Source organism: Streptomyces sp. NPDC002896 (assembly GCF_040295225.1).
GTDB lineage: Bacteria > Actinomycetota > Actinomycetes > Streptomycetales > Streptomycetaceae > Streptomyces.
Genome location: NZ_JBEOVA010000013.1, coordinates 1 through 57,671, shown reverse-complemented (window position 1 = coordinate 57,671; position 57,671 = coordinate 1). Strand labels below are relative to the sequence as shown.

Here is a 57,671-nt window from a genome sequence, read left to right as displayed (position 1 = left end):
GCAAGGGCCGGACGGGCTGGGACCGCAAACCCTCGAAACCCCATGTCGTGGCTGAGCCCTAGACCTGTCGGCCCTGTTTCGGTGCGCCGTGGCGCAACCCAGGGTTCCGTAAACTGCATCCAGCATCGTATGTGGATGTCGCCACCCCCCTCTGCGTCACCGAAAGGGCGAACGTTGCCGACCGAAAAGACGACACAGCCCCGGCCCAGGTCGAAGGCGGTAGAGAGAGTGATCGTCGAACTAAGGCGAATGATCTCGTCCGGCGAACTCCTTCCGGGACAGCAGATCCGCCAGGAATTCATGGCCGAGCAACTGGGTGTCAGTCGCCTACCGGTTCGCGAGGGTCTGCGCCAACTGGCCGCCGATGGCCTGGTGAGCCACGTCCACAACGTCGGATATACGGTTACCAGGCTGAGCCAGAGCGAGTTCGACCAGATCTATCTGATGCGCAGGCTCCTGGAAACCGAGATCATCGGCAGTCTTCCCATTCCGCCGACCGCGGAGCGACTCCAGCAAGTGATCGACCTGAACGACAGAATTGTCGCTGCGGCCGAACGGCTCGACCTGGTCGAGATGCGCTTGTTGAACCATGAGTTCCACTTCGCGATTTTCCGGCTGAGTGGCCTGAAAATGGTCATCGACGAGATCGAACGGCTGTGGAACTGGGCCGCCCCCTACCACTCGGTCTATCTGGTCTCCCCCGACAGTCGCCGGGCAGTTCTAGAGGAACACGCAGCCATGATCGACGCGCTGAGCGACGGCGACAACGGCCGTCTCGCGGAACTCATGGACCAGCATCGCCATGGCTCCGAAACACAACTCGCTCTCATGCTCGGCGGTGGAGCGATAGCCAGACCCGTGCCGTCCTGATCCTGCCCGGCTTCCTCGCCATCGCCGCCCCCGTCACCCTTTTCGTGGCCCTGCGAACCGGGGCTCCCTGACTTCTGGCGCGGCCTGGCTGATGCCCCCTGTCGAAAGCATGACCCTGGGGCTGGTCCGACGTTGTTGATGGGTCGGATGGGCTGTCGTATGGTCCCGAGGATCCAGTGGCCTCGGGTATGGCTTGGGGATGGTTGCCTTCGATGGTTCCTGTGACTCCTGGCCGCCCGGGATCGCACGACGACTCGACCACTGATGAGGAGCTGCGAGCCCGCGGTATCGCTGAGTAGGACCATTCTGGCGAGGTCGTCCGGATGCACGGTGTACATCGAACGACCGGAGGAACACGTGGCCTGGAACTGGGCGGGAACCGACATCGGCAAAGCTCACCACCACACCGTTGTCCTGGACGGGGAGGGCGAGATGCTGCGCGAACCTGCCGGAGCCAGCCGTCGCGGACCACGTCGATGCCGTCTCGGGCTCCTGTAGGGAGGCCAGGTACCGGGCGATCGGGACGCCCGCCGGACCCGCCTGTTCGTGCAGCTTGATCGTGCGGCGGTCGCCGAGGCACTGGGCTCCCCCGGGCAGCTGCGCGCCATGGTCAACGCGGCTGGCATCTACCCTCCTCGCCGACTACAACGAGGCGACGTACCGGCGCGTCTTCGACGTGAACGTCCTCGGGACCCTCAACGTCACTGCCGAGGCCGTCCCCGCACTGCGCAGCGCCGGTGGCGGCACGGTCGTCAACTTCGCGTCCATCGACGCCTTCGCCGTCTCCCCGGGCCAGCTGCCCAGCAGCAAGATCGGGCGTGAGCGGTCCGCCCTGCCGGCACAGTGGAGGTCAGTGACAGCGTGACGCATCTCAGCTAGGACCGACGAGATTCCGCTGAGGGAGGGCGAACTGCGCTCGCGCTTCAACTACTGCGAGAGTCTGGCTGGATTGTGAGGAGCGTCCGAGCCGAATTGTCGTTCACCACAGTCCTGCATGCGCCTCCGGCGGCGTTGTAACCCCCGGCCCTCGTCACTGGCCCACCCTTCCGTCGATGCACTCGCGCAACAGGTCGGCGTGTCCGCAGTGACGGGCATACTCCTCGATCCTGTGCACCATCAGCTCCCGAACTGCGATCCCGTCCTTCCCCAGACGCTCGCTCAGATCCGGGTGCTCGGCCAGCGCGGCGTCGGTCGCGGCCTGTTCGCGCTCCAGATCGGAGTACGCAGCGTCGACCTCGGCCTGCTCGGCGACAGCTCCGTCGAAGTCCGCGTCACCCTCGCCGTACAGCTTCGGCAGCGGATCACCGTCGCTGATCCAGTTGCGCCAGTCCCGTTCCACCTCGACGAGGTGCCGAAGCAGGCCGAGCAGCGACATCGTCGACGGCGGAACCGACCGACGGGCCAGTTGCTTCGCATCCAGGCCCTCGCACTTCATCCGCAGGGTCATGCGGTAGTTCGTCAGGAAGTCCTGCAGCGTCGCAAGTTCGCCGTCCGGACTGACACCTTCGCTGTTGCGGGGGTCGTCGTCCGGGTCAGCCCACATGTCGGGGTAGATGGTTGCCCGGCTCCATCGTGCGGGTTGATCACTCATGCCTTCCATGCTCGTCCGTGAGAGCCCAAACTCGCTAGTCCCCGCCTTCGACGTGCGTGTCACGGTCGGCACTCTCGAGGATCTGGCCGGCAGTCTTGGTACAGACGAACGGGTCAGTCCCATGCGTTGGTGCCGGGGATTGCCATGCAGCCGCCCGGGCCGGCCGCCGTCGAGCGCGCCAAGGCGAGTGGTCGCTTGCATGCCGCGAACGACGGGGCGAAGACCGCGTGGGTGCCGGACGATCTGGTCGAAACCCGAGCGGCGAACCGGGCCGCAGCGGGATCTTCGCGACTCTGGGGACGCGGCGGCCGACGTGTTCGATGAAGGCGCAGACGTACACGATCGCCCCGTTCAACGTGGCGCGGCGGCAGGCCTGCGCCCACCCCATGAGTACTGCTATCTACACGGCTTGAGCGGAACGACGGCTCTCCGAACCGCCAGGCGAGCTGTGGCCCGGGGTCCTGGCACCCCCGCCGATGCCCCGGCCCCGTGCTCGTGCACTGGGCCAGGATGCAGTCGGGCGCTCATCCGGTGGCGTTCAGGCGCGCGACCGTGCGCAGGGCGGCTGGTGAGATGCGGCCGATGAGGCGTGCGGCCTTGGCCTCGAAGGTGACGGGCACGACCGGACGGCGGCGGAGTACGGCGCGGACGATCTGCTCGGCGACCTTTTCGGGCGGGTAGTTGCGCTTGGCGTACAAGCCGGAGAACTCGGCTTGTTTGGCGGCCTGTTGTTCGGGGGTCAGTCCGGAGAAGGTGGTGGTCCGGGTGATGTTGGTGTTGACGATGCCGGGGCAGATGGTGCTCACGCCGATGCCGGCGTCCACGAGCTCGGCGCGCAGGCAGTCCGACAGCATGGACACCGCCGCCTTGCTGGTGGCGTAGGCAGCCAGCACTTTGGAGGGCAGGTACGCGGCGGCGGAGGCGAGGTTGACGATGTGGCCGCCCTCGCCCCGCTCGGCCATGCGGGTACCGAAGGCGCGGCAGCCGTGGATGACGCCCCAGAGGTTGACGTCGAGGACTCGCTGCCATTCCTTCTCGGTGGTCTCCAGGAAGGTTCCGGAGTGGCCGATCCCGGCGTTGTTCACAAGGATGTCGGGGACTCCGTGCTCGGCGGCGACCTCGGCGGCGAAGGCTTCCACGGCCGGCCCGTCGGAGACGTCGAGCGGGTAGGCGTGGGCAGCGGGGCCCAGCAGGCGGGCGAGTTCGGCGGTGCGCTCGGCCGCATCCAGGTCGATGTCGCACACGACGACGTCCGCGCCGCGCTCGGCGAAGGCGAGCGCGGTGGCTCGTCCGATGCCGCTGCCTGCTCCGGTCACGACTGCCAGCCGCCCGGAGAAGGGCCTGCCGCCCGTCGCGCCCCCGCGACGCCCCGTCGACCGGATGCGGTGGGACCGGTCGAGGCCGGGAGGCGCGGCGGCACCCTCTGTGTGGGCGGCGAATTCACGGACCATGCGTGCCACGGTCGTTCCTTTCTCCAGCAGTGCCGACCAGTGGGTGGCGGGCAACGTACGCCGCCACAGGTTCGGGGCCCACTGTTCCAGGCCCTCGGCCAGTGCGGGGCTGACGTAGTGGTCCTTGGTCAGGGTGACGAGCTGCACCGGAACCTCGGTGGGGCGCTGCCGCGGGCGCAGCACTCTGGGCAGCATGTTGGCGCGGTACAGGCCGATGCCGCGCACCGCGTCGTCGCGGAGGGTCGGCTGCGGGTGCCCGGGCCGGGGCGTGACGCCCTCGAGGCGGTGGAGCACCTGGTCCCAGCGGCGGGCGAGGCCGTGGCACCAGACGGCGGGTGCGAGGAGTGGCAGGTGGAAGGCGGCGATGTACCAGGAGTGCGCGCCCTGGGCGAGGAGTTGGCCGAGGTGCCTGGGGGTCGGGCGGGTGAGCCGGCGCCTGATCCAGTGCCCGACGTGGTCCAGGCAGGGGCCCGACATGGTGGTGTACGAGGCGATGCGGTCGGCCGCCCGGGGGTCAGTGACCGCTTCCCAGGACTGGATGGAGCCCCAGTCGTGGGCGACGAGGTGAACGGGCCGATCGGGGCTGACCGCGTCGGCCACGGCCAACAGGTCGTCGGCGAGCTGCGGCAGTCGGTAGCCGGCGTGCCGCGCGGGGGCTTCGGAGCGGCCGGCGCCGCGCACGTCGTAGCGGACGACGTGGTGGTGTTCCGCGAGTACGGCACTGACGTCGTCCCACACGCGGTGGGTGTCGGGATAACCGTGCACCAGCAGCACGGTGGGCTTCTCGGGGTCGCCCTGCTCGTAGACGGCCAGGGCGACGTCACCGGAGATCACGGTGCGCTGGCGGGGCTCGGTTTCGGCAGGCGCCCCGGGCGTGGGGTTGTCGGCGGGTTCGGGAGCGGTGGTCATCGGGCCTGTTCCTTCGTCCAGCGGTGTACGTGGGGCAGATCGTCGTCGAGCCAGTAGGCGTCGTCCTCGGTGACCACGAGGAGTTCCTCGAACTTCAGCCCCACGTCGTGGAATCCGACGTGTGGTTCGACGGCCCACAGTCCGGGGGTGGGGGCGTGCCGGGAGGAGCGGCCGTCGGCCCACAGCGGGGAGCGGCCGTGGAGGCGTTCGCTGATCAGCTCGCGGCCGAGGGTCTGCAGGGTGCGTACGCCGAAGCCGAAGACGGTGGCCCCGGCCGGGCCCCGGGCCTTCATCCGGGTGACCTGGTGTCCGATGACCCTCCCCGGGTACACCTTGTGCCGGTTGTCGTAGCCGTGGTGGGCGATCAGGGCGTCGACGGCCTGGTAGATCTCGTTGAGCGGCTTGCGCGCCCGGACCTCTCGCAGGATCAGCTCGCGGTATTCGCGCAGGTCGAGGGCGATGCGGTCCCACACTGGGTTCTCTCCGACCTTGCCCGCGTAGCCGATGTCGGCGGTGTATCCGTCGACCACCGGGGCGCAGTCGAGGATGAAGGGCATGCCCTCCTCCAGGCGCCGGCGGCCGGCGAAGAACTGGATCGGGGTCTTGAAGTGCCGGAACGCGGTACGGTCGCCGAACCAGGCGAACGGGACGTGGAAGAAGTCCTCCACGCCTTCCCGCGTCAGCTCCCGGCGCAGTCGGGCGGCGGCCTGTCGTTCGGTCACGCCCGGCTCCAGCCAGTCGGCGACCCGTCCGGCGCACCGGTATGCCAGTTGCTGGAGCGCGCGGAAGCGGTCGAGGTCGGCGTCGTCGAACGGGAAGGCCGGGGCGGCTCGGCGCCTCCCGCTCGAGGGCTGGATCGGTGTGGTGGTCATCGGGGGCTCACTTCCAGGTCGTGGTGCGGCCGTGAAATCGTCGAAGTTCCGTGGCAGGCTGGATTTCCGTAGTGGGCCGGGCATCGTGGCGGGGCGATTGCGTGGCAGGCGGGAATCTCACAGGTCGAGGAGGAGGCGCTCGCCCTCGGGTGCGCGGGAGACGCAGACAAGCATCTCGCCGTCGGCCCGCTCCTCATCGGTGAGCCTGCGATCGCGGTGCTCGACGCTGCCGCTGACCACATGCTGGCGGCACACACCGCAGAAGCCCTGCCGGCACGAGTACGGCACCGCCGGGAGGTTCTCGCGCAGCACGTCGAGCGCCGAGCGGTCGGCTGGTACGGGCAGCACCCGCTGACTGTATTTCAGCTCGACATCGAACGGCCTGCCGTCGGTGATCGGCGGCGGCGCGAACCGCTCGAAGTGCAGGGCGGAGAGCCTGCCGGGGCCTAGCCGGTCGAACGCCGCGCGGATGCCATCAAGCATCGGGGCCGGGCCGCAGCAGTACACGGCGGCGCCGGCCGGCGCCCGGCGCAGCAGCTCGCCGCAGTCCGGCACGCCGTGCTCGTCGTCAGTGACGATCTCCACCCGGGACGAGTCGAGGCGTGCCAGCTCCGTGGCGAGCGGCAGGGACGCCCTGGTGCGGCCGGTGTGGATCAGCCGCCAGTCCAGGCCTCGTTGGGCGGCCTCGCGGGCCATGGGCAGGATCGGGGTGATGCCGATGCCGCCCGCGATGAGCAGAACGGCCGGGTCGGCGGCGAAGGGGAAGGCGTTGCGCGGTCCGGTGACGGTGACGCTGCTGCCCGGGGTGAGGGAGTCGTGGACCTCGACGGACCCGCCGCCACCGCCGTCGAGGCGGCGTACGGCGATGCTGTAGCCGTACCGGTCGGCGGGGTCCCCGCACAGCGAGTACTGCCGTCTGCGGCCCGCCGGCAGGTGGAGGTCGATATGGCTGCCCGCCTGCCACCGTGGCAGCCGTCCTCCGTCCCCGGCCGTGAGCCTCAGTGAGACGACGTCGCCGCAGTCCGTCCTCCGTTCGGCCACGACGAGGCGGAGGGAACTGTCCGCCGGGCCGGTGGGACGGCGATAGCGGGAACGTCGCTCGGCCGTCCTCGTGACGAGGGGTATGTAGGTGTCGGTGAAGGCGGTGAGGGCCCGCATCAGGCGGTCGCCGCGGTCGCGGCCGTATAGGTCCGGCGGTGGTGCGGGGTACGTGGTGATCGGGTGCATGGGTGGTCGGGTCCTTCGCGGCTCGGTTCGCTGTCGTGCGCGGATCAGTGGGCGGCGCGGGCGGCCGGAGAGGAGCCGAGGTAGGCGATCGCCTGCCGGGTCGAGCCCTCCTGGCTGGGGTGGTAACCGCGGCGCAGGTAGCGCACCGCCGAGCGGGCCGTCTTCCCCAGCTCCGGCAGCAGCCCGTGGCGCGATGCCGCCAGGTACTCGCGCCAGCTGGCCTTGACCGCACCGCCCAGCTCGGGGTCGGCGGCCATCAGGAAACGGGTACCGCGGATCCACAGCCAGTACAGCACCGGCCCGGCGACGGCCATGGCCCGGATCCGCCGTGCGTAGCCGGGGTCGAGGTGGGTGAGCAGGTCGTAGGCGACACTGCGGTGTTCGACCTCCTCCGCGCCGTGCCAGCGCAGTAGGTCGAGCATCACGGGGTCGACGCCCGCCCGGTCCAGGCCGTCGGCGTTGAGCACCCAGTCCCCGAGGAACGCGGTGAAGTGCTCGATCGCCGCGATCAGCGCGACCCTCTCGACGAGGTGTTCGCGCTGCTGAGACGGCGTCAGGCCCTCGCGGTCACCCAACACCCGGTGGAAGAGCCACTCCATGTGCCGGATGTACGGGGCGGGGTCGAGCCCCTTGGACAGGAAGTGGTCCAGCACGCCCTGGTGCGCTTCGGCGTGGACGGCCTCCTGTCCGACGAAGCCGAGCACATCCTCCCGCAGCCGCTCGTCGGTGATCACCGGCAGGGCCTGCTTGAACGTGCGCACGAACCACCGCTCACCCTCGGGCAGCAGCATGTGCAGCACATTGATCACATGGCTGGCCAGCGGCTCGCCCGGAATCCAGTGCAGAGGGAGCCGCGCCCAGTCGAACTGCACGTCCCGCGGTTGCAGGACCAGATGGTCATGCTCGTCGGCACGCGGAGTCGGAGGAGTGGGGATTCTCGCTGACTTCTTGAGCATGGCAGGCCTCTCGGTCGCACATGGGGGCGGTGGCGGGCAGCGCTTTTGCAGCCTGGCCCGCGGTCCGGAAGTCGCGGACACCTAGGACGCCTGCCGCAACCCCGGACCGCGGGCCCGGTTATTGAGTGTTACTCAACAGTAGGGATTGTTGACTTGAAGTCAATAGGATGTGCACATGGCACGCTCCGACTCGTCCGCGCGACGGCTTCCTCCCGATGACCGCCGGCAGCAGATCCTCGCCACCGCACGGCGTCTGCTGGACATCCGGTCCATCGATGACATCTCCGTCGAAGCCGTGGCCGAAGAGGCGGGGGTCTCCCCCGGGCTGCTCTTCCACTACTTCGGCTCGCAGCGCAAGTTCCGCCATGCGATCGTCCAGATGGCGGCGGAGGAGCTGCTCGGCCAGCTCGCACCGGACCCCGCGCTCAGCCCCGCCGAACAACTGCGCTCCGGCATCGAGATGTTCATCGCCTACGTCGCCCGCCACCCGGCCATATACCTCGCCGTGGTCCGCTTCTCCAAGAGCGGCAACGGCCTGGGCACCCTGCACCGCACTGTGCGCGCCACCCTCGCGGAATGGATCCTCACCGGGCTCGCAGGGGCAGGGATGCCCACGACACCGGCCGTGACCCTTTCCATCAGCGGCTGGCTGGCCTTCATGGAAGAGGCCGTACTCAGCTGGCTCGACCAGCCCCGAATGACCCGTACGGAACTGGTCGGCCTGTGCGAACGCGCCGTCTACCAGCTCCTGGCCGGAGCCCTGGACGACCCACAGCACTGGGACGAGATCAGGACCGCCATAGAGCAGCGTCAATGACCAGTCACCTTTTGGGCATGAACGGCCGAGCTCCGGGCTGTTGCGGAGTTGGGTGTGGTCGTCTGGCCATGTGCTGGAGACTTGCTCCCGCGTTGCGTGTTTTGGATGGCCCTTGGAAGAGAACAGAGGTGCTTGGGTCGAACGGGTGACCTTTGCGGTTGGTGGTCGTTGAGTGTCGTGACGGGATCTTCGAGCCGTGGGGGTGAAGGGGTGGGCGGAGTCCGGGCACTGGCGGCGCCCTTCGTGGTGCCGGGGCCTGCGGGGGTGGCTGTCCGAGACCGGCTGCGCGTCCGACACGGACGCCTTCGTGCTGCGTGAGGACGGCTTTTCCCTCAGCTCGCTGGCCGCCAGTGACCTTGCCGACCACTGTCGGCAGGGCTTGGAGCAGGATGCCGCAGCCTGGGCGGTGCGCAAGAGGGAGTTGACTGGTCGGTCGTCATCGCGCTGGGCGGGCAGCATCACCAAGGCCACCCTCACCGTCTCCACCCCGGTGCCCTGCAACCTCGCGAGCCTTGCTGAAGGCGGGAAGGATGGACGTAACCATTGACCCCAGACGCCCAGCACGCTCAGCAAGCGGCCGGGCCGGAAGGACCGGCATGAGACAGCGCAGACTGGTCACCTTGAGCGCGGCGCTGTGCACAGCCGTAACGCTGGGCGTGGCTGTGCCACAGGTCGCCGCAGCCATCCCCAGGGAGTGTTCCTACGTCTCATCGACGTATCGGCCGACGCTTACGTACGGTCACACCAGCACGGCGGTCAAGCAGGCACAATGCCTGAGCAACGTGTGGGGAGGCCAGCCGCCCAAGCTCACCCTCGACGGGGTCTTCGACACTGTGATGCTGAAGAAGGTCAAGTGGATCCAGGGCTGCCACGGCCTGCCCGAGAGCGGCGTCATCGATCCGAACACCTGGCGGGTGCTCTATCACCCGGCCCTGGACTGCTACATTCCCTACCCGCCCTGAGCAGCCGGTCCGTTCCGCACAAGCAGGAACATCGCGGATCAGGTGGACGCACTGCGGCGGCAGACCAAGCACAGACAGACTGATGTCGACCTTTGCCACGGCTCCCCGTTCGTGGACTTTAGCCCGGTTGGCCGCTGGCTAACTGCACGGCGCCACCTGCCACGCATCCAGGGCCGACAGGGCCTCCCACCGGCCGAACCCATTGGCGGTCGAGAAGCCGACTGAGAACGTAGGGAACTTTGAGTGACGGTGCCACGCACCCACAAGGGGCGGCGACTGCGGTCGGCGCCAAGCAGGTGACACGGCCGCTGCACTTCCCGGCTCGGCAGAGTTTTCTCTGGTGAGATACCGACAGATCTCCGAATAACTCACCGAAAAGAGTCGACTCGTGGCTAAGCACATCCTTGAGCCGGAGGCGCAGGAGTTCGCGGACGCGACTGCCAGCCCGCCCTTCCTGTACGAACTCGGTCCGGAGGGCGCCCGCAAGGTACTCGACGACGTTCAGGCCGCGCCGGTCGCCAAGGTCGAGGTCGGCGAAGACAAGTGGTTCACGGTGCCGGCCGAGGTGGGCGACGTCCGAGTCCGCCTCATCAAGCCGCTGGGAGCCGCAGGCCCCCTGCCCGTCATCCTGTACATCCACGGAGGCGGGTGGGTCCTCGGCAACTCGGGCACCCACGACCGGCTCATCCGCGAACTGTGCGACGGCGCCAAGGCCGCGATCGCCTTCGTCGAGTACGACCGCTCGCCCGAGGCCCACTACCCCGTGGCGATCGAGCAGGCGTACGCGACCGCGCAGTGGATCACCAAGAACGGGGCGAGCGAAGGCCTCGACGCCAGCCGCATGTCGGTGGCCGGCGACTCGGTCGGAGGGAACATGACGGCCGCCGTGGCGATCATGGCCAAGCAGCGGGGTGACGTGAGCTTCGTGCACCAGTCGATGTACTACCCAGTCACGGACGCCGCCCAGGACACCGCAAGCTATCAGGAGTTCGCCGACGGCCCGTTCCTCACAGCCAGGGGCATGGCGTGGTTCTGGGACTCCTACATCCCCGACCACGAGCAGCGCAACGAGATCACGGCCTCGCCGCTGCGCGGCACGCTGGACGACCTTCGCGACCTGCCCCCGGCCCTCGTGATCGTCGACGAAAACGACGTCCTCCGCGACGAGGGCGAGGCCTACGCTGCCAAGCTCACCCAGGCCGGCGTCCCGACCACGAGTGTTCGCTACAACGGCATCATCCACGACTTCATGATGCTCAACCCGGTCCGCTCCACCAAGGCCACAACGGCAGCCATCGAACAAGCCATCCATGTCCTGCGAAAAGCACTCGGCACCCTCTAACCCATACCCTCGGCCAAGCGCTACCGAGAGAGCCGACACCTTCTCAGTAGGTGCACCAAGCCTCCAAAGCCCCGGCGGGGGACCACGCTCAGCACGCCCCGTTCGTACAGCGATCTGACGCTAGGAGCGTGGGTCAGTAACTGTGACTGAGCACGTTGGTTAGCCACTGAGCGCCGTAGTTGGCCATTCCGGCGCCCAGTGGCAAAGAGCACCTGTTCAGTCGAGGACCGCGGTGGCTTCGATCTCGACCAGATGGTCGGGGACGTCCAGTGCCGCAACGCCTATCAGCGTGGTCGGCGGGGCCGGGGTGACCCCCAGCTTCGCGGCTGCCCGGGAGATCCCTTCCAGGAGCGGGGGCATCTTGTCGGGGGTCCAGTCGACGACGTAGAAGGTCAGCTTCGCCACGTCGTCGAAGGAGCCACCGACCTCGGCCAGGGCGGTGCCGACGTTGAGATAGCTCTGCTCGACCTGGGCGGCGAGGTCGCCTTCGCCGATCGTGACTCCCTGGGCGTCCCAGGCGACCTGCCCGGCGATAAAGACCAGCCTCGACCCGGATGCGATCGACACCTGCCGGTAGACGTCGATCTTGGGCAATCCGCTGGGGTTCACAAAGGTGATGGCCATGCTGCCTGTCTCCTCGTCCTGAGCGCCTGTGGGCTCGCGTCCGCGCCGACCAAGACGCTCACTCTCTTGTGGTTACTCAGGAACTGTAAGAGAGTGTACGCTGACGTGGAAGAACGCACTTTTCAGTGACTGGAGAACCTTATGGTGACCAAGCAGTTCACAGGCTCGCCCGAGGATGCAGACCTGGCGCGTGCGGGCTCCTTGGCGCGGGAGATCTTCTCCGACGTCGCCAACAAGTGGGCGTTCCTCATCGTCGAGGGTCTCGGTGATCGCACCCTGCGCTTCAGCGAGCTGCGGAACGAGATCGAGGGCATCAGCCACAAGATGCTCACTCAGAACCTGCGCATGCTGGAGCGCAACGGCCTGGTCGAGCGCACCGTGCACCCCACCGTCCCACCGCGGGTCGAATACACCCTCACCGAGCCGGGTCAAGCCCTGCGCGCAACGGTCGACGGAATGTGCGGCTGGACCCACCAGTACTTCGGTCACATCGAGGCCGCCCGCCGCCGCTTCGACGCCTGACGGCTGGCGCACGCGCCGCCGTGGGCCGACCAGCTGCAATGCTCAGAGTGGCCAACCAGCGTGCTCAGTCACAGTAACCGGCAACCCGCGTGTGTCTGGGGATCACTTGTGCGGGATGATCCCGGTATGCGTGATCAGGAGGGGCTGTTCGAGGTCGAGCCGGCCGAGGGCAAGCAGCCGCCACGTCGTGCGGCGGTGGTAGATAAGACGTTCCGGGCGTTCGACCCGCACCAGGTCCTGCTGCTGCCGCCGTCGCTGGATGCCTGGCTGCCCGAGGATCATCTGGCCCGGTTCGTCGCCGACCTGGTCGACGAGGTGCTCGACCTCTCACCGATCCTCGCGCAGTACACCGAAAAGCGCGGCTTCCCGCCCTACGACCCGCGGCTGATGCTGCGGCTGCTGATCTACGGCTACACCACCGGGGTCCGCTCCTCCCGGGCGATCGAGCGTCGTTGCGTGGACGATGTCGCGTTCCGCTTCCTGGCCGCCGACCAGGCTCCGGACTTCCGGTCGATCGCCCGATTCCGCCGCCGCCACCTGGACACCCTCGGCAGCCTGTTCCTCCAGTCGCTGCACCTCGCGCAGAAGCTCGGCATGGTCAAGATGGGCCGCGTCGCCCTGGACGGCACGAAACTGGAGGCCAACGCCTCCAAACACAAGGCGATGAGCTACGGCCGCCTGGTCGACAAGGAGGAGCGGATCGAGGCCGAGATTGCCGAACTGGAGGCCAAGGCCGCCGCTCTGCTGGCCGACGCTGAGGCCACCGACGCCGCCGAGGACCAGTCCTTCGGCGTCGGCGGCAAGGAGCCAGGCTGCAGGCCGCCCGTGCGCAGATCGAGGCCGAGGCCGCTGCGAAGGCACGCCACGCGCAGGAGAAGGAACGCCGCCGCCAGGACCGCACCGGCACCAGCGACGATCAGGCTGTCACCGACGCGGGCGACAAGGCTGCCGCCAAGGCCCGGCCCAAGCCCAAGGCCCAGGCCAACTTCACCGACCCAGGCTCGCGGATCATGAAGAACAGCGACGGCGCCTACATCCAGGCCTACAACGCCCAGGCCGTCGTCGACGAGGCCCACCAGGTCATCACCGCCGCCGACGTGACGACCAACGCCTCCGACGCGCTGAACTACACCAGCATGCTCGACCAGTCCGCCGTCAACACCGGCGCCCACCCCAAGCAGGCCCTGGTCGACGCCGGCTACTGCTCCGAGACGAACCTCGAAGCCGCGAAGGAACGCCAACTGGCCTGCGGAACCGACACGTTCATGGCCACCGGCCGCCTCGGCCACGACGAACAGGTCCCGCCCGCACCCCGCGGACGCATCCCCAAAGACGCAACCTTGAAGGAGCGCATGGCCCGCAAGCTGCGGACCAAGCCCGGCCGGGCCGCTGAGCTGGACTGGCGACCTACCACGCGGCCCGGCCCAACGGCCGGGCCGTTCCCATTCCCAGGAAAGACACCCCATGCGACCTGCCCCGCCGGCCCAGACCGGCGAACAGCCTGGCCAGCGCCAAGTAATTCTCGCTCAAGTTGCCCTATTCCCCATATGGGCTAATTCTGAAAGTGATGCGTGCAGCACGCTCTCCGTCTCACGCCTGGGCAGAACGCTGCGACGCAGTAACCACTCACTGCACCAGTGCGGCGGCCGGAACTCTTGCCACCGCCAGCGATATCGTTATTTCCACTAGCCGGAAGCCTCGCACTCGTGCCCTGAGTCGGAGATTCTTCGACAGTAGGTGGTGACCTGGCCGGTGTAGGCCAAAAGCCCAAGGTTAATCTCACTCCGGGGGACACTCTTATGCGCATCAGGCATCTCGCGCCGTCGGCTCACCCAGCAGCGCCTCTTGGACCCCATCAACACGCACGACTACTACGTAGACATTACCTGGGGAACTGACACCGACCGCTACGGGCAAAGCGACAGTTTGCATGGAGGCATCGTCGAACCGCTAGCCACGGTAACCAACCAGCAATATGACAGCGACCCCTCCGCGTCGGTTCGACAGTGTTCCGGACGGACCCGTAGAGTGCTCGATCGATTCCATAGTGGACGAAAACAACGCAGCCGTACAGCGCGGCTGAGTTGCGCCGCAATACCTCGAGCGAATAAGGCACTTCCGCCCCACACCTATACCAGGTTGGGCGTCTGAGGTGCCGCCCCAGCCACGCCCGAGACTTCGGGCGAGGTCCGGGCCGAAAAGGGCTACGACTACGCGAGCATCGGGTACTCGACTCGCCGGGTCGGGATTGCTGGACTGTCTTCAAATTTAGAGGGGATCGTTCCTATGTGGGGAAGCTCCTGGCGACGTACCTCTATTGCTTTCGGCACAGCCTGCATCCTTGCAGCAGGATCGACCCTGGCAACGGGTTCGGCTAGTGCTCAGGCAGCATCTCAAGCCCAGCAGGGCAGCGACTTCCTAGGGTCGAAGGCACACAAGCCGTCGGCGCCTAAAGTGGCTGACTGGGAGAATCGCAATTATAGCCTCACTTGCGACAACATCGCCGACAAGCCGGTCAAGGTGGCCGTGCGCAATGGCAAAGGGGTTGCGAAAGGCGGCGGCATCGGCGGGTATGACCACTGGGAGGTGGAGGTCCAGCGGATCGCCCAAGGCAGCCTGCCACGCCTCGGCAACGTGACTGCTGTGCTGTTTTACTGCTCTCCGCAACCGAGCAACTTCTTCCTGCAGGAACTGCGCGTCTACCGCACGGATGGCGGCAGCGAGATAGGCCGCACGCCCACTTTCGATGTCCCTGAGCTGTCGCCGAAATATCAGCCGAAATCCCTGATGATCAAAGACGGTCAGCTTGCCGCTGACGTCAAGTTTTACGGGCCTGAAGACAGCCACGCGGAGGGACCCTCAATACTCCGCCATGTCACCTGGACATGGGAGGACGGCCGTTTTGTCACGTACGGGGCGGACGCGGAGTCGGAGGATCGTGGCCGTTAAGGTCGGTGTGGGTAAGCCAGCCGCAGTCGAACCCGTCGAAGACCTCGACCTGCCGGACACCGGCCTCGGCACCACAGTTGCATCTCTCCATGCCCCGAGATCGGTGCGCCGACGGAGAAAGGACCTTTAGAGTCGCGGCCGTGCGGAGTCCATCGTGGTATCAGCGGCCGTCTGGTGAAGAACAGGGGCTGCGTCTGTGGCCCGTCGGCAAGGCCATGAACGTTGGCGCTCGTCGGCGCGATCGTTATCGCGGGCAGCGAGTTCTCGCCACTCGTGGAAGTGCTGGATGTGCATCAACTCAAGACCGCGACACGCCTGACATCCAAGACCTTGTTCGACATGGTGAAGCTGTCCTTCGGAGTCGTCGCCGGGGCTGGTACGCTCGGCGCCCTGGGGTCGTGGCTTATCGCAAGCAGCGTGTCGATGAGGACGGCCCCCGGCACCTCGCACCTACGTCCCGCCGGCCAGCCCATCGCCACCGCGAATGCGGCCGCGGGGGCTGCCGCTGCTCTCACCTGACGCCCGGTCGGCCTGGGCCGCCTTCACGGTCCCGTTGTTCGGCGACGGTGGGGTGGGCGCGCAGGGAACCAGCGTGGGCCTTGGCCGACGGATCGCGTCGGGTCTTGATCAGACTCGCGATGGTCACGACCAACAGCACCACGGCGATCACCAGGAGGCTGACCGGTGTGGGAATCTCCGGGACGCGCTCGTCGATGTCCACGTGGGCCCAGTGCAGGATCAGCTTGACACCGATGAACGCCAGAATGATCGACAGACCGGTCGAGAGGTACACCAGCCGGTCCAGGAGCCCCTTGACCAGGAAGTACAGCGCACGCAGGCCGAGCAGCGCGAACGCGTTGGCCACGAAGACGATGTAGGCCTCCCTGGTGACGCCGAAGACCGCGGGGATGGAGTCGAGCGCGAACAGCAGGTCGATGCTGCCGATCGCGAGCAGGACGAGGAACAGCGGCGTGACCATCCGGCGGCCGTCGATCCGAGTGAGGAGCCTTCCGCCCACGTAGTTGTCGGTGATCGGCAGCATGCGACGCGCCGTCCTGACCACGGCGTTGTCCTCGACGTCGGGGTCCTCGTCGCGGTGCCGGAACAGCTGGACGGCGGTGTAGATCAGCAACAGCCCGAACAGCAGGAACACGAAGGAGAACAGCGACAGCAGCGCGGCGCCGAGTGCGATGAAGATCGTGCGCATGACGAGCGCGAGCATGATGCCGAAGGTCAGCACCTTGTGCTGGTGCTCCTCCGGCACCGCGAAGGTCGTCATGATGATCACGAAGACGAACAGGTTGTCGACCGAGAGGCTCTTCTCGATGATGTAGCCAGCGAAGTACTCGGTGCCGAACTCGCCCCCGTACCGGAGCGTGAACCACACGCCGAAGGCGATCGCGACGAGGACGTAGAACACCGACCAGATGATGGCCTCGCGGAACTGGACCCGGTGCGGACGCACGGCCGCCAGAACCAGGTCCAGTGCGAGCAGCGCGACGACCAGGCCGATCGTGACGCCCCACGTCAGTCCGCTGAGTTCCAGCATCGCCACATCCGACTCCGTTCGGCGCTGCCACGCCGGCGGTCGCAATTCGTCCCGGTGATCACCTCGCACCGTACTTCATCCGTCTGACGTGCGCCGGATCGCCGGACCGGTTCGTGCCGGGTGTGAAACCTGCGGTGATCGCCGGAGGCTCCCCCGCACGGCCACACCCCTACTGCCCCTCCCAGGCACCGCCGCTGGCCACACCCGACCTGCACCCGGCCCTACGCCGCGTGCGGGTTGCGTCCTGAGACGTGGTGTACGGGTTCGACCTGATCCGGGGTTTGCTCCCGGCTTCTGGCTGATGCCGCACAGACGAACGACCACCGGCTGATCTTCGAAATGCCGAGTCACGAAGGAGATCAGCACGATGACCGCACCCCGCTTGGGAACTCCACGGCGGCACAAGACAAACCGAACAATCCGCGGCGATCACAACCAAGGCCCTCGATCACCAACCAAGGAAGATCACGGGCATGCGCGTGACAAAAACTGCGTGCGCGAAGCGGGAGGGCACAGGCGGCTGCCTACCGATCGCGCGCAGTTCCTCGCGCCTCTGCTGTGGTTACTCGACTGCCTGACCTACTGATGACCGGATCGGTCCGCTGCCGGACCCGATGCGGCCTGTCGCCGCTCCGCCCGCGCGGCTCAGGCTTGGGGACATGACCCGAGCACTGATCGTCATCGATGTCCAGGAGTCCTTCCGTGCCCGTCCGCTATGGGCAACCACCTCCGACCTGAAGATCGCCGACCAGGTGAACCGCCTTGTCCGGCTCTCCCATCACGCCGGGGACCTGGTGGTGTGGGTACTGCACTCCGAGCCCGGCACCGGCGATGTCTTCGACCCGGCCCTCGGCCATGTTCGGCTGATGGAGGAGCTGGTGCGAGCGGATGGGGAGCCGCTGATCCACAAGACCTCGCACAACGCCTTCACCACCACCAACCTGCAGCAGCTCCTCACCGAGCGCGGTATCCGCGAGCTCACCGTCTGCGGCATCCGCACCGAGCAGTGCGTGGAGACCACAACTCGCGTCGCCAGCGACCTCGGCTACCAGGTCACCTTTGTCATCGACGCGACCGCGACCAATCCCATCCCGCACCGCGACGCTCCCGCCGACCAGAGCGTCGCCGAGCTGCTGGCCGACCCCCGCACGCTGTCTGCCGAAGAAGTCATCAGGCGCACCGAGTACGCCCTCGCCGGACGCTTCGCCACCATCGCGACGGTCGACCAGCTGGAGGCCGCAGCAGGACTTCAGGCATGATGACCGAATCGTGAGCCACGTCGTCTTCTTCCTGGTGCCCGGAGTCCACTTGCTGGACCTGGCCGGCCCCGCGCAGGTCTTCTCCACAGCCGCCGACTTCGGGCACCCCTACACACTCGCCTACGTCGCCGAGCAGCCACAGGTCTCCACGGCCCAGGGGCTGCCGCTGGTGGCCGGGCTCGACTGGCCCGAGCTCGGGCCCGAGGATTTGATCGTGGTGCCCGGCTGGCGGACAGTCACCCTGGCCGACGCCCCCGCCATCGGCGCCGCCTCCCTGCAGGTCCTCCGGGACCACCACGCCACGGGCGGGACGGTGGCCAGCGTCTGCGCCGGAGCCGAGGCGCTCGGCCAGGCCGGCCTACTCGACGGCCGCCACTGCACCACCCACCACGACGTGCAGGGCGAGCTGGCCCTGCGCCACCCCAGGGCGGTGGTCGTCCGCGACGTCCTGTTCACCGCCGACGACCGGGTGATCACCTCGGCCGGCATCGCCAGCGGCATCGATCTGGCCCTGCACCTGGTCGCGACCCGGCACGGCCCTGCCGTCGCCGCCCAGGTGGCCCGGGACATGGTCGTCTACGCTCGCCGCAACGGCCATGAGCCGCAGTCCAGCGCCATGCTCCGGCATCGGTCCCACCTCGACGACACCGTGCACCGCGCTCAGGACCTCATCGACGCCCGCTTCGACCAACCGCTCCCGCTGCCCACCCTGGCCTCGGCGGTCGGCGTGAGCGAACGCACCCTCACCCGCCTCTTCAGCCGCGCCACCGGACTCACCCCACTGCGCTACCAGCAGACCCTCCGCCTCGAACGCGCCCAACACCTCATCAGCCACGGCGCGACGATCGACGCCGCCGCCCGCTCAGTCGGTTTCGAGGACCCACGCATGCTGCGCCGCCTCCGCGCCCGCACGACCTGACTGCGTCAGGTAACCGAACGCCCCTGGGTAGGGCAAGTTCGGACCCGCCCGGTGCCGGCAGGTGTGGGCTATCGCAGCGCCGCCGCAACCAGCCCGCGGATCTCCTGGTCGGACACGGTTCCGCCCCCCACCAGGCGGTAGAAAACCAATCCGTCCACACAGGTCAGGAGGGTGACGGTGCGGTCCTCGGCGTCTGCGACGCCTTGCGCAGCCAGGAAGTCGCGTACGACTTGTCGTCCTGCGTTCTGGCGCGGCACGAGGATCTCCCGCAGCTCGGGGTGGTGCACACTCTCGATGGCGCACGCGTAGCGCGCGAGGGAGCGTCGCCGTCCGTCCCCCGTGAGCCGTTGCTCGACGAAGGCGGCGATCCCGGCCACCAGTTCCTCGGCATTCCGCGGCACCGGCGTCCGTTCCCCGATCGCCTGGAGTTCTGCCTGGTCGAGTGCGACCAGGCGCCGGACCAGTGCGGTGAGCAGTGCCTGGCGGGTGCGGTAGTAGGCGGACGTGGTGCCGGGTGGCAGATGTGCTGCCCGGTCCACCGCGCGATGGGTCAGTCCTCGGATTCCGGCCTCGGCGAGCACGCCGATGGCCGCATCGGCGAGGACGGTACGTCGGTCTGTGGGCATCCCCCTTTTCTACACCTGTAGAGGAGCGGGGTACTCTTCTTCTACACCTGTAGAAGGATCACGGCGGGGCAGACGAGGGAGGGCCGGTATGGGTGGCAGCGCGGTGGTGGTGGGCGGAGGCATCGGCGGGCTGGCCGCCGCGATCGGTCTGCGCCTGATCGGCTGGGAGGTGACGGTTGTCGAACGCGCCCCCGTCCTGACCGATGTGGGTGCGGGTATCTCCCTGCACGCCAACGGCATCCGTGCCCTGGACGTCCTCGGTGTCGGCGAGGCTGTGCGCGCGGCTGCGCGGCCCCAGTACACCGGGGGCACCCGTGTCCCTGGTGGCGGCTGGCTGGCCCGGATGGACGGGACCGCTCTCGAGCGCGAGCTGGGTACGCCGATCGTCGGTATCCCCCGGGCCGTGCTGCACCACCTGCTGCGCGCGGCGCTGCCATCCGAGTGCCTGGTGGTCGGCGCCGAGGCGACGTCCGTCGACCGCTCCGACCCCGGCCGGGTGCGGATACCGCTCGGGGACGCCGTCCTGGAGGCGGATCTGGTCGTGGCCGCCGACGGAGTGGGCAGCCGGCTGCGCGCCCAGCTGTTCCCTCAGCACTCCGGCCCGGCCTACAGCGGGTCGACCGTATTGCGCGCCATCACCGAGCACCCGGTCGAGTTGGACACCGACTTCGAACTGACCTGGGGAAAGGGCACCGAGTTCGGCCACATCGCGTTCGCCGACGGCCGGGCCGAATGGCACGCGGTGCTCAACTCGCCGCCCGGGATGCGGCATGCGGACGCCCTCGCCGCGATGCGCCGCCGCTTCGGCACCTGGCACGATCCGATCCCCGCACTGCTGGACGCGACCCAGCCCGACGCCGTCCTGCACCACGACATCCACGAGTTGGCGACTCCCTTGCCCGCCTTCACCGCAGGCCGGATCGCCCTGCTCGGTGACGCGGCCCACGCCATGACCCCGAACCTCGGCCAGGGCGCCTGCCAGGCACTGGAGGACGCGGCCGTGCTGGCCGCCGCGCTCGCCACCGAGCCCACCGTCGAATCAGCGCTGACCCGTTACGACACCGAGCGCCGCCCGCGCAGCCAGTCCGTCGCACGCGCCGCCCGCCAGGCCGGCCGGATGGGCCAACAACTGACGCACCCCCTGGCCATCGCCCTGCGGAACACGGCCCTCCGGCTGGCCCCCTCCCGTGCGACCGCCCGCACCATCCTGCGTCATGCCGACTGGACACCGCCGGGCCTCGGCTGACGGCACCCGCCCCGCTCCACGGCCGGCCAAGGGCGCTCTTCGAGCGTCGCTTCGCAATGGCCTGCGGCCACCCCTGACAGTCCGCCACGCTCCCAAATCTGGCTGACTATCAGGCGGAGAAGGACGCCGACGACGAAGAGGGAAAGAACGACGGGCGGTCCGGGGCGTGAGAGCCTGTGGACAAACCTCCGCCGCAAGGCATCCGCTGCAGGCCACTCGGAGACCGTTGCCGATCCGGAACGTGTCAGGCCTGGTCACGCCCGGGCGCCCGGCCCGAGACTCGGGCTGTGTCCCGTCGCCGTATCGCCACCGCCGCCGTCGCCGTCGTCGTCCTCGCGCTGAGTCTCGCGAGCGTGGTGATGCACGTACACCTCTCCGGTTCCTCCAGCGGCCACCGCAACCCGGGCATACCGCAGCGCACGCCGCCGGTCGAGTCGGACGGCAAGGCGCCGACCGTCGCCCCGGCCGTGTGCGCCGCACCGCCTGCCGCCCCGGCGCGCACCGCCCGGGTAGCCCCGCAACAGACGGTCAACCGCACGGATTTCAACGGCGACGGCTTCCCCGACATCCACCTCGACGCCTGGTACCGCCCGAAGGAGGGCGGCGGCTGGCTGCACCACCGCGCCCTCGTCCCCGGCTCGGCACGAGGCATCGCCCCGGCGGCCGGCGTCTCGCTGAGCCTTCCCGGACTCGACCCGGCCACCAGTACCCGCCCGCTGGTCGCGAACAGCGCCGCCCACCTCACCGGGGACCTGGACGGCGACGGCCTGGCGGACCTCGTGGTCCAGAACCTGTTCCACGACCGCGAGCGCTCCTGGACCGGACAGAGCATCGTCTGGGGCAGCCGGAAGGGCACGCCACGCACGGTGCGACTCCCCGCCGAGTACCCGCTGTTCCCGGCGACCGGCGACTTCGACGGAGACGGGGCGCTGGACCTGATCGGGCTGCGGGACGGCCGCGAGGTGCGGCCTACGGGCTTCCACGAGCCGCGCCCCTCGGCCTGCCTCACCATCCTCTACGGGCCGTTCACCCGCACCGGCGCACCCCGCAGGACCGTCGCCGTCGAGGCGACCCAGGGTGGATACGTGGGTGTGTCCACCCTCGTCACCGGCGACTTCGACGGAGACGGCCGCGATGACGTGGTCACCCGCGGTGGGCTGCCGATGCCGCCGGAGGATCAGGACGTGTCCGACTGGTACGACGAGGACCGCCTGCCCCGCGGCCTCGTGGACACCCGCTACTACCGCGGTACGCCCGCAGGGCCGGCCGCGGCCGCCCTGCCCACCGGCGCGGGCAGGGCTCTGCCACTGCCGGGCCGCGACCGGACCACACCGCTGCTCACCGCCGGGAAACTCGACGGCGACCGGTTCACGGACATCGTCCAGACCGACGGCACGATCCTGCACGGCGGCCCGCACGGCCCCGGCGCCCGCACCAGCCGACTCCCCGCCCCCTACGACACCGGAGGCGAGGACCCACCCGGAACGTTGCAGACCATCGGCTACACCGGAGGCCCCGTCCTCGCCGACCTGAACGGCGACGGCCAGGACGACCTGGTGAACCGGGACTCCCGCAGCAAACCGGCGGGCACCGTGACCGTTCTGCTCTCGCAGCCGGACGGCGGCTACGCGCCCCCACTCACCATCGATCGCTACCGGCTCCACCTGCCCAGCCGTCCCACCCACAGTGCGGACGCCGACAGCTTCGGCTGGGACGTCGCCGCTGCCGACCTCGACCGCGACGGCCGCGCCGAACTCCTCGTCGGCTACCGGGGCTTCTTCAAGCCCCGCGAGGAACACGGCTATTGGGTCTTCCCCGGAACAGCCGACGGCCCGGGCATCAAGACGGCGCGGTTCGTCCCCGTACGGGAACTGGGCACAAGGTGACTGCTCCCGCTCTCACTCCCCCCGCCGAAGGGAACCCCCTGTCCACACAGTGTCGGCCCGCCACGGCAACGTCCGCCCCAGGCCGGGCCAACGGGGTTCGTTCACAGGTTCTCACCGGGGCTCGGTCGTACGGCGGGGCGCGTGACGATCGGAAGGAACGGCGGCCGCGCCCGGCGCCGACCGGGAGGCCGTCCACGGCCGAACTGGCGGCGACGGTGAACGCGCGGCCGCCACAGACGGAGAGCCGGGGACGCCGGGCGCGACCGCGCCCGTCCGCTTCGCCCCTCCCCCTGGGTCGCCATCCACTTGAACATCCTGCTGACCCTGCCGCCGGACGACCCCGCTGTGGCCGCCGAACTCACCGACGAGGACTGGGCCCGCCTGAACCGGCTCCCTGAGTCGGAGCCCGAGATGTCGGAGTACGTCAAGATCCAGGGGACGCGCCCTCAGTGCAGCCGCGAAGCCCTGGCCGCTACCTTGCGGCTGGTGTCTGAGCTAGGAGTCCGGGGCCGTCACCGTCGGTAACGGCACCAGCTTCCCCACCGCCGCCCACCTCGCCTCCTACGCCGGACTCGCACCAGCAACCAGATTGTCGGGGACCTCGATCCACGGCGAACACTCGCCCAGAGGCGGCAACAGACAGCTGCAGCAGGCCATTGTCCTCTCGGCCTTCGCCGCCCTGCACGATCCCGCCTCTCGCACCAACTACGACAGATGCCGCTCCCGCGGAAAGACCCACACCCAAGCCCTCCTCCGCCTCGCCCGCCACCGCATCAGCGCCCTGTTCGCGATGCTCCGCGACGGCACCTTCTACGAACCCAGAACTCCACGCCTCGCTTGACGAAAGACATAGAGGCACCCCCCAGCAGAGCCGCACCCTTCCTCGGCAGGTCAGCGGGGCTCGCATAGCGTCGGGCCGCTCGTGCTCTGCAGTCAATTCGCCGAACTCGAGCGAGTCAGGCCCGCGTAGCGGTGTGCGACTCCGCCGGGAAGCAGGTATTCGGCCAGCAGGTTGCCGGCGCGGCGGGATGGCAACCCCATGTCGTGCAGGAGTTCGTCCGCGCAGTGGATGTCGTAGGGGCCGAAGTCGTAGCCGCCGGAGCCTGGCAGCACCTGCTCCTGCCAGGCCAGGCGAGCGTCGATGGCCTCCCGCATCTCCTGCTCGCCCGGGGTGGTGCGCAGCGTCTCCCGGAAATAACAGGTCAGCCAGTGCGCGGTGAGTTCCACGCCCATGATGTTGTTGAAGACCTGCCGGAAACCGACGAACCCCAGCCGGTCGGCGCTGGGTGGCACGATGCCTCGGTAGAGCCGCAGCCGCCCGGCGGAGTCGTGCACTGGCACGCTCGAATCCAGGAACGGGAAGACTTTGTGGTGCCCCGTGGCGAACACGATGACATCCGCCGCTACTTCCTCGCCGGTCGCCAGTCGCAGCCCGTTGTCGGTATACGCCTCGACAGCACTGACCTTGGGGGCGATCAGGCCGCGGCGGATGGCCCGCGCGTAGCCACGTGGCATCACTCCCGCGTGGGCCAGGTGAAACGGGAGCGCGTGGGCGGGCCGCAGTTGCCTCGGCAGCCGGTACAGCCCGGTGGAAAACAGCATGTCGCGGGTGATGAGCCACCACAAAGCTCGCTTGACCCGCTCGTCGATGCGGTCGATCGGACGGATGCAGGCCGGATCATGGTAGCGGGGCAGGAGCGCCTCACCGAGCCGGGTGAACAGGAGCCACTTGTAGCCGACCAGACCGAGCAGGAACCGCTCGGGGACCATCCAGTTCACCTTGCGCTGCACGATCGTGGCCGAGGTCGCCTCGCGTGCGGCGCGGGTGATCAGGTCTAATGCGGACTTGCCGCCGCCCACGACGACCACGCGCCGGCCGGTGAATGTGCCGGCCCGCACCTCGTTGGAGTGCAGCACGGTCCCGCGGAACAGCTCACGCCCGGGCAGCTCGGGCAGCTGGGCATGATGATGAGCCCCACTGGCGACAACGACGTAGTCGAATGTTTCGCGATGCACATCCGCCGCCTTGTCCCCAGCGGGCCGAGAGTCGACCAACCAGCCGGAGGCGCCCACCCGCCCAGGCCCATCCACCGGCCGGATGGAGATCACCTCGGTGCCGGGTCGGACGCGGTCCAGCACACCGAAGGTCTCGGCGTAGTTCTCCAGGTAGCGTTGCGTGTCCACCGCGCTGGCGAAGTGCAAGCGGTTGGGCAGGTCCGCGAACTCGAAGATGCGGAGCGCGGACTGGTTGGCCAGCCCGTCGTAGCAGCCCTCTGATGACCAGATCCCGCCGACCTGCTGGTACTTGTCGAAGACCGTGACGTCGAAGCCGTTCTCCAACAGCACCTTGGCGGTGACGATTCCCCCGGGGCCAGCCCCGACAACACACGCTCTCATCAACTGCCACTCTCCCTGAGGGATCGGCGCATCCAGCTCGCTCATCATCCCAGTCGCGGACCCCCATGCCCAGCGCATGGCCATAGTGCCTGAGGCATCAGCTCGGTCGGTGACCGCTCGTCACGTCACGGTGACGCGCACAGGAGAGCCGGGCAATGGCACACGCCGGGCGTCTGGCCTCGCCTGCCCTCGCCTGCACTCGCCTGCACTCGCCTGGATCCCTGTTGCGATCAGGTCGAGAGTGACATCAAAACTCATGACATTGATCTTGCCGATCACTGCCGAGTGACTCCCCAAGTCGCGTCAAAACGACTCCCTCAAGAAGGCTCTGGTCCACTTCGTGTGGTCGCGTACACAGGGTGACTGTTGATCTTCGCCTAATGGTGGTTTTAGTGGTCGTAGGCGGTCAGTGCGCGCATGACCGGCTGGCCGCGCATGAAGCTGGCTCCCCTCATCAGGCCCGTTGGAATCGATCTTCTAGGCTGGCGCGGTGACTGATGAGCAGGAGTGGGTGCAGCCGTCGGGAGTGTGGGCCACGGCGGTGGGGGTGGCCAGGGTGCGGGCGCTGGAGACCGAGCGGGAGAACGCGCTGTTCCGCGACCCACTGGCACAGGCCTTCGCCACCGCCGGCGGCCTGTGGCCCTCGTCGCCGCCGCTGCCCGATGACGCGGCCGCACGACGCCGCCGGCTGGCCGTGTCGTTCTCCATCGTCATCAGGACGAAGTTCCTCGACGACCTGTTGCAGCAGGCCTCCGCGTCCGGGATCCGGCAGGTCGTGCTGCTCGGCGCCGGCATGGACAGCCGGGCCTTCCGGATGGACTGGCCCGAGGGCACCCGGCTGTTCGAGGTCGACACCGCCGCGCCACTGGACTTCAAGGCTTCGGTGCTGCGCCAGGAACGGGCCGTCGCACGCTGCGAGCGGATCACCGTCGCGGTGGATCTGCGTGAGGACTGGCCAGGCGCGCTGGCCGCCGCAGGGCACGACCCGGCCGCGCCGACCGCGTGGATCGCCGAAGGACTACTGATCTATCTGCCCGAGGATGCGGTGGAGCTACTGCTGGCCCGGATCAGCACGCAGTCGGCGGCAGGCAGTCGGATGGGGCTGACATTGGGCTCGCGCGGCGTGATCGAGCGCTTCGGCGCGGACGCCGCGCCGGGATCGGCGGCGTCCATGTGGGTCTCGGAGATGCCCGACGACCCGGTGGGCTGGCTGGCCGGGCACGGCTGGGAGGCCGACAGCCACACCCTGCGCGAGCGCGCTGCCGCCTACGGCCGCCCGATCAGCACCCCGCCGCAGCGCGAGGAGCGGCCCGGCGGACTGATCTCGGCAGTCCGCCGGTAGAGCGCCTCCCGGTTCCCTAGATGATCGATTCCAAGGGGACCTGATGAGTGGAGCCAGGTTCATTCGCGGCCAGCCAGTCATGCGCGCACTGACCGCCTACGACCACTAAAGTCCGCCCGAAAATCGCCTGGCTGGACAGTGGTGTGGTCGACAGTCCTTCGCCGTGAACGAAGTGCTGCCGCAGTTGAACGAGCTGCTGTTTTCCTCGGTCGAGGGCGTGGTGGTGGAATCGGTCGAGGTGATCGACACGGTCGTCCGGGCCGAGATCGCTGCCGCAGCCGCCGACTTGCCCGGCGACACCGCGCTCGATGGGGAGCTGGTCGTGTGGGAGAACCACCAGCTCGCCTTCGAACGGCTTCAGTAGCGCCAGCACCGCAGGTCAGGAGCCGCCGCCCAGGCGGCCGCCTAGCGGCCGGCCCACTTCGTCGCCTTCGACCTGCTCCGCCTGGGCACCGACCGGACGGGGCAGGCCTACCAGGAGCGCCGGAAGGTGCCGGAAGGGCCCTTCACCGACCACCAGCTCAGGCGGGCGAGTACAAGATTGGCCGCGGCCAGCGTCAGCGCTCCCGCGGCAAGGGGGGCTGCGGTGGACCACGTACCGGTCCCACCGGCTCAGTGCACCCTCGCAAGGTCGCCGGCGATCGCGGCGAGCAGGGTTTCGCCGCAGGCGGCGGAGCCGTCCGCAGCCCAGCAGACGTAGCCGTCGGGACGGATGAGCAGGGCAGCAGCGCCCAAATCGTCGGTGCATGTGGCACGGACGAGGTCGACTCGTGGCGGGAGCCGGAGGTCGGCCGGGAGGGTTCCGGCCAGATCGAGCAGGACGGCGTGCCCCGAGCCGAACAGCGTCGACAGCCGGGTGGGGCCGGCTTCGGTGACCAGGTCGGCGTCCGGCATGCGTTGCCCGGTGAGCGGATGCTCCCCGGACAGCTCGTAGCGCAGCGAGAGGCCGGACATCAGTCCCGCGATGTGGCGGTTGGTGTCGGGCAGCCGCAGCAGGTCGATGAAGATGTCACGCAGGGCGGCCACGTCCTCGCTCGGGTTCGGCTCTGCCAGGACCCGCTGCGCCGACGTGTGATGCAGGACCTGAGCTCCGACCGGATGCCGTTCGGCCTGGTAGCTGTCCAGCAAGCCGCTCGGCGCCCGGTCCTGGACGACCGCGGCCAGTTTCCAACCGAGGTTGAACGCGTCCTGTATGCCGAGGTTGAGTCCCTGGCCGCCCAGCGGCGGGTGGATGTGTGCGGCGTCGCCCGCGAACAGGACGCGGCCCGCGCGGTAGTGCTCCAGTTGTCGAGTGGCGTCGGAGAACCGCGAAGCGTTGTCCACGGCGCCGAGGGTGGTCTCATGGCCGTACACGGCCTGTAGCGCGGCAGTGATCTCCTCGTGGGTGATGGGGGTGTCGCGGTCGATGTCTGCCTGGTCCGTGCGCCCGAAGGTGAACCGGTACCGGTCGCCGCCGAGAGGGGCCAGCATGGCCCAGTAGCCGCCCGCTTGACGGGTCAGGGTGCTCATATGCCCCATCTGCTGCGGCACCAGCGACGAGACGGTGGACAGGCGGATGTCGGCCAACACCGCCTGTTGGGTCCCGGGCCTACCGGGAAACGGCAGCCCGAGCAGTTTCCGCACCGTGCTGTGGCCGCCGTCGCACGCCGCCAGGTAGCGAGCCCGCACCTGCAGACCGCCCGCCGTCACGACTACACCGTCGTCGTCCGACTCGACCCCTGAGACGGCAGTGCCGCGCAGAACCCGCGCGCCGGCGGCGATCGCCCGCTCTTCGAGCACTGCCTCGATCTCCCACTGAGGGATCGCGATCGGGAAAGGGTGCCTTGTTTGCCAGGGTGCGCAGTCCAACGGCACGGGTAGGGCCGCGAAGTGCCCGTCGACCGGATCACGCGGCGTGGTCCGCTGCAGCAACGGTTCCAGCAGGCCGCGCGACTCCAGCAGCTCAGCGGTACGGGGCTGAATCCCGCCGCCCTTCACTTGCTCGATGCGCTGGTGCAGCTTCTCCAGCACCAGGGTCTCGACCCCGGCCAGAGCCAGTTCGTACGCCAGCATCAGTCCGGTCGGGCCGGCGCCCGCGACGACGACCTCAGTCTCGATCTCGGCCAACACCTTCACTCCATCTCATCTCTCGCCTCGGAGTAAATCTATACCAGATGCAGAAATCCCCTCGGGGCAGCTCTCTGCTACGGTGGACGCCGTGGACGGCAAGCCAGGGCTACGGGAACGAAAGAAGCAGCGGACCCACGCGGCGATCTCCGATGCGGCGATCACGCTGTTCCTCGAACACGGCTTCAACCAGGTCTCGGTGGCTCAGGTAGCCGAGGCGGCCGAGGTGTCCAAACGCACGCTCTTCGCCTACTTCCCGACCAAGGAAGACCTCGTGGTGCATCGCCTCGCCGACCACGAGACCGAAATCGCACGCGCCGTGCAGGCCCGCACGCCCCGCACCGCCCCGCTGACCGCGGTGCGCGAGCACTTCCTCAAGGGGCTGCGCGAGCGGGACCCGATCACCGGGCTCAACGACCATCCCCAGGTACGGAGGGTCCACCAGATGATCCTCGACGCGCCCTCACTGGTGGCCCGGATGGAACGGTTCAAGACCGGCGCCGAACGCGCACTCACCCAGGCATTGCACGAAACAGCAGACATTCCGGAGCTCACGGCGCGGTTGGCCGCCGTCCAAATCGTCGCAGTCCACTGGGCGCTGGCGCAGGACAACGCCCAACGCCTGGCGTACGGGGAGCCGGCCGACGAGCGCTATGCGGGTGCGGTGGCTGACGCGGAACATGCGTTCGCGCTGCTGGAGAACGGATTGCGGCAGCTGACCCCGCGGCAGTGACGCGTGGCTTCCTAGCGGCGAGTGTCGGCGTCGCCCGGTGCCCTGCAGTCGGCGGACCAGGCACCGGCATCTCGACGATCGCCTCCGCAAACCCGGGCCCTCAGATCGCCGTCAGCGGCACCCCGATCGCGATGCCCATATTCAGACCGAACTAGCCGACCGGCCCTTCGGCGCCGATCTCCGGCAGCTCCTGGAGAGCGTCCAGGGTCGCCTGCCACTCCGGCACGGCGCGCTCCGCCAGGTGGGCGTTGTACCGGACGACGGTCGGGCCGACCGGCTCGCCCGCCGCCATCGCCTGCTGCAGCGCGGCGATCTCCTGCTCGTCCACTGCCGTGCGCGGCCGGCCGCCGTAACCGGGCGCGTCGATGACGGCGACGTGGAAACCGCAGGCCGGCCACGAGGCGGTGTGCACGGCCCACCATCGCCGGTGCCTTCTTGTGCGTGCCGCCACCGTGACCCATCAGCACCAGGGGCGCGCGATCGGAGCCGGAAGCCGGTGACCAGAGCACCCCGGGGACCTCACCCACAGTGAAGCCGCGTTCGACGACACCGTTCGACGATGTCTCCGCAGTGAAATGCACAGAATGCGTTTCGGGGACGATCTGACCGCCACCGAGGGGAAGCTGGCCGGACTGGAGCAGGCGCGTCGAGCCTTCCTTGATCCGTTGAACCTGCCCGATACCGATGTGCCCGCCGGAGGCAAGGAGAACAACGCGGTCGTCCGCGAAGTCGGCCAGCGCCCGGAGTTCCGCTTCACGCCGAGGGACCACGTGTCAATCGCCCGCAGACTCGGCCTGGTCGACCATGAGCGCGGTACGAAGCTCGGCGGCAGCGGCTTCTGGCTGTACCGGGGAAACGGTGCCCTCCTCGAGTGGGCGCTGCTGAACTACTTCGTCGCGGCCCACGTGCGGGACGGCTACGAGTTCATGCTGCCGCCACACGTGCTGACCTTCGCGGCCGGCTACACGGCGGGCCAGTTCCCGAAGTTTGCCGACGAGGTGTTTGCCCTCGAGCAGGGCGAGCAAGGCCCGGAGCGGTTCCTGTTGCCGACTGCGGAGACCGCGCTCGTGAATCCGCACCGGGACGAGACGCTGCCCGAAGCCGAACTGCCGAAGCGGTACGTCGCGTACACGCCGTGCTACCGCAAGGAAGCCGGCGGGTACCGCACAGCCGAGCGGGGGACCTTGCGCGGGCACCAGTTCAACAAGGTCGAGCTGTTCCAGTTCACCCATCCCGACGCCTCGGATGCCGCGCACGCAGAGCTCCTCGGCAAAGCCGAGGAGCTGGTGCAGGAGTTGAACTTGCACTATCGGATCACGCGGCTTGCGGCTGGAGACACAAGCGCGGCCATGGCCAAGACCTACGACGTCGAGGTGTGGCTGCCGAGCGTCGGGGCGTACGTCGAGGTCAGCTCGGTTTCGAACGCCCGCGACTATCAAGCGGGGCGCGCCAACATCCGTTGCCGGCCTCGGCAGGGCAAGTCGGCGTATCTCCACACGCTGAACGCTTCAGGACTCGCCACCAGCCGCTTGGTACCCGCAATCCTGGAACAGCACCAGCGAGCCGACGGCACAGTGGACGTACCTGAGGTGCTGCGCAAGTGGATCCCGAGCGGCGTCCTGGCAGCACCGCTGTCGCCCTGACACCAAGTGGGCTGTTGTCGGCACTGACCGGCTGCAGCGCGGGTCAGAATGCCCAGACACGGCAGTCCCACTGCCAGCCATCGCAGCACATACGAAAGCCCCGCACAGCCATCATGGCCGAACGGGGGCAACCGAAGGGCCCCAGGGCCATGGAGGCGACCGTCGCCCAGCGGGCCAGGCGGCCCGTTCGTTCAGCCAGTGGCTCGATCGGCGATCACTGCAGGCCGTCGGGATCAGTTCGGCACGGAGGGCCTACGCGTGTCGGCGCGCTCGCCGAGAACATCCGAAACGCCCCGGGCAAGAAGAAGGTGATCCGAAGAAGCCCTCCACACAAGGAGGGCCCCTTCGGCGTATGCGGAACCGTGCGCGCATCTCCGCACCGGGCACGGTGTCAGGCCGTGAGCGGCACCGGGTGGATCTCGTCCGCCGGGTGGCCAGCGCGCTCGTGAATGCGCTGCACCGCCTCCGCCGACGGCGCCTCCGACAGGCAGTAGACCTCGCCGGACTGAGGGTCTGCCCAGGCCTGCTTGAACTGCACCTGCTCCTCGGCCTCGATGGCCAGGTCCGCGCGGTGCGCTTCCCGCAGTTGCTCGCCCGTGATCCCCTTCATCCCGTGGTGAACGTCCATGAACTCCGCCATGATCACGCACCTCCTGATCGCCGGTACTTCCATGCTGCACCCGGCATCGGAAGCCCACCTCATGAGCGACGAAGCGTCACCGGTCCGTCGCCCGGGGCGGTCAAGCCCGCGAGGTCAGCCCGAGCGGTCTCTTGGTGCGCGGTGGCGCGTGGGGCATCTCCCCGCGCGCCATCGGCCTGTTCCCCTTGCTCGCTGGCCCCGTACGTCCCGTACGCCCCGTACTCCGGACATCCCGCCGATTCGTAGACGTGGACCGCCAGTCCGCTCGGTGTCGTCTCGTTGCGGAGGAGGCGGAGGCCGGCCGGGGCGCCACCGTCCGGGCACAGGCGTCGGCCGGTGCCCACGACCACCGGGGCGATCACGAAGCGCAGCTCGTCGATCATTCCTGCCGGTCGGGGGTGAGCGCGACCTGGACGAGCTTGAGCCGCTCGCCTCGGAAGACGGTCCACGCGCCGGGGGCCGGCGTGCAGCGATCAGGCCAGCGGCAAGCAGGGACTGGGCCAACCGGGCGCTGCCGTGGATCTGCAGGTCACGGCCGGGCTGCCGCTTCAGTTTGGCGACCTGGGCGGGGACGGGCGTGCCCAGGCTGCGGGCCTATGGCCAGCTCAGGAGACGATGCCGGCCGTCCCGCCGCCGCCGGTGGCGACTCCGCCACGCGGCTTGGGTGCGGCGGCGAAGGGGGGCGTGTCCGGCCGGCACGTTGCTCCGGCCGGAGGGAGGGTGCCGTCGATGAAGTAGCGGCTTTCGTACTCGTTGACGCAGCTGCTGGGGTTGAGCAGTGCGGAATGTCCGTACCCGTTGTTGGTGAGCAGGCGGGCGTTGGCCAGTTCTTTGACCATGGCCTGCGCGCCCGAGTAGGGGGTTGCGGGGTCGTAGGTGGTGCCGACCACCAGGACGGGGTGCGCCGTGGGCTTGTTCCACGGGCCGCGATAACGGTTGGCGGCGACCGCCGGCCAGGTGGCACACGGCTCCGCGGCCCAGGTCCAGAAGCGTCCGGTGTCGCCCGCGCGGATGGCGCTGGCCTCCTCCAGGGCGTGGTAGACCCCTGGGTCACGCGGATTGGGGCTGTCGGAGCAGAGTACGGCACCCCCCTGTTCGTCGCCGGTGTACGGATTCGGGACCGGCGGTTCGGGGAGGGGTGAGGGTTGCTGCGGGACGCGGCCCTGCCACAGGTCCTGCAGCCTGCCGGCGAGCTCCGTCCATCCCGGGTGGACGATGTTGAGGCCGCTCACTGCGTCGCCAACCGTCCTGCCGTAGGTCCACGCGCCGACCGGATGCTCCCGGAGGCGCTGCATCAGCTGGTCGAACTTGTCCCGGGTCGCTTTCGGGCTGCCGGCGGAGAAGGCGCAGCGGGCGGTGGTCGTGGAGCCGCACAGGGCGAGGAACTGGTCCAGGATCGCGGCAGCGCCGAGGTCCGCGCCCATGCGCAGGAATATCGGGAGCCGGGGGTCGTCGTTGGAGGCGTGGTTCGTCCAGGCCTGCGGGTCGACGTTGCTGTCGATGGTCATGGCGCGGACCTTGCCGGGGAAGAGGTTGGCGTAGGTGGCGCCAAGGAACGAGCCGTACGAGATCCCGAGGTAGGTGAGTTGTGCGTCGCCCACCGCCTGACGGAGCTGGTCGAGGTCGCGAGCGGTGTCGGCGGTCGACACATGGCGCAGGAGCTCGGGGTCACGCTGCTGACAGCGTCGGCCCAGTTCGGCGTACGCGGCGATCCAGGTCTTCCGCTCCTGTTCGCCCACCGGGAAGCCGGCCGGTTTGCTCGCAATCCACGCGTCGGCTTGCTCGGGGCGCGCGAAGCAGTTCACCGCGGTGCTGTTGCCGACTCCGCGTGGATCCCAGCTGACGATGTCGAACCGCTCCCGCACCTCGCGCGGGAAGAACTCATAATTCTGTGGCATCTGCACGGTTCCGGGCCCGCCGGGCCCGCCAGGGTTGAAGAACAAGGTGCCGATACGCCGTCCGGGGCCGGTTGCCTTCCGTTTCACGAGCGCCAGTTCGATGGCGCGGCCGCGGGGGTTGCGGTAGTCCAGCGGCACCTTCGCGGTCGCGCAGTCGAACTGTCTGCCCTGAACGCAGGGTCTCCAGTCCACCTTCGGGGCGGGCACCGAAGGTGTCGACGTACCGTCGGTCGCGGCGAGGCCCGGCCCGGTCAGTGCCATCGAGCAGGTCACCACCGCGGCGATGACCACGGCACAACTCCGACGGCCCGCTACCGGCCCAGATATGTGCATGCCTTGTCCTTCCACGGCTGAGCGCCCCATGCCACCCATGCGCTGGACGTCGACGCGCATCCGTGTCAACGACACCGCGGTCCGGCAAGACGCGCGAGCCAACCGCAGCCGAATGGCCGAGCTACTGCCCGCCTGGGCCGGCCGGCGACCGCGTCCGACGCCGTGCGCACCGCGACTGTGGCCAGAAGCGTCTCTAATCAGCTAAGCGATCCCATGTCGGACGTAGTGTCTGGCGGGGGATCTGCCCACCGTGGAGGGGTGGCGTGGGCGTGCAGGTGGAAGCCCGCGCCCAGTGCTGCTCCTCGTGGCCTGTGTCGGCTGGGATGGGGTCTCCCCTGCTCGAGCGGAGCCGAGAGCTTGGGGAAGGGTGTGCTGATCGTCGTCACGCCCTGGTGCCGGTGGGCTGCGCGGGGCAGCCGGGCCCGGTCCGTGTGAGCGTGCCCCTCCGGACGCTTGCCCGCCGGGCCCGAGGGGCCGGTGGGGGAGGGTGCCCTGCGTCGCCTGGGCGCGGGGCGTGTGGTGCGCCGCCGGGTGGGCCCGGTCTTGGACCGGTCCTTCCGGCTGGTCTTCACAGCGGCCGGTGTGATGACCGCCTTGGCTTCGAGTGTGTCGATCACCGAGCGGATGATCATGGCACCGCTGGTGCGGTCGGTCACGGTCTTGGTCTGGTGAGTGAGGCCGCGTGCGGCGATGCGTTGCCATGCCCCCATGTCGCGGTCGCCCTGCCAACCGCAGCCGGGGCACAACGCCCATTTCCAGCCCGGGATGGTGGGCCGGTCGGGGGCCTTGCGGTGCCGCAGCGGAGCCAGGCACTGAGGGCAGTGCTTGGAGGTGTGCCGGGCCGGGACCGTGACCACCGCGATGCCCACCTCGCCAGCGAGGTGCCGTATCCGGTCGGCGATCTGCCCGCGCACCGCCTGCGACAGACGGGTGTTCAGGGTGCGGCCCATGCCCCCCGCTTCCATCGACCGCAGGTCTTCCAGGTAGATGACGCTCGCCCCGGCAGCGATGGCCTGGTCCACAGCCCACCGTGCGCCAGCCCACGCCAGCGCCTCGTTGCCCTTCGACCGGCGCGCGGACACGGCTGAGATCTCCTCGGCCAGGACGGCGTACCTGCCGTTCAGGGCATGTTGCCCGTCTGCGTTGATGAGCCGCTGGTAGCGATCGGCTTTCGCGTGCAGGTACTCACTGTGGCGGCGCAGCCGGTGCTGCTTGGCGAGGACACCGGCCGCCCGGAACATGCCCCCGCCTGCGAGGGCGGTGATCCGGCCGTCATCGTGGAGACGGGCGGCCCCCGCACTGAGCAGGGTGTTCAGGCCCCAGTCCACACCGAGCGCAACCGTGTGCCCGGTGCGCTGGGTCCTGGGGACGGCGTGGGTGTAGGCGAGATCCGCGTGCACGCGCCCCTGGCCGGCACGCAGGGTGAGCAGGTGCAGCACCGCCGAGGCCGGAATTGTAGGCGGAAGCGAGACGGGGCAGGACACCCACCTCCAGTCCTTGTACGACCGCGGATCGGGCCGAACCGGCAACTGCAGCCGCAGCAGCGCCCGCCCCGGATCGCTCTCGTGGCGTTCTAGGGTGGCCTGCTGTCCGTCGCAGGCCGCCAGCAGCAGCATCCGGGTGACCCGGGGCGCGGCTTCCATCTCGAACGCATCGACCGGCAGCCGCCCGTGCTCGCACGCGAACGCGGCGATCTGCCGGGTACGCCCCTTGATGACACTGGACGGCAGGTATTCGCCGCCGGGTGCGGCAGCCCGTACGGTGTCCCACTCCTTGGCCGTGCGCCTGGCCGGATCGACGGGCCAGGTCGCGATGACTGCGGCGGTGAGGTCGGCACGCCACTTCACCGACCGCAGCGTGCGCCCGGCCTGTTCCTGGGCCATCCGAACGATCCGGTCATTGACACGGACACCGTCCGGCACCGCCACCATCCAGCCAAGCCGGCGCAGCGCCATCCACGCGTTCGACGGCAGCTTCCGGCCCCCGGCGTCCTCACCGGACGCCAGCACGTCCACGTCGACGGTGTTCCCGTGGGCGGCCAGCAGCGAGGCGACCATGCCGGACACCAGGTCGGCGGCCCAGCCGACACGCTCCGTCAGCACAGCGGCGGCAAGGAGTTCGCCCGTCTCCTCGTCCACCCCCGCGCGCACCACGCCCCGGGCACAGGCGGTACGAGACGTCTCGCCCTCGGCGAGCGGCAACTTCCGACTCACCGATACCCCTCCCCGTCCGCGATGCTGTCATCCGATCAACGACCATCCCGGGAAAGGGTCACGCATTCGCCCCACACACTCACACACGAAACCCAGCACAGGGCAGGACACCGACAGATGACGAATCACTATGGATACCTAAGGAAACACGTGAGCCTCCCCCGCAACCTCTTCATCCGATGGAGCGACCGTGAGGCTGTCGGAGCCGGCTGAACCCTGACCCACTTTGGCCGCGTGAGCTCTAGGGTCAGGATTCGGCCGTCGTCGAGAGAGGCGGCCCTGTCTGTGACGTGCAACTGGGCGAGAACGGAACCGGCCCTGGTTTTTCCCAGGTCAGCGAGTACCGGCGGAGCACATGCCGGCGGTAGCGCACGCCTGGCAGCAGCCGCCTCGCCGCGGCCCGCACCTGCCCGTAGCTCATCTGCGGGACGGCGACCGGCATCCCCTCCGGACCGCGCGCGCGACGCAGCACCTTCGTGATCCGCACGATCGGGGCAGCCGCGATCAACGTCGCCCACTCCCCCACGCTCGCCTCGCGGGCCAGACCGACCACCACCAGCCTGCCGCCGGGCCGCAGTAGCTCGCGCATGCGGGTAAGAGCCGCCTCGAATTCCATGTGGTGGATCGTGGTCACCGAGCAGATGAAGTCGTATTCCGCGGTGGGGAGTTCGGCGGTGAGGAAGTCGCCCTCGATGAAAGTGAGATCCGGATAGCCGGCGGCGAACTCGCGTGCACAGGCGATCATCTCGGGCGATTTGTCGATCCCGGTGACGCGTTTCGCCCGCCCAGCGAGCTTCCGAGCCAGCAGCCCGTCCCCACACCCGACGTCCAGAGCATCACTGCACCCCTCCCGAACAGCGCGGAGGATGCCCGAGTGCCGGGCAACGTTGGTGTTCCAGTACGGCTTCACGTCGGGCTGGCGCATCGGATCATCGTAAGGACATGGCCCGGGCCTCCACCTGCACACTGACGCATACACGGCCGACGGGCCCGCACTACGCAACGAGATCAGCGCGGGGATCCCCACCGACATTTCACCGTTCCCATGGGGAGCCGACTGCCGACCCGGATCATCAAGCAGATCCTCCCATGCCTCGACAAGCCCCGGATCATCCACTTCCCCGATGCAACGCCGGAAATGATCACCACGCTGGAACACGAACGCGATCGCATGACCGAGCGCATCAAGTGCCTGACCCGCAACAGGGACGCCATAGCCGAGTACCTTGAGGCAGTACGCAGCAACAGTCGTCCGGATGTTGCCTCTGAAGCGTCTACAACGTCATGACGCGCAACAACTTGGCGCTCTTTGTGGCTTCGTCCAGGATCAGGTAGAGCAGACCGACCAGGCTGCCGCTGCCGACGATCTCCTGGCGCTCGACCATCCCGCGGATCTCCGAGAGCGGGATCCACTCGATGCGGTCGGCGTCTGCGGACCATCTTCCGCGCTGGCTATCTCCATCAACTGCCCCAGGTCGAGGAGGCCATGGGCCATCAGACCGCGGCTCTTCTCCGTCAGCTCGACGCCGCCTGCGAGAGCGTCGCCGAGCTCGCTTCCGTCACGGAAGACGCATTCCTCGCCCACTCGGATGCAGAGATCATCACCAGTTTCCCTGGCCTGTCCGCACCATCAGGCGCACGCATCCTCGCCGAGATCGGGGACGATCGGAACCGCTTCGCGGATGTCAAAGCCCTCAACGACGTGCGGCCGGAGATGACCATCGCCCGCGAGGAGATCTTCGGCCCCGTCCTGGCCGTCACCCCGTATTTCTCCGACGACGAGGCCGTGACCCTCGCCAGCGACTCCGAGTTCGACCTCGGCGGCACTGTCTGGACCGCCGACCAGGAGCGCGGCACGGCGATCGCCGGGTGGGTAGGCACCGGCACCATCGGTGTCAACGACTACGGCCTCGACTTCAACTCCCCGTTCGGGGGCCGGGGCGCCAGCGGCCTGGGCCGCGAACTCGGCCCCGAGGGCCTGAGCGCCTACCTGGAGTGGAAGTCGGTCTACCTGCCCTGACACCACACCGGTTCGACGGGCGCGCCCGACTCCGCTGCCGGCGGCGGAGCCGGGCCCCGCCGACATCTGACGTGCCCCCATCCCGCCCCACGGGCCGAACGACCTGGAGGACCACCACAGCCACCTTCCGCCACGCGAGTGCCGAGCTCGTCTACACCGACCAGGGCGAGACACCGCTGGTCCTGCTCCTACACAGCTGGGCATGCGACCCCCACGACTGGAGCTGGCAGATCCCGGCGGTGCTCGGCGCCGGGTACCGCGTGATCGCCATCGGCCACCGGGGCCACGGGCGGTCCACCGCCCGCGTCGGCGACTACACCCCGCAGGCCACGGAGGATGAGCTGGATCGGCTGACGCGACGCCTGGACGCGGATCGGCCGCCGCGCTCCCAGTGAGAGCTCAACAGCCAGCCGGCACTGCCATGATCACTCTGCGCAACGTCAGGCGACGGCAAGCTCGAACATGCGGGTCGGCCAGCGGCAGTTCCAATTGGACCATCCGCGTGAAACCGCAGGGCGGTTGCGGCCACGCGCACCGCGCTGCCCAGGCGGTGGCGGCTCGGCGGTCCCCATGGCGCCCCGATGAGACTGCCGAGCCCGCTGTCCTCGAGCTCCTGGTGCAGGCCGAGTGCACGACCAGGATTTCGCACCCGCCACACCAGGTTCCCGGAACCGAAGCCACGCCAGCCGATGCAGACCACACATCGTTTTGGGGCGTTGGCATGCCCGTGTGCCGTCGCGAAGCGGGCGAAGGTGCGAAGTGCGACTTCGCACATACGAGAATGGCGCTCTACAATCTTCGAAACAAGCCTTCCCAAAAACGGCAGCGAAACTCTAGCCTGGCGGCGTCAACGAGTAAGTGCGGTGCGGCGTACGGGAGGTGCTTGGTGGGCAACGACGCATTCGACGGTGTACGCGTGGTCGAACTCGCGCAGTGGGTGTTCGTCCCTGTCGCGGGTGCGCTCCTCGCCGATTGGGGTGCGGACGTCATCCGGGTCGAACGCCCCGAGGGCGACCCGTACCGCGGCCTGTCCACCCAGGGCATCGGCAGCGACAGCACAGGCGTCAACCTTTCGGTCGCCCTCGCCAACCGCGGCAAGCGGTCCGTCGCCCTGGACCTGCGCAGCGACGAAGGACCGCGCCTGCTCGACCGGCTCCTCGACACCGCGGACGTGTTCCTCACCAGCTTCCGGCCGGCCGCGCTGCGCCGCCTCGGCCTCGATGCCGAAGAACTGGCCCGCCGTTTCCCCCGTCTGGTATATGCGCGCGGGCACGGCTTCGGGGTGCGCGGGCCTGGTGCGGACCGTGCCGGCTACGACTCCTCCGCTTTCTGGGCGCAGGGCGGCATGGCCCACGTCCTGACGCCGCCGGAACGCGACCACCCCATCAGCCAGCGTGGCGCGATGGGCGACCGCAACGGCGCGATGGCCCTGGCGTTCGGCATCGCCTCCGCTCTGCTGCGGCGCGAACGCACCGGCCGGGGCTCGGTCGTGGACGTCTCGCTACTCGCCACGGCAATGTGGACGCTCTCGTCGGACGTGCTCGCCGCGCTGGCGGGAGGGAAGCCGCGCGGCGTCACCGGGCGCGGCGGTGCGGTCAATCCGCTCGTCGGCGCGTACCGCACGAAGGACGGGCGGCACATTCAACTCGTGTTCCTGGAGTCGGACCGCTATTGGGCGGATTTCTGCCGACTCATCGGACGCGACGACCTGATCGGCGACTCGCGATTCGCCGACCTGCGGGCGCGCGGCGACAACCGCGAAGCGTGCGTCGCCGAGCTCGAAGCGGAGTTCGCCCGCCGGACGTTCGACGAGTGGAAGGACCTCCTGTCCCGCATCGACGCGCCGTGGGCGCCCTTGCAGGCCGTCGAGGAACTGCTCAGCGACCCCCAGGTGCTGGCCAACGACTACGTCGGCGACGTCGAACTGGAGGACGGCTCGTCGTATCGGCTGCCTACCGTGCCGGTGCAGTTCGACGAGCGGCCGCCGGCGCTGCGCCGGGCGCCGGAACACGGCGAGCACACCGAGGCGGTCCTCCTGGAACTCGGCTTCACGTGGGAGCGGATCGCCGAGCTGAAGGACGCGGGGGTGATCCCGTGACGGCCGCCCGCCCGGTGCCGGTGCCCGATGAGCTCTCCGCGCCCTATTGGGAGGCCGCGGCCCGGCACGTCCTGGCTATCGCGCGCTGCTCGGTGTGCGGAGCGTTCGCCGTCCCTCCGGACCAGACGTGCCCACACTGCCGGACGACCGATCCGGCGTTCGTGTTCGAGCCGATGAGCGGCCGGGGCACGGTGCGGTCCTGGACGGTCGTCCGGCAGTCGTCCCTTCCCGGATACGCCGCCGAAGTGCCCTTCGTGCTCGTCGACGTCGAGTTGGCCGAGCAGTCCGAACTGCGCATGATCGGCAGGCTCCTCGACGGGCCGGACGCCGCCCTGCACATCGGCGACCGGGTGATCGTGGCGTTCGAGGACGCGGCCCCGGGCGTCGCCGTTCCCGCCTTCGTGCTCGGGGGTGACACGTGAGCCCGCAGTTCAAAGCCGGCCGCCAAGTGGCGATCGTCGGGTACGCGCACAGCGTCGTCCGGCGGCACGCGGAACGCCCGCTGGGCGCTCTCGCCGTCGACGTCGCCCGCGAGGCGATCGCCGACGCCGGACTGCGGCCGGGGACCGTCGACGGGTTCGTCACCGCGGCCTTGTTCCCCACCGCGGGAGCCCACGCCGTCGTGGACGGCGTCAGCACGGTTTCCGCCAACTGGCTGGCCGAGCGGCTGGACGTCGCACCCCGCTACGTCGCGGGCTTCCAGGGCATCGGGCAGATCCCCGGGTCCGTCGCCCTGGCGGTCAACGTCATCGCGAGCGGCGCTGCGGACTACGTCCTGCTGCACCGCGCCCTGCACAACCCGCCCGGGCGTTACCACGACAACCCGATGTGCGAGGCACGCGGGCTCCAGCAATGGACTGCGCCGCAGGGCTTCTTCGGCCCGTTACCGATGATTGCGCTGCCCGCCAACGAGTATCTCCAGCGGTACGGCGCCGATCGGGAAGCGCTGGCGGCGGTGGTGGTCGAGGCGCGCAAGAACGGGGCGAGGATCCCGTGGTCGTACTGGCACAAGCGACCCTTGACAACGGAGGAATACCTCGCGGCAGCGATGATCAACGATCCGGTGTGCCGGTACGACTGCGACATCCCGGTGGACGGTGTGGCGGCTTTCGTGCTCACCTCGGCCGAGCGTGCCCGCGACCTGCCGAACAAGCCGGTCTATGTCGCCGGTTACGCGAGCAGCGGGACCATCCCGCGGCGTCTGCCCTTGCACTGGCCGTTGGACGACATCATGGCCGGCGGCGCGGAGGTGGCCCGTCAGCTGTGGAGGCACACGGGCGTCGGGCCTGGCGACGTCGATCTTCCCCAGGTGTACGACGGGTTCTCCCCCTTCGTTCTGTTCTGGCTTGAGGCTCTTGGCTTCTGTCCGCTCGGCGAAGCGCACCGCTTCGTCCAGGACGGCGGCATCGACAGCGACGCTCCCGGCGGCCTGCCCGTGCTCTCGGGCGGGGGAGCGTTGGGCAACGGGCGTATGCACGGCATCCCGCAAATGCTCGAGTGCTACCTCCAGTTGGCCGGACGGGCCGGAGAACGCCAGCGAGAGAGCGCGACGGTCGGGCTCGCGTGCCATTCCTCGCCCCACTACGGGGGCGCCGTCGTCTACACCACCACGCCCTGGTGACCCGGGCCGTGCGTACGCCATCGAACGCAGCGCCGCGTCGCGGCGGGAAAGGGGCGAGCCCCGTGGGAGCGATCATCCCGGAACGGCGCTCGTACGTGGCCGGAAAGTGGGTCGAGGGCGAAGAAGTCCTCGCCGTCGAGAACCCGGCCGATGAATCGCACGTGGCCGACGTCTTCGTCACGCCGCTGTCCGAGATCGAACGCGCGGTGACCGAAGCGCGTGACAGCTTCGACCGGGGCGTATGGGCGGACACTCCGCCCGCAGAACGCGCCCGGGTCCTGCACGCCTTCCTCGACCACGTGGAGGCCTCGCGGGCGACGCTGGTCGCCACGATGGTCGCCGAGGCAGGGCAGCCCACGGCGTTCGCCGAACGGTCGCAGCTGGGCGGCGGACTGGCGGTGGCGCGCGGCGCGATCGACCTGTACCTGTCGATGCCGCACGAGGAGGCGAACCCCGTGCCGGTCGACGAACTGGTACACGGCCGCGTTGCCTTGAGCGTGCGGCGTCACGAGCCGGTCGGGGTGGTCACCGCGATCACTCCGTACAACGGGGCGATCGTGATGGCGCTCCAGAAGATCGTCCCGGCGCTGATGGCCGGCAACTCCGTGATCCTGCGGCCCAGTCCGCTGACCCCGATCTCCTCGCTGGTCTTCGGCGCGGCGGCGGACGCGGCCGGGCTGCCGCCCGGCGTGCTGAGCGTCGTGGTGGAGGCCGGAGCGGCCGGCGCCGAACTGCTCACCAGCCACCCGGCCGTCGACATGGTCTCGTTCACCGGCTCCACCACGATCGGCCGACAGATCCTCGCGCAGGCCGCCCCGACGGTGAAGCGGGTCGCCCTCGAACTCGGCGGCAAATCCGCCCAGATCTACCTCGACGACGCCGTGGGCAGGGCGGCCGCCGGTGCGGTCGCCGTCGTCGCCGCCACCGCCGGGCAGGCATGCGTCGCGGCCACCCGCATGCTCGTACCGCACGACCGCAAAGAGGAGGTCGTGGAGGCGGTCACCCGGGCCTACGCGTCCCTCACCGTCGGCTCTCCCACCGACCCGGAGACCACCATGGGGCCGGTCATCAGCTCCGCCCAGCACGAACGCTGCGAGCGGTTCGTCTCCCTGGCCGTCGCGCACGGCGGCCGGGTGGCCCACGGGGGCGGCCGACCGAGTGGGATGGAGCGCGGCCACTACTTCGAACCGACGGTCCTCGACCTGCCCGACAACGCCAACCCCGCGGCCCAGGAAGAGATCTTCGGCCCCGTCATCGCGGTGCTGGGCTACCAGGACCTCGACGACGCTGTCCGCATCGCCAACAACAGCCCCTACGGCCTGTCCGGCCAGGTCTACGGCGCCGACACCGCGACGGCCACCGCCCTCGCCCGGCGGCTGCGTACCGGCGCGGTCAACGTCAACACGGCCCTGTTCAGTGCGTACGCGCCCGGCGGCGGCTACAAGCAGAGCGGCCTCGGCCGCGAGCGCGGACCCGACGGCATCCGCGCCTTCCAGGAGGTGAAGCACCTGGTGATCGGCGAACTCTGATGACCCCGTGCCAACGGGAACTGCGATGAGTTCGTCCCGATGACTTCGCCCGAACGTAAACCCGATGAGTTCGTCCCGACGTAAAGGAGCCGACGTGTCCACCGATCTCTCGCTCGACTGGCTGATCTCGGTCGACGACCACGTCCTGGAGCCCCCTCACCTGTGGGTCGACCGCGTCCCGAAGGCCGACCGCGACCGTGCCCCGCACATGGAGTTCGACGACAACGGTCTGGACTTCTGGGTCTACGACGGCAAGCGCTACCCCAGCTCCGGCCTGAGCGCCGTCGTAGGCAAGTCGAAGGAGGAGTTCAGCCCCGAGCCGCTGCCCTACAGCGAGATGCGGCCCGGCTGCTACGATCCGACCGCCCGGGTCGAGGACATGAACAGGGCCGGGATCCTCGCCTCGCTGTGCTTCCCCACGGTCACCCGCTTCTGCGGACAGCTGTTCATGGAAGCCAGCGACCGCGAGTTCGGCTTCGTGTGTCTCCAGGCCTACAACGACTGGATGATCGAGGAGTGGTGCGGCGCCGCACCCGGCCGCTACATCCCCCTCGTCCTCATCCCGCTGTGGGACCCGCCGCTCGCGGCCAGGGAACTCGAGCGCTGCGCGGCCAAGGGCGCCACCTCGTTCGCGTTCTCGGAGAACCCGGCGCCGCTCGGCCTGCCCACCATCCACGACGCGGGCCGCTACTGGGATCCGGTGATGGCCGCAGCGAACGACCTGGAGATGGTCGTGTCGATGCACGTCGGCTCCTCCTCGCGGGTGCCGCAGATCGCGCCCGACGCGCCGTTCCTGGCCAATCTCGCGTGGGGTGCCACGCGCACCTCGGGGGCGATGCTGTCGTGGCTGTTCAGCGGCATGTTCCAGCGCTACCCCAAGCTGAAGATCGCTTTGTCGGAAGGCGAGATCGGCTGGATGCCGTACTTCCTCGAGCGCGCCGAGCAGGTCCTGGACAAGCAGCGCCACTGGGTAAAGCGCGGCATGCGGTTCGGCGACCACGCCGGGAGCGACGCGGTCGACCTCGACACCCTCGACGTCCGCGCCACGTTCCGCGACCACGTCTTCGGCTGCTTCATCGACGACGTGCACGGCATCGCCAGCATCGACGAGATCGGCGAGGACAACATCATGTGCGAGACCGACTACCCGCACTCCGACTCGACCTGGCCCGACTGCATCCAGACCGTCAAGAGCCGCATCGACCATCTGCCGGCGGAGACGCAGTACAAGATCGTGCGCGGCAACGCCGAACGGCTCTACCGGTTCACACCGGCCGCACCGCCTGTCCTCGCGTAGGCCTGACGTGCCCGGCTGGACCGTCACCGTCGACCGGGACAGATGCCTCGGCAGCGGCATCTGCGTCCTGTACGCCCCGGACACCTTCACCCACGACGACGAAGCCAAAGCCGTCGTCCACGACCACGGCGACCCACTCGACGCGGTACACACCGCCGTCGAGGGCTGCCCGACCCAGGCACTGCGCTTGACGACCCACGCACCCGCGACCAACGGACACACCGCGGACGGATCGGCCACCGCACGACCCGCGACCGAAGAGGAAGGGAGGTGAGCCGCGTGCTGCTCGACGGAAAGACCGCCATCGTCACCGGCGCCGGATCAGGTGTCGGCGCCGCGTCGGCGCTGCGTTTCGCCGAAGAGGGCGCTCGCGTCGTCTGCGCCGACATCGACGTTCAGAAGGCGGAAGAGACCGCTCGTCGGATCAACAAGACCGGCGGCACCGCCATGGCCATCGCGTGCGACGTCTCCCGCGAGGACGACGTCGCGGCCCTTGTGGCCGCGACGGTAGAGCATTTCGGTCGGCTCGACATTCTCTTCAACAACGTGGGCATCCCGACGCCGCGCCTTGGCGCGACCCTGGAGGACCACACCGCCGAGGATTTCCAACGCTTGGTCGCGGTCAATCTCGGCGGCGTGTTCTTCGGCTGCAAGCACGCCGTGATCCAGTTCAAACGCCAGGGCGGCGGGGTCATCCTCAACACCGGCTCCGTCGCGGGCCTTGTCGCCTGGGGCGGTTCGGTTTACGGAGCCACCAAGGGGGCCGTACACCAGCTCACCCGCGCGGTCGCCATCGAGGGCGCGCCGTTCGGTATCCGGGCCAACGCCATCGGCCCGGCCGGCATGCCCTACACGAACTTCATGGCTGCCGGCGGCCTCGACGCCGACTCCGAGGTACTGACCAAGACGGCTCAGCGGGTCGCGGCGACTCACCCGCTCGGCCGGGCGATCACCGCCGAGGACTGTGCCGAGGCCGCGGTCTATCTGGTGTCCGACAAGGCCGCCAACGTCACCGGCGTCATGCTGCCGGTCGACGGCGGCTACACGGCGAGGTGAACCCATGACCACGACCGAGCAACTCGACCGCGACCGCGTCCGCGAACTGTTCGACCTCCGCGGCGCCTACCTCGCGGAAGTCGGCGGCGGGTACGAGGGAGACCCCTACCCGGTCTGGCACCGGTTGCGGGAACAGGCCGCCGTGCACCCGGGAACGGTGCACGAACTGACCGGGTACGACGGGCCGGCGAACTTTCAGGGACTGCCGCATCCCGACCGGCCGCACTTCTCCGCGTTCACCTACGCCGCCTGCGACGCTGCGTACCGCGACGCCGAGGTCTTCGCCGCCTCCCCAACCCCGGTCGACCCCGGCAACGGCTCACTCGCGGTCAGCAACAGCATGATCGCGATGGAAGGCCGCCGACACCGGCGCTACAGGGCCCTGGTCCAACCGTCCTTCGTACCCGGCAAGGCCGAATGGTGGATCCGCAACTGGATCGAGCACACCGTCGACCTGCTCATCGACGGCTTCGCCGACGCCGGACACGCCGAGCTGAACGTGGATTTCTGCGCCGCGATCCCGGTCCTCACCATCACCGGCAGCTTCGGCGTGCCCGTCGAGAAGGCATTGGACATCCGCGCCGCCCTCAGGAACCCCGCGGCGATCGTGGAGATCCTCCGTCCCATCGTCGCGGCCCGCCGTGAGTCGCCCCAGGACGATCTGATCAGCGTCCTGGTCGAGGCCGAGATGACCGACGAGGACGGCGTCGCGCACCGGCTCAGCGATGCCGAGATCTACTCGTTCGCGGTCTTGCTGCTGACCGCGGGATCCGGCACCACGTGGAAGCAGATGGGCATCACGCTCACCGCGCTGCTGCAACGGCCGGAGCTGCTCGAGGCGGTACGCGAGGATCGCGCTCTGCTGCGCCCGGCGATCGAAGAGGCGTTGCGCTGGACGCCGACCGACCCGATGTTCTCCCGCTACGTCACCCGGGACGTCGACTTCCACGGCGTGCACCTGCCGGAAGGGTCCGTCCTGCACCTGTGCCTGGGCGCGGCCAACCGCGATCCGGCGCGCTGGGAGCGCCCGAACGAGTTCGACATCACCCGGAGACTGCGGCCGTCGTTCGCGTTCGGCGGCGGCGCGCATGTGTGCCTGGGCATGCATGTCGCCCGCGCCGAGATGCGCATCGGAATCAGTGCGCTCCTCGACCGACTGCCGAACCTGCGCCTCGACCCGGACGCCGAACCACCCCGGTTCATCGGCCTCTACGAACGAGGAGCCACCGAAATCCCGGTGGTGTTCGGATGACGTGCCAGGGCACCTCGAGCACCGCGAGCATCTCTACACGAAAGGCACGACCATGACCGAATCCGGCTATCGTCCACCGGACTTGTCCCTGGTCGGCGCCGAACACGTGGCCCGCTACCAGGAGACCGAGGGCGAGGTCGGCTACGAATGGAACGGCGTGCCGATCCTTCTGCTGACCACCACGGGGCGCACGACCGGCCAGCCCCGGACCAAAGCCCTCATCTTCGGACGCGACGGCGACGACTACCTCGTCGTCGCGTCCACCGGCGGCGCGCCGAAACACCCGTCGTGGTACCTGAACCTCCTGGCCCGCCCGCAGGCCGAGATCCAGGTGAAGGCCGCACACATCCCGGTCGTCGCGCGCACCGCGTCGGAGGCGGAACGGGCGCGCCTGTGGAAGACCGTGGTCGGCTATTGGCCCAACTACGAGGCGTACCAGACGCGTACCGAGCGGGTCATCCCGATCGTCGTGCTCACTCCGCTGCGAGGAGGTGCCGCCGTATGAGTGCGGACCGTGCAACCGACCGCTCGCCCGCTGTACAACGGTCGCGGGCCCGCAGTGCGCAGCAGATGACCGCGATCACGCGCGCGGCCTACCGCCTGATCCAGGACAAGGGCACCTCCTTCACGACCCAGGACCTGACGAAAGAGGCCGGGCTCGCGCTGCAGACCATCTACCGGCACTTCACAAGCAAGGACCAGATCCTGCTAGCCGTCGTCGAGGATGTGATCGCCGAACAAGCCGCGCGGATCGAGGCCGCCGCGCGACAACTCCCGGACCCGGTCGCGCGCCTGCGCTTCTACATCACCGGAACACTCGACTCGCTGCGCGCCGAAGGCGACCATTCCGGGCCCAAGTTCATCACCGCCGAGCACTGGCGCCTTTACCAGCTCTTCCCCGACGAGATGGTCCAGGCCAACCAGCACTTCGCGGACCTGGTCGAGCGGGAGCTCCGGGAGGCCGCCGACCTGGGGATGTTGCGCCCGAACGACCCGGCCGCGGACGCGTGGTTCGTGATGAAGCTGGTGATGTCGGTCTACCACCACTACGCGTTCGCCACCGCGAAGGAGCCGATCGAGGACATCGCCGAACAGCTGTGGTCGTTCTGCCTGTCCGCCTGGGGCGGCGAATCCGGACCGGGAAAGGGGCAGCGGGAATGAGCGACGCACCCGTCTTCGCCAAAGGCCGCGATCTGGATGCTGCGGCCGCTGCGCTGGGTCCGTGGCTGGCCGCCCGGCTCGGCGTCGCGGACGTCGACGTCGCCGGGATGTTCTATCCGCAGGGCGCCGGCGTCTCCAACGAGACGATCCTCTTCGAGGCCCGGACCGGCGATCACGTCGACGAACTCGTTCTGCGTGTCGCGCCCGCGCGCGAGCACCAGATGTTCCTCGAGCCGCGGTTCCGGCTCCAGTACGACATCCTGGCAGCGCTGCGCAGCCTCGGCTCGGTGCGGGTCCCCGAAGCCCTGTGGTACGAGGACGACCCCGCGGTCCTCGGCCGGCCGTTCTATCTCATGCGCCGCATGCGCGGCCGTGTGCCCGTGAGCATGCCCGTCTACAACGCGTCCGGATGGCTGGCCGAGGCGACGCCCGCCCAGCGCCGGGTCCTGTGGGACAGCGCGATGCGGCAGTTGGCTGCCATCCACCGTGTGCCGGTGGCGGAGGTGCTCTTCGTCGACCGCCCCGGCCACGGCGCGACCGGGGACGAGCAACAACTCGCCTACTGGAGCCGGTTCGCGACCTGGGCGCTCGGCGACGACGTCCCCGAGGCCGTGCACGCGCTCCTCGACTGGCTGACGACTCACCGACCGCCCGCCTCCGTTCGCGGACTGTCGTGGGGCGACGCCCGCATCGGCAACATGATGTTCGGCGACGATTTCCACGTCGTCGGCGTCATGGACTGGGAACAGGCCTCCCTGGCCGGTCCGATGGCCGACCTGGGCTGGTGGCTGCTCTTCGACGACATCCACAGCGTCGAGCTCGGTGTGGCACGACTCGACGGGCTCGGCACACGGCAGGAAACCCTCGATCTGTGGCAGGAGCTGACCGGACGCCAGGTGGAGAACCTGCACTGGCACGAGGTGTTCGCCGGCCTCAAGGCCGGCCTGCTCGGTCTGCACACCCGCCGGTCGATGAAGCTGCCCAATGCCGACGGGCGCGCGAACCCGTTCCTGCAACGCTCCTGCCGGATGCTCGACCTCACCGGAACGGCGGACCTGTCATGAGTTTCCCGGGCGGCCCCGCGCCGCACGACGAAGCCGTCGTCCTGTCCCCCGAGTGGCTGACGGCGGTCCTCGCGCAATGCCATCCCGGCGCCGTGGTCGCCAGGGTGGAGGTGACCGACCGCCTGGAGACCGTCGCCACCAAGCTGCGGTTCCGCGTCGAGTACGCCGACGAGACGGCCGACGCGCCGTCCGCCCTGTGCGCCAAGGGGTACCTCAACCCGGTCACCCGCCGCCGCACGACGCCTGCCGAGGCCGACTTCTACCGCCTGCTCGCGACGAATCTGCCGGTGCGTACGCCGCCGTGCGTACACGCCGCCGTCGACGACGAAACCGGCCACCCGCTGGTGCTGATGCACGACCTCACCGCGGCCGGAGCCCGCTTCGGCGACCCGCTGGTGGGCTTTCGCACCGAGCAGGCGGCCGGAACCCTCGACCAGCTCGCCGCCTTGCACGCCGCGACCTGGGGCAGTACGAAGGCAGACCTGGCGAACGCCTTCCCGCCCCGCATCGCGTCACTCGCCCGACACATGGGTGCCGAACAGCTGCAACTCCAGCTCGACGACGGCAGGGCGCCGGGCGTCCCGTCGGACCTGCGCCGCGCCGACCGGCTGCTGGCCGCGATGGCCGGCCTCGCCAGGCTCGACGGGGGCCACCCGCGGTGCCTGGTGCACGGCGACCTGCACACCGGCAACGTGTACGAGACCGCCGACGGCGATCCCGGCCTCATCGACTGGCAGGTCGTCCAGCACGGCGTCTGGGCCCTCGACGTCGCCTACCACATCGCCGCCGTCCTCGACCCCGACGAACGCGCCCACAGCGAACGCGACCTGCTCGACCACTACCTCGACCGGCTCGCCGCCCACGGCGGCACTCCACCCACCCGCGACGAGGCCTGGTGGGCGTACCGCGCGCATCTGCCCTACGGGTTCTTCCTGTGGGCCATCACACGCGCTGTCGACCGCCCCATCGTCGAACACCTCACCGACCGCCTGGGGGGCGCCGTCGCCTGGCACGACAGCTTCGCGCTTCTGGGCGTCTGACCCACCGTCCCGTCCCACACGTACCGCCGTTCCGCCGTTCCGCCAAGGAGATCTCGCCGACGACCCCGACGCCGGCCGACAGCACCGAGGAGGCAGCCCGTGAGGTCCCATAGAACCATCACCACTGTTTTGGTGGCCGCTGCATTGTTGACGGCCGGGTGCGGCCGTGACAGCTCCGGTGGTACCGACGGCGAAGGAACGCCGACGAATGCACCCGGGACGGCCGCGTCCGCCGACTTCGGCGATCTGAAGAACGTGTGCGGGCCGGGCAAGCCGACCAGCGCACCAGCCAAGGGCGTCACCGACAAGAAGATCCAGGTCGGCGTCCTGTCCGACGTCGGCTTCACCAAGAACCCCGAATTCCCGAACGCTGCCAAGGTATTCACCTCCTGGTGCAACGACGCCGGAGGCATCAACGGCCGCAAGCTCGTCGCGACCGTCCGCGACACCAAGATGGTGGAGGTCCGCCAGCGCGTCATCGAAGCCTGCCGCGACGACTTCGCCCTCGTCGGCGGCAGCGCCGCCCTGGACGGGCTGGGCACCAAGGAACGGCTGTCCTGCCTGATGCCCGACTTCCCCGCCCAGGTGATCCAGCGCCAGAACGAAGGCTCCGACCTCCAGGTCTCCGTCCAGCCCGGCGGCCCGTCCTACTTCCGCAACGCGGGCATGCTGCACTGGGCCGTCACGGAGGCCTACCCGGGCTCGGCCGGCGCCCTGGGCATCATCGCCGGCGACAGCCCGGTCACCAAGGTCTCCCTCGACCAGCGCGTGGAGACCCTCAAGGCCTTCGGCGGGACGATCACCTACACCGACCTCTATCCGGCACAAGGCGTCTCCAACTGGACACCCTACGCCCAGGCGATCAAGAACAAAGGCGTCAAAGGCCTGATCTTCATGGGCGACTTCGGCTCGCTCGCGAAACTCGAGCAGGCGCTGACCGACATGGACTACAAGCTCGACTGGATCGACGCCAACAACAACGCCTACGGCCCGGCCTTCCTGAAACTCGCCGGCCGGCAGGTCCTGGCCACCCAGAACAACCTCGCCGACCTCAGCGGCACCTTCCCGCTCGAGAAGGCCGCCGCCAACCCCGCGACGAGGCAGGTCATCGACCTGTTCGCGAAATACGCGCCGGGGGCGCAGGTGACGATGCCGGCGGTGAAGGCGTTCTCCGCGTGGCTGCTGTTCGCCAAGTCGGCCGCGTCTTGCGGGGACGTGCTTACCCGCAAGTGCCTGTACGAGGCTGCCCGCAAGGAGACCGCGTGGACGGGTGGCGGTTTGCAGGCGCCCCTCGATCTCTCCGTACAGGACGCCCCGGTGAACTGCTTCAACGTCGAGAAGGCCACCCCGGACGGCTGGCAGCCCGCCGACTTCAAGCCCAATCGCGGCGCCTACCGCTGCGACGCGAAGGCGTACAAGCTCACCGGTCCCTACGGCAGACCCGCGACCCTGAAGGACGTCGGCAAGAGCATGAGCGACTTCAAGTAGAGGAGGAATCATGGTCGGCCAGACGCAGTCACCGGCGAGGGTCGCGGAATCCGCTCAGGACCAACCCGTACGGCTGCGCACCATCCCCGTCGATCTGGTCAAGCGCTACGAGGCGGAAGGGTGGTGGACCCGGGAAACGCTCGGCGACCTGGTCGCGCGCGGCCTCGCCACCTCCCCCGGCGCCGGATTCCACGTGCACTCGGCGGTGCGCCCGTGGTCGGGCACCTTCGCCGACGTCGAACTTGTCGCGCGCCGGTTGGCCGCCGGGCTGGCCGAACGGGGCGTCGGCCCCGGGGACATCGTGGTCTTCCAGCTGCCGAACTGGATGGAGGCCGCGGCCGTCTTCTGGGCGTCGGCCCCGCTGGGCGCGGTCGTGGTGCCCGTCGTGCACTTCTACGGCCGCAAGGAACTCGGCCACATCCTGGCGGCCACCAAACCGAAAGTCTTTATCGGGCCGGAGCGGTTCGGGCGCATGGAGCACCAGCCGGACCTGGTGGCCGACGTGCCGGTCGTCGGCGTGGTGGGGCGTGACTTCGACGCCCTGCTCGCGGCCGAGCCGATGCCCGGCACCCTCGCCGCGGATCCGGCCGGTGCGGCGCTGATCGCCTTCACCTCCGGCACCACGCGCGACCCGAAGGGCGTGGTGCACAGCCACCAGACGCTCGGCTTCGAGAACCGCCAGCTCGTCCGGCGCTACCCCGCGGACCGGGGCGACTGGATCACCGCCGCGCCCGTGGGCCACTTCATCGGGATGCTGACCGCGTTCCTCGTCCCCGTCCTGGACGGTGCGCCGGTCAACCTCATCGACGCCTGGGACCCGGCCCGGATGCTGCAGCTGATGGCCGACGAGGGGCTGACCTTCGGCGGCGGCTCGCCTTACTACGTCACCAGCCTGCTGGACCATCCCGACTGGCGTGCCGAACACCTGCCGAAGATGAAGTACGTCGGCCTCGGCGGCGCGGCCGTCCCGGTCGGCGTGACCCGTCGGCTGGCCGGGCTCGGCATCACGGCGTACCGCTCGTACGGCAGCACCGAACACCCGTCCGTCACCGGGTCGTTGCCGACCGCACCCGAGGACAAGCGGCTGTACACCGACGGGGAACCGCTGTTGGGCGTGGAGGTCCGGCTCGCCGAGGACGGCGAGATCCTGACCCGGGGGCCGGACCTGTGCCTCGGCTACACCGACCCGGACCTGACCGCGTCCGTGTTCGACGATGAAGGCTGGTACCACACGGGCGACATCGGAAGGCTGGACGAGGACGGCTACCTCACCATCGCGGACCGCAAGTCGGACGTGATCATCCGCGGCGGCGAGAACATCTCCGCCCTGGAGGTCGAGGAGGCGCTGCTCGGCATGCCCTCCGTTGCCGAGGCCGTGGTGGTGGCAGCCCCCGACGAGCGGCTCGGCGAGCACGCCGCCGCATTCCTCGCGCTCCGATCCGGCCACGCCATGCCCACGCTCGAGGACGTGCGCGCCCACCTCGAACACGTCGGCCTCGCCCGGCAGAAGTGGCCCGAGGAACTGCACCAGGTGGACGAATTCCCGCGCAACGCGAGCGGCAAGGTCCAGAAGTTCGTCCTGCGCCGGAAGCTGCGGGCTGCCCGCGGCTGACCAGGTTGGACTTATCCGGGCGCGCCGGCCCTCGACGCCCGGTGACGTTGGCTCTGCCAGATCCCCGTCCCGCCCGACTGTGGAGCCACGAGAGCTGCACACCCGAGAAGGTCCAGCAGTGGATACGCGCCACGGTCGGCGTGCCCGGCGTCGACGTCGAGGTGCGCAGCGTGGGCACCTGGTGGATGAACGTCACTGTCGCCGAATGCCTCGTGCACGGGCGCATCGTGTTGTGCGGCGACGCGGTCCATCAGTTTCCGCCCACCGGCGGACTCGGCGTCAACGAGCGCGGGCGCGTAACGGCCTCCGGATCTGCAGCCCCTCCACGGCGCCCAGCGGTCCCGGCCCCTGCTGGGGGCCGGGACCGCTGGCGTCGGTGCAGCCGACCGGGGGCGCGGCTCGTCAGTAGCTGATGGAGAAGGTGGCGTCGGCTTTCTCGCTGGCAGTAGAGATGGGGTCGATGCGCAGGACGTAGTTGGAGTGTCTGATGTAGCGCGTCGGGAAGTTGTACGAGCGGAACGACGTCCAGGAGGAGTCGGCCAGCCCCGGAACCTTGTAGAACGTGGCGTCCTGCGAGAAGGCCGTGGAGCCGTCGTTGACGTCCAGTTGCAGCTGGTAGCTGTAGTGCCGCAGATAGCGGGTCAGGTAGTTGACCGACTGGAAGGAGACGCCGGAGGAGTCAGCGAGGCCCGGCACGAGCTTCCACTGCGAGTCGGTGTACGGGTCGAACGGGTACTGGTCGATCCGGCCGAAGAAGCTGGAGTGTCGGACGTAACGGTCCGGGTAGTTGAAGGACTTCAGCCGGTTCCAGGCGGGAGCGCCCCACTTCGCGACGAGGTCGTTGTACTGGGTCGTGGTGATCGGCTGGATGGTGCCGTGCTTGGAGTTGACCGGCTGGGTGTAGGTGCGCTGGTCGAGTGCGGTCCAGGTGCCGGCGGCGAGGTCGGTGGTCTCCCAGGCGTAAAAGACGCCGTTGGGGGTGTAGGTGTCGCCCCACAGGTACCAGGTGCTCGACGTCTGGGATTTCACGAGGATCGGGGCCTCAGTGCCACCGTGCGAGACGGGCGTACTGAAGACGGTGAAGCTGCCCGGGTCGAGGGATGTGGACCTGGCGCCCACCAGCGTCTGGTTCCGTTTGAAGTACAGGTAGTTGACGCCGTTGACACCCACGGCCAGGTCGCCGTCGATCACGTCGTAGCCGGGGTCGAAGAAGACCTGCGCGGCCGAGGCCGTCACGAAGTCGGTGGTGTAGTTCACCATGATCACGTTGTGGCCGCTGTCATTGACGGCGGAGTAGATGATTCCGTACTGGCTGCGTGAGGCGTCCCAGAATGCTTCGGGTGCCCAGCTGTGGGTGGCCATGTCGTGCAGCTTCAGCCGGTGGTAGTTGGTGAAGGTGCGCAGGTCAGTGGAGTTCCAGACGTGGATGTACTGGCTCTGCAGGCTCCAGTCGGTGCCCTTGAGGTCGGTGGCGAGCACGACGAAGGTGCCGTCCTGCTTGCGCAGGATGAACGGGTCGCGCAGGCCGCCGGTGCCCGCGGTGGGCGTGACCACGGGGTTGTTCTGGTTGAGGGGCATCCACTGGAGGCTGTCAGTGCTGACGGCCAGGTGCAGGCCGTAGTCGGTACCGGTGCCGCTGGGGGACTCGGTGAAGTACCCCATGACGTAGGCCGAGTCCGCGGCGCTGGCGTTCCGGGCGCCGATGGTCAGCGTGCCCGTCAGGGCAAGTGGCACGGTCGCGGCCATGCCGAGGAACAGCCGACGCGAGGGCCGGGTCCCGGGGTGGGGGGGTTGCGTTCATCTGCTCTCCAAGAGGCGTGCCGGAGCGAGGGCGAACGGTCGCGTGGAACTGGGAACGATCGGCGACCATCTCACCCATTGACTGATATATCGAACGCTGTGCGGTGAATCGGTCAGAAGGTAGAAGAGAGATGAGTGCGCGTCAATTGTTCTGCCGTTGCTTGTTGATTCTTGTGAGGCGAGAGCCTGGGCGGCTCGCCCGACTGGTGGAACACAGCGCATCGACCGATCCCCGAATCGCGATCCGCACCCGCCACCAGCAAGCCTCCCCGGCCACCGGCACACCACCCCGCTCGACATCCACTCCCGGCCCGAACCCGCTCACGCCCACCACCTGTCGGCTTGCCACCGCGACGGCTTCATCCGGACCGAGCCCGGGAGGGCGCCCGTTCACGTCCGCGGATTCTCGTCACCTGGCCCGGACCGGCCCAGGTGGTCGTGGTCCCCCGACCCGGTCGGCCCTCCGTCGCTCCGAGCATGCGATCCTGCTGAGGCAACGAGGGCCCACGGCCGCGACGCGGACCACATGCCGATCAGCGTCAGCAAATTGGTTTGCGCGTTGCCAGTGATTCCCAAGAGGATCGGGGCACCGCCGATGAGTTGTCCACACCGCTGCGGTCTATATATGTGACCCACAACCTGCGGAGGACACCCCCATGACTGAAGGCACCATGCCCCAACCACACGCAGCGCCTACGCTGTCGCCCGCCCACGTCACCGCCGTTCTGCGGATCCTCGTGCTGTCGACCTTCGTCGTCCTCCTCAACGAGACGATCATGGTCAACGCGATCCCGCGGCTCATGCACGACTTCGAGGTCACCGCGACGGCCGCAGGGTGGCTGTCAACGGCGTTCATGCTCACCATGGCCGTCGTCATCCCAGTAACGGGGTGGTTCCTCCAGCGAGTCTCGACCCGGACCGCCTTCGGCCTGGCCATGGCACTGTTCCTCACCGGCACGGCCCTCGCCGCGGCCGCGCCCTCCTTCCCCGTCCTGCTGGCCGCCCGCGTGATCCAGGCCAGCGGCACCGCCGTCATGATGCCGCTGCTCATGACGACGCTGATGACTCTCGTGCCTGCGGAAGACCGCGGACGGGTCATGGGCAACGTCACCCTCGTCATCTCCGTCGCACCCGCCCTGGGCCCGGCGGTCTCGGGTGTGCTGCTGCAGCTCGGGGCGTGGCGGCTGCTGTTCCTGGCGGTGCTGCCGATCGCCGGGGCCATGGCCGTCGTCGGCCTGCGCAAGCTCGTCAACATCGGTGAGCCGCGGGTCAGCCCGATCGACGGGCTATCCGTCCTTATGGCAGCACTGGGCTTCGGCGCCCTCGTCTACGGCCTGAGCGGGCTCGGCGCCGGGGACGCCGCCCAGGCCCCGGTGCCGCCGCTGGCCACGACCCTGGCGGGTGCCGTGCTGGTTGGCCTGTTCGTGTGGCGGCAGCTCTCGCTGCAGCGCTCGTCTGCGCCGCTGCTGGACCTGCGCGCCCTGACGTTCCGTCATTTCTCCGTGGCGCTTGCCCTGCTGTGCCTGACGTTCATGGCGCTGATGGGCGCGTTCATCCTGCTTCCGTTGTACCTGCAGGACGTGTGTGGCCTGACCTCGCTGCAGACCGGGCTGCTGCTCATGCCCGGTGGCCTGACGATGGGCCTGCTCGGGCCGCAGGTCGGCAAGCTCTACGACCGGCTGGGCGCGCCATTCCTGGTCGTGCCCGGCGCCGCAGTGACCGCCTTGTGCCTCGCGCTCTTCGCCCTCGTGGGCGAGCAGACCTCGCCGTGGCTGGTGCTCGCCCTGCACGTGACCCTGAGCGCCGGCATGGCGTTCATCTTCACCCCGGTTTTCACCTCCGGCCTGTCCGTGCTGCCGCCGCGCCTCTACCCGCACGGCTCGGCGATCCTCGGCTCGCTGCAGCAGGTCTCGGCCGCGGCCGGCACTGCCCTGATCGTCAGCGTCATGTCGGGGCGGGCCACCGCCGCGGCAGCAGCCGGTGACGCGAGCGCCACCGGCGCGCTGGCCGTGGGCGTCCGGTGGGGGTTCGGCGTCGGCGCGGTGCTGGGCGGACTCGCCGCGGTAGTCGCGCTGCTGGTCCGGACTCCGCCCGCGCCACAGCTGCCCACGGGGTCCGGGGCGAAGGACGAGGACGGCACGATTGCAGACGAGACGGCGGGGGCGCCGGCGTGAGCCCGGTCGCCTGACTCGGCCACCGCTGCATCGTCATGTTCCGGCAGGTGCGGGGCCGGAGGTGAGGAGGAGGGCGCGATTTTCCAGTGGCACGAGCGCACTTGGGCTGCGACATCCCCTGAGGACGAGGTGTCCGGCCTCACAGCCACGCAACGCCGTGATGGGCAGCCAGCTGACGGGCCGCCACTACCCCATTGGCTCACGTACAGCCCCGATAGCGAGGCCCCATATGAAGTGGCGCATACCTGTGTGGATCAGCGCCATTGTCTTGCGGTCGTATGGGCTTCATGATCCTCGGCACCCGCACACCTGGGGCCACGGGATCTCGGGGCCCACACCGCCACGGGAGGACACTGGATGACCACGACACCCTCGCAGGAGCCGGAGCTGACGGCGCGGAGGGAGAACTGGCTGGCGGGCATGGCGCTGCGTTTCACCGCATTCACAGAGAAATGGCTTCCTAATGCTGTTGTCAAGCGGCGTTAGTGACCGGTGGTGTCACCACGTAACACCGTCGGTCACGGATCAGTGCCCAGATGACGTTGACGCGTCGGCGGGCCAGGGCGAGCACGGCCTG

50 protein-coding genes and 6 pseudogenes (1 of these 56 running past the window's edge) are annotated in these 57,671 nt (G+C 69.0%); 39 read left to right on the top strand and 17 right to left on the bottom strand.

What is annotated here, in order from left to right; genetic code table 11:
• The 3 genes from ABT009_RS24865 to ABT009_RS24855 all read left to right on the top strand — a co-directional run.
• A protein-coding gene (locus ABT009_RS24865) for an enoyl-CoA hydratase-related protein (RefSeq protein WP_351298918.1) crosses the window boundary here: on the top strand, positions 1 to 62 show its final stretch. Its footprint begins 745 nt before the window's first position; 62 of the gene's 807 nt are visible here — the last part of the coding sequence; its start codon lies beyond the left edge, outside the window; its stop codon occupies positions 60 to 62.
• Between the two features lie 166 nt (positions 63 to 228).
• Complete coding sequence (locus ABT009_RS24860) at positions 229 to 870, top strand: GntR family transcriptional regulator (protein WP_351298915.1); 642 nt, start codon at positions 229 to 231, stop codon at positions 868 to 870.
• 676 nt (positions 871 to 1,546) lie between these two features.
• On the top strand, positions 1,547 to 1,735 hold the full coding sequence (locus ABT009_RS24855) for a hypothetical protein (protein WP_351298912.1): 189 nt from the start codon (positions 1,547 to 1,549) through the stop codon (positions 1,733 to 1,735).
• 165 nt (positions 1,736 to 1,900) lie between these two features.
• On the opposite strand, the gene ABT009_RS24850 is transcribed toward ABT009_RS24855, so the two are convergent.
• From ABT009_RS24850 to ABT009_RS24830, 5 genes are all read right to left on the bottom strand, one after another.
• Positions 1,901 to 2,461, bottom strand: coding sequence for a DinB family protein (locus tag ABT009_RS24850; protein ID WP_351298909.1), 561 nt, complete (start codon positions 2,459 to 2,461; stop codon positions 1,901 to 1,903).
• Between the two features lie 524 nt (positions 2,462 to 2,985).
• The gene (locus ABT009_RS24845) at positions 2,986 to 4,821 is read right to left on the bottom strand and encodes an SDR family oxidoreductase (RefSeq protein WP_351298906.1); all 1,836 of its coding nucleotides are present in this window, start codon (positions 4,819 to 4,821) and stop codon (positions 2,986 to 2,988) included.
• Positions 4,818 to 5,693, bottom strand: coding sequence for a M24 family metallopeptidase (locus tag ABT009_RS24840; protein ID WP_351298903.1), 876 nt, complete (start codon positions 5,691 to 5,693; stop codon positions 4,818 to 4,820). The genes ABT009_RS24845 and ABT009_RS24840 overlap by 4 nt, the downstream gene beginning before the upstream one ends.
• A gap of 117 nt (positions 5,694 to 5,810) precedes the next feature.
• A complete protein-coding gene (locus tag ABT009_RS24835; protein WP_351298901.1) occupies positions 5,811 to 6,920 on the bottom strand; it encodes a PDR/VanB family oxidoreductase in 1,110 nt (369 codons plus the stop codon).
• A gap of 44 nt (positions 6,921 to 6,964) precedes the next feature.
• Positions 6,965 to 7,876 carry a metal-dependent hydrolase gene (locus ABT009_RS24830; RefSeq protein ID WP_351298898.1) on the bottom strand — a complete coding sequence of 304 codons (912 nt, stop codon included), beginning with the start codon at positions 7,874 to 7,876 and terminating at the stop codon, positions 6,965 to 6,967.
• 175 nt (positions 7,877 to 8,051) lie between these two features.
• On the opposite strand from ABT009_RS24830, the gene ABT009_RS24825 reads away from it, so the two are divergent.
• From ABT009_RS24825 to ABT009_RS24810, 4 genes and pseudogenes are all read left to right on the top strand, one after another.
• Positions 8,052 to 8,693 (top strand): TetR/AcrR family transcriptional regulator, encoded by a 642-nt coding sequence (locus ABT009_RS24825; RefSeq protein WP_351298895.1) that lies wholly within the window; start codon positions 8,052 to 8,054, stop codon positions 8,691 to 8,693.
• A gap of 210 nt (positions 8,694 to 8,903) precedes the next feature.
• Positions 8,904 to 9,165 (top strand): annotated as a pseudogene (locus ABT009_RS24820) (IS200/IS605 family accessory protein TnpB-related protein); the annotation flags it as partial.
• Between the two features lie 124 nt (positions 9,166 to 9,289).
• Complete coding sequence (locus tag ABT009_RS24815; RefSeq protein ID WP_351298892.1) at positions 9,290 to 9,655, top strand: peptidoglycan-binding domain-containing protein; 366 nt, start codon at positions 9,290 to 9,292, stop codon at positions 9,653 to 9,655.
• Positions 9,656 to 10,043: 388 nt separating this feature from the next.
• Positions 10,044 to 10,997, top strand: a complete 954-nt coding sequence (locus ABT009_RS24810; RefSeq protein WP_351298889.1) for an alpha/beta hydrolase — start codon at positions 10,044 to 10,046, stop codon at positions 10,995 to 10,997.
• 216 nt (positions 10,998 to 11,213) lie between these two features.
• Here ABT009_RS24810 and ABT009_RS24805 read toward each other — a convergent pair whose 3' ends face one another.
• Positions 11,214 to 11,621 (bottom strand): RidA family protein, encoded by a 408-nt coding sequence (locus ABT009_RS24805; RefSeq protein WP_351298886.1) that lies wholly within the window; start codon positions 11,619 to 11,621, stop codon positions 11,214 to 11,216.
• A 141-nt stretch (positions 11,622 to 11,762) separates the two neighbouring features.
• Between ABT009_RS24805 and ABT009_RS24800 the strand changes: the two genes are divergently transcribed.
• From ABT009_RS24800 to ABT009_RS24785, 4 genes and pseudogenes are all read left to right on the top strand, one after another.
• Positions 11,763 to 12,143, top strand: coding sequence for a winged helix-turn-helix transcriptional regulator (locus ABT009_RS24800; RefSeq protein WP_019074009.1), 381 nt, complete (start codon positions 11,763 to 11,765; stop codon positions 12,141 to 12,143).
• A gap of 195 nt (positions 12,144 to 12,338) precedes the next feature.
• Positions 12,339 to 13,534: pseudogene (locus tag ABT009_RS24795) on the top strand (IS1182 family transposase); the annotation flags it as partial.
• A gap of 1,063 nt (positions 13,535 to 14,597) precedes the next feature.
• Positions 14,598 to 15,092, top strand: a complete 495-nt coding sequence (locus tag ABT009_RS24790; protein WP_351298883.1) for a hypothetical protein — start codon at positions 14,598 to 14,600, stop codon at positions 15,090 to 15,092.
• Positions 15,093 to 15,314: 222 nt separating this feature from the next.
• Positions 15,315 to 15,611, top strand: coding sequence for a hypothetical protein (locus ABT009_RS24785; protein WP_351298880.1), 297 nt, complete (start codon positions 15,315 to 15,317; stop codon positions 15,609 to 15,611).
• Here the strand turns inward: ABT009_RS24785 and ABT009_RS24780 are convergent.
• The gene (locus tag ABT009_RS24780) at positions 15,604 to 16,641 is read right to left on the bottom strand and encodes a TerC/Alx family metal homeostasis membrane protein (RefSeq protein WP_351298877.1); all 1,038 of its coding nucleotides are present in this window, start codon (positions 16,639 to 16,641) and stop codon (positions 15,604 to 15,606) included. The genes ABT009_RS24785 and ABT009_RS24780 overlap by 8 nt on opposite strands.
• A gap of 659 nt (positions 16,642 to 17,300) precedes the next feature.
• Between ABT009_RS24780 and ABT009_RS24775 the strand changes: the two genes are divergently transcribed.
• A complete protein-coding gene (locus ABT009_RS24775; protein ID WP_351298874.1) occupies positions 17,301 to 17,900 on the top strand; it encodes a cysteine hydrolase family protein in 600 nt (199 codons plus the stop codon).
• A 10-nt stretch (positions 17,901 to 17,910) separates the two neighbouring features.
• Entirely contained in the window at positions 17,911 to 18,819 is a 909-nt protein-coding gene (locus ABT009_RS24770; protein ID WP_351298872.1) for a GlxA family transcriptional regulator, read from the top strand.
• A gap of 68 nt (positions 18,820 to 18,887) precedes the next feature.
• On the opposite strand, the gene ABT009_RS24765 is transcribed toward ABT009_RS24770, so the two are convergent.
• Positions 18,888 to 19,445: a TetR/AcrR family transcriptional regulator gene (locus ABT009_RS24765; protein WP_351298869.1), complete on the bottom strand. Its 558-nt coding sequence runs from the start codon at positions 19,443 to 19,445 to the stop codon at positions 18,888 to 18,890.
• Positions 19,446 to 19,533: 88 nt separating this feature from the next.
• Between ABT009_RS24765 and ABT009_RS24760 the strand changes: the two genes are divergently transcribed.
• The 3 genes and pseudogenes from ABT009_RS24760 to ABT009_RS24750 all read left to right on the top strand — a co-directional run.
• The gene (locus ABT009_RS24760; protein ID WP_351298866.1) at positions 19,534 to 20,691 is read left to right on the top strand and encodes an FAD-dependent monooxygenase; all 1,158 of its coding nucleotides are present in this window, start codon (positions 19,534 to 19,536) and stop codon (positions 20,689 to 20,691) included.
• 287 nt (positions 20,692 to 20,978) lie between these two features.
• A complete protein-coding gene (locus tag ABT009_RS24755) occupies positions 20,979 to 22,577 on the top strand; it encodes an FG-GAP repeat domain-containing protein (RefSeq protein ID WP_351298863.1) in 1,599 nt (532 codons plus the stop codon).
• Between the two features lie 514 nt (positions 22,578 to 23,091).
• A pseudogene (locus tag ABT009_RS24750) lies at positions 23,092 to 23,418 on the top strand (transposase); the annotation flags it as partial.
• A gap of 92 nt (positions 23,419 to 23,510) precedes the next feature.
• Here the strand turns inward: ABT009_RS24750 and ABT009_RS24745 are convergent.
• Entirely contained in the window at positions 23,511 to 24,974 is a 1,464-nt protein-coding gene (locus ABT009_RS24745) for a flavin-containing monooxygenase (protein WP_351298860.1), read from the bottom strand.
• 526 nt (positions 24,975 to 25,500) lie between these two features.
• Between ABT009_RS24745 and ABT009_RS24740 the strand changes: the two genes are divergently transcribed.
• Complete coding sequence (locus tag ABT009_RS24740; RefSeq protein WP_351299342.1) at positions 25,501 to 26,316, top strand: class I SAM-dependent methyltransferase; 816 nt, start codon at positions 25,501 to 25,503, stop codon at positions 26,314 to 26,316.
• A 163-nt stretch (positions 26,317 to 26,479) separates the two neighbouring features.
• Positions 26,480 to 26,680, top strand: a complete 201-nt coding sequence (locus ABT009_RS24735; RefSeq protein ID WP_351298857.1) for a hypothetical protein — start codon at positions 26,480 to 26,482, stop codon at positions 26,678 to 26,680.
• A 248-nt stretch (positions 26,681 to 26,928) separates the two neighbouring features.
• Here the strand turns inward: ABT009_RS24735 and ABT009_RS24730 are convergent, their stop codons facing one another.
• A complete protein-coding gene (locus ABT009_RS24730; protein WP_502989950.1) occupies positions 26,929 to 28,425 on the bottom strand; it encodes an FAD-dependent monooxygenase in 1,497 nt (498 codons plus the stop codon).
• A gap of 88 nt (positions 28,426 to 28,513) precedes the next feature.
• Between ABT009_RS24730 and ABT009_RS24725 the strand changes: the two genes are divergently transcribed.
• On the top strand, positions 28,514 to 29,155 hold the full coding sequence (locus tag ABT009_RS24725) for a TetR/AcrR family transcriptional regulator (protein ID WP_502989953.1): 642 nt from the start codon (positions 28,514 to 28,516) through the stop codon (positions 29,153 to 29,155).
• 154 nt (positions 29,156 to 29,309) lie between these two features.
• On the opposite strand, the pseudogene ABT009_RS24720 reads toward ABT009_RS24725, so the two are convergent.
• Positions 29,310 to 29,757: pseudogene (locus ABT009_RS24720) on the bottom strand (alpha/beta hydrolase); the annotation flags it as partial.
• Between ABT009_RS24720 and serS the strand changes: the two are divergent.
• Positions 29,740 to 30,798, top strand: a complete 1,059-nt coding sequence (serS, locus tag ABT009_RS24715; RefSeq protein WP_351298849.1) for a serine--tRNA ligase — start codon at positions 29,740 to 29,742, stop codon at positions 30,796 to 30,798. The pseudogene ABT009_RS24720 and the gene serS overlap by 18 nt on opposite strands.
• 391 nt (positions 30,799 to 31,189) lie before the next feature.
• Here the strand turns inward: serS and ABT009_RS24710 are convergent, their stop codons facing one another.
• The 5 genes and pseudogenes from ABT009_RS24710 to ABT009_RS24690 form a co-directional block, all read right to left on the bottom strand.
• Entirely contained in the window at positions 31,190 to 31,438 is a 249-nt protein-coding gene (locus ABT009_RS24710) for an SCO4226 family nickel-binding protein (protein WP_351298846.1), read from the bottom strand.
• Positions 31,439 to 31,644: 206 nt separating this feature from the next.
• Positions 31,645 to 31,907 (bottom strand): annotated as a pseudogene (locus ABT009_RS24705) (dihydrofolate reductase family protein); the annotation flags it as partial.
• 136 nt (positions 31,908 to 32,043) lie between these two features.
• A complete protein-coding gene (locus ABT009_RS24700) occupies positions 32,044 to 33,627 on the bottom strand; it encodes an alpha/beta hydrolase (RefSeq protein ID WP_351298843.1) in 1,584 nt (527 codons plus the stop codon).
• Between the two features lie 239 nt (positions 33,628 to 33,866).
• Positions 33,867 to 35,882, bottom strand: a complete 2,016-nt coding sequence (locus ABT009_RS24695; RefSeq protein WP_351298840.1) for a zinc ribbon domain-containing protein — start codon at positions 35,880 to 35,882, stop codon at positions 33,867 to 33,869.
• Positions 35,883 to 36,129: 247 nt separating this feature from the next.
• Positions 36,130 to 36,807 carry a class I SAM-dependent methyltransferase gene (locus tag ABT009_RS24690; RefSeq protein WP_351298838.1) on the bottom strand — a complete coding sequence of 226 codons (678 nt, stop codon included), beginning with the start codon at positions 36,805 to 36,807 and terminating at the stop codon, positions 36,130 to 36,132.
• 132 nt (positions 36,808 to 36,939) lie between these two features.
• Between ABT009_RS24690 and ABT009_RS24685 the strand changes: the two are divergent.
• The 18 genes and pseudogenes from ABT009_RS24685 to ABT009_RS24600 all read left to right on the top strand — a co-directional run.
• Positions 36,940 to 37,170 (top strand): annotated as a pseudogene (locus tag ABT009_RS24685) (MerR family transcriptional regulator); the annotation flags it as partial.
• Positions 37,171 to 37,368: 198 nt separating this feature from the next.
• Complete coding sequence (locus ABT009_RS24680; protein ID WP_502989949.1) at positions 37,369 to 37,902, top strand: aldehyde dehydrogenase family protein; 534 nt, start codon at positions 37,369 to 37,371, stop codon at positions 37,900 to 37,902.
• Between the two features lie 71 nt (positions 37,903 to 37,973).
• On the top strand, positions 37,974 to 38,297 hold the full coding sequence (locus tag ABT009_RS24675; protein WP_351298835.1) for an alpha/beta fold hydrolase: 324 nt from the start codon (positions 37,974 to 37,976) through the stop codon (positions 38,295 to 38,297).
• A 491-nt stretch (positions 38,298 to 38,788) separates the two neighbouring features.
• Positions 38,789 to 40,000, top strand: coding sequence for a CaiB/BaiF CoA transferase family protein (locus tag ABT009_RS24670; RefSeq protein WP_351298832.1), 1,212 nt, complete (start codon positions 38,789 to 38,791; stop codon positions 39,998 to 40,000).
• Positions 39,997 to 40,422: a Zn-ribbon domain-containing OB-fold protein gene (locus tag ABT009_RS24665; protein ID WP_351298830.1), complete on the top strand. Its 426-nt coding sequence runs from the start codon at positions 39,997 to 39,999 to the stop codon at positions 40,420 to 40,422. Before ABT009_RS24670 ends, ABT009_RS24665 begins: the two co-directional genes overlap by 4 nt.
• On the top strand, positions 40,419 to 41,621 hold the full coding sequence (locus ABT009_RS24660) for a thiolase family protein (RefSeq protein ID WP_351298827.1): 1,203 nt from the start codon (positions 40,419 to 40,421) through the stop codon (positions 41,619 to 41,621). Before ABT009_RS24665 ends, ABT009_RS24660 begins: the two co-directional genes overlap by 4 nt.
• Before the next feature lie 62 nt (positions 41,622 to 41,683).
• Positions 41,684 to 43,150 (top strand): aldehyde dehydrogenase family protein, encoded by a 1,467-nt coding sequence (locus ABT009_RS24655; RefSeq protein ID WP_351298824.1) that lies wholly within the window; start codon positions 41,684 to 41,686, stop codon positions 43,148 to 43,150.
• Positions 43,151 to 43,244: 94 nt separating this feature from the next.
• Positions 43,245 to 44,447 carry an amidohydrolase family protein gene (locus tag ABT009_RS24650; protein ID WP_351298821.1) on the top strand — a complete coding sequence of 401 codons (1,203 nt, stop codon included), beginning with the start codon at positions 43,245 to 43,247 and terminating at the stop codon, positions 44,445 to 44,447.
• A gap of 7 nt (positions 44,448 to 44,454) precedes the next feature.
• Complete coding sequence (locus ABT009_RS24645) at positions 44,455 to 44,721, top strand: ferredoxin (protein WP_351298818.1); 267 nt, start codon at positions 44,455 to 44,457, stop codon at positions 44,719 to 44,721.
• Positions 44,718 to 45,503, top strand: coding sequence for an SDR family NAD(P)-dependent oxidoreductase (locus ABT009_RS24640; protein WP_351298815.1), 786 nt, complete (start codon positions 44,718 to 44,720; stop codon positions 45,501 to 45,503). The genes ABT009_RS24645 and ABT009_RS24640 overlap by 4 nt, the downstream gene beginning before the upstream one ends.
• A 4-nt stretch (positions 45,504 to 45,507) precedes the next feature.
• The gene (locus tag ABT009_RS24635) at positions 45,508 to 46,755 is read left to right on the top strand and encodes a cytochrome P450 (RefSeq protein ID WP_351298812.1); all 1,248 of its coding nucleotides are present in this window, start codon (positions 45,508 to 45,510) and stop codon (positions 46,753 to 46,755) included.
• Position 46,756: 1 nt separating this feature from the next.
• Entirely contained in the window at positions 46,757 to 47,260 is a 504-nt protein-coding gene (locus ABT009_RS24630; protein WP_351298810.1) for a nitroreductase family deazaflavin-dependent oxidoreductase, read from the top strand.
• Positions 47,257 to 47,916 (top strand): TetR/AcrR family transcriptional regulator, encoded by a 660-nt coding sequence (locus ABT009_RS24625; protein ID WP_351298808.1) that lies wholly within the window; start codon positions 47,257 to 47,259, stop codon positions 47,914 to 47,916. Before ABT009_RS24630 ends, ABT009_RS24625 begins: the two co-directional genes overlap by 4 nt.
• Positions 47,913 to 48,980, top strand: coding sequence for a phosphotransferase family protein (locus ABT009_RS24620; RefSeq protein ID WP_351298806.1), 1,068 nt, complete (start codon positions 47,913 to 47,915; stop codon positions 48,978 to 48,980). The genes ABT009_RS24625 and ABT009_RS24620 overlap by 4 nt, the downstream gene beginning before the upstream one ends.
• Positions 48,977 to 50,020, top strand: a complete 1,044-nt coding sequence (locus ABT009_RS24615; protein ID WP_351298803.1) for a phosphotransferase — start codon at positions 48,977 to 48,979, stop codon at positions 50,018 to 50,020. Before ABT009_RS24620 ends, ABT009_RS24615 begins: the two co-directional genes overlap by 4 nt.
• 99 nt (positions 50,021 to 50,119) lie before the next feature.
• Positions 50,120 to 51,508 carry an ABC transporter substrate-binding protein gene (locus tag ABT009_RS24610; protein ID WP_351298800.1) on the top strand — a complete coding sequence of 463 codons (1,389 nt, stop codon included), beginning with the start codon at positions 50,120 to 50,122 and terminating at the stop codon, positions 51,506 to 51,508.
• A gap of 10 nt (positions 51,509 to 51,518) precedes the next feature.
• On the top strand, positions 51,519 to 53,120 hold the full coding sequence (locus ABT009_RS24605) for an AMP-binding protein (protein WP_351298797.1): 1,602 nt from the start codon (positions 51,519 to 51,521) through the stop codon (positions 53,118 to 53,120).
• Positions 53,018 to 53,533: an FAD-dependent monooxygenase gene (locus ABT009_RS24600; RefSeq protein ID WP_351298794.1), complete on the top strand. Its 516-nt coding sequence runs from the start codon at positions 53,018 to 53,020 to the stop codon at positions 53,531 to 53,533. Before ABT009_RS24605 ends, ABT009_RS24600 begins: the two co-directional genes overlap by 103 nt.
• Here ABT009_RS24600 and ABT009_RS24595 read toward each other — a convergent pair.
• On the bottom strand, positions 53,523 to 54,866 hold the full coding sequence (locus tag ABT009_RS24595) for a glycoside hydrolase family 43 protein (RefSeq protein WP_351298791.1): 1,344 nt from the start codon (positions 54,864 to 54,866) through the stop codon (positions 53,523 to 53,525). The two genes, ABT009_RS24600 and ABT009_RS24595, sit on opposite strands and share 11 nt — an antisense overlap.
• Before the next feature lie 710 nt (positions 54,867 to 55,576).
• Here ABT009_RS24595 and ABT009_RS24590 point away from each other — a divergent pair.
• A complete protein-coding gene (locus ABT009_RS24590; RefSeq protein WP_351298788.1) occupies positions 55,577 to 57,094 on the top strand; it encodes a DHA2 family efflux MFS transporter permease subunit in 1,518 nt (505 codons plus the stop codon).
• Positions 57,095 to 57,671 lie beyond the last annotated feature (577 nt).

What these genes read in the sequence shown, in the direction of transcription:
- ABT009_RS24690 (WP_351298838.1), bottom strand. Translation starts at nt 36,807, where the DNA reads ATGCGCCAGCCCGACGTGAAGCCGTACTGGAACACCAACGTTGCCCGG.
- ABT009_RS24845 (WP_351298906.1), bottom strand. Translation starts at nt 4,821, where the DNA reads ATGACCACCGCTCCCGAACCCGCCGACAACCCCACGCCCGGGGCGCCT.
- ABT009_RS24635 (WP_351298812.1), top strand. Translation starts at nt 45,508, where the DNA reads ATGACCACGACCGAGCAACTCGACCGCGACCGCGTCCGCGAACTGTTC.
- ABT009_RS24780 (WP_351298877.1), bottom strand. Translation starts at nt 16,641, where the DNA reads ATGCTGGAACTCAGCGGACTGACGTGGGGCGTCACGATCGGCCTGGTC.
- ABT009_RS24775 (WP_351298874.1), top strand. Translation starts at nt 17,301, where the DNA reads ATGACCCGAGCACTGATCGTCATCGATGTCCAGGAGTCCTTCCGTGCC.
- ABT009_RS24830 (WP_351298898.1), bottom strand. Translation starts at nt 7,876, where the DNA reads ATGCTCAAGAAGTCAGCGAGAATCCCCACTCCTCCGACTCCGCGTGCC.
- ABT009_RS24815 (WP_351298892.1), top strand. Translation starts at nt 9,290, where the DNA reads ATGAGACAGCGCAGACTGGTCACCTTGAGCGCGGCGCTGTGCACAGCC.
- ABT009_RS24595 (WP_351298791.1), bottom strand. Translation starts at nt 54,866, where the DNA reads ATGGCCGCGACCGTGCCACTTGCCCTGACGGGCACGCTGACCATCGGC.
- ABT009_RS24800 (WP_019074009.1), top strand. Translation starts at nt 11,763, where the DNA reads ATGGTGACCAAGCAGTTCACAGGCTCGCCCGAGGATGCAGACCTGGCG.
- ABT009_RS24825 (WP_351298895.1), top strand. Translation starts at nt 8,052, where the DNA reads ATGGCACGCTCCGACTCGTCCGCGCGACGGCTTCCTCCCGATGACCGC.
- ABT009_RS24680 (WP_502989949.1), top strand. Translation starts at nt 37,369, where the DNA reads ATGGGCCATCAGACCGCGGCTCTTCTCCGTCAGCTCGACGCCGCCTGC.
- serS (WP_351298849.1), top strand. Translation starts at nt 29,740, where the DNA reads ATGCGTTTCGGGGACGATCTGACCGCCACCGAGGGGAAGCTGGCCGGA.
- ABT009_RS24765 (WP_351298869.1), bottom strand. Translation starts at nt 19,445, where the DNA reads ATGCCCACAGACCGACGTACCGTCCTCGCCGATGCGGCCATCGGCGTG.
- ABT009_RS24835 (WP_351298901.1), bottom strand. Translation starts at nt 6,920, where the DNA reads ATGCACCCGATCACCACGTACCCCGCACCACCGCCGGACCTATACGGC.
- ABT009_RS24710 (WP_351298846.1), bottom strand. Translation starts at nt 31,438, where the DNA reads ATGGCGGAGTTCATGGACGTTCACCACGGGATGAAGGGGATCACGGGC.
- ABT009_RS24625 (WP_351298808.1), top strand. Translation starts at nt 47,257, where the DNA reads ATGAGTGCGGACCGTGCAACCGACCGCTCGCCCGCTGTACAACGGTCG.
- ABT009_RS24590 (WP_351298788.1), top strand. Translation starts at nt 55,577, where the DNA reads ATGACTGAAGGCACCATGCCCCAACCACACGCAGCGCCTACGCTGTCG.
- ABT009_RS24620 (WP_351298806.1), top strand. Translation starts at nt 47,913, where the DNA reads ATGAGCGACGCACCCGTCTTCGCCAAAGGCCGCGATCTGGATGCTGCG.
- ABT009_RS24605 (WP_351298797.1), top strand. Translation starts at nt 51,519, where the DNA reads ATGGTCGGCCAGACGCAGTCACCGGCGAGGGTCGCGGAATCCGCTCAG.
- ABT009_RS24615 (WP_351298803.1), top strand. Translation starts at nt 48,977, where the DNA reads ATGAGTTTCCCGGGCGGCCCCGCGCCGCACGACGAAGCCGTCGTCCTG.
- ABT009_RS24805 (WP_351298886.1), bottom strand. Translation starts at nt 11,621, where the DNA reads ATGGCCATCACCTTTGTGAACCCCAGCGGATTGCCCAAGATCGACGTC.
- ABT009_RS24840 (WP_351298903.1), bottom strand. Translation starts at nt 5,693, where the DNA reads ATGACCACCACACCGATCCAGCCCTCGAGCGGGAGGCGCCGAGCCGCC.
- ABT009_RS24760 (WP_351298866.1), top strand. Translation starts at nt 19,534, where the DNA reads ATGGGTGGCAGCGCGGTGGTGGTGGGCGGAGGCATCGGCGGGCTGGCC.
- ABT009_RS24745 (WP_351298860.1), bottom strand. Translation starts at nt 24,974, where the DNA reads ATGAGAGCGTGTGTTGTCGGGGCTGGCCCCGGGGGAATCGTCACCGCC.
- ABT009_RS24850 (WP_351298909.1), bottom strand. Translation starts at nt 2,461, where the DNA reads ATGAGTGATCAACCCGCACGATGGAGCCGGGCAACCATCTACCCCGAC.